This is a genomic window from Clostridium sp. C2-6-12, from assembly GCF_009928485.1.
Classification (GTDB): domain Bacteria; phylum Bacillota; class Clostridia; order Clostridiales; family Clostridiaceae; genus Clostridium.
On record NZ_JAABNP010000035.1, the window covers coordinates 1 to 57,671 of the forward strand.

The following is a 57,671-nucleotide window of genomic DNA, read 5'->3' on the forward strand; positions in this document are numbered from 1 at the left end:
AAACTATAGAAATTAATATAATCCGCTTACGCGAAAGCGGCTATGATGTTAGCATAATAAATTAAACTGTCAGTGGGTCAATTTTATGTGCAAAAGTGGGTCAAAAGTACTTGACAATCTACAATGAATTTTAGGCATCATATTTTATCTTTTCATTCGTAATAAAACAAAATGCTCTTTTTACATATTAATAAATTTAACATTTTTAATATGTAAAAAGAGCACAATATATAAGAACACTTTATATCTACACAAAGAATTGGTTTAATATTTTAAGCTCATCATTATCAGTATTGCTACTTTTTGCATAGGAGAGCTACACTCTCCACATGGCCCGAGTTGCCATTATTGATGTCGGCGTTCTCGGGAACAGGTCAACTATTTCTGAGTGTTTTTGCGGTATGTGGAAACATATCAACGATTTTGCGGTTCTCGGAAACATATCAATAAGCATCTCATAAAAGTATCATGGGAGAAGGATCTAATACTCCTCGAACTCATTCATTAAATCTTCTATATATGGGAACAGTGCCTCATCATCAAATCTTCCAAGTCTTCAATGGTTTCTTCTGTCGACAAATCTATATTTTACATCTTTAGTATCAGAGGCTATTTCAACCACATCGACTGAATCTTTAGGCTCTGTTTTAAACCAATATTGATGATTGAACAAAATCAAAGTGGACACTTGATTCATCCACTTTTAGTTCGTCTAAGGAATATTACGTAATTACTAGTCTATTTTCAATTCTGTGCATTTTTATTTATAAAAGGTAATATTGCATCTATAAAGGACTGCTTATCCTGCATATAAAGAGCATGCCCAACGCCTTTTATTTCTACATGTTTTACATCATTATTCAATTTCTTAATAAAACCTATATCAGTATCCCTTATTAAACTTCCTTGACCTGAGTCCCCCTTTACAATTAAAATAGGACATTTGATTAAAGGGAATAATCTTTCCACATCATACTCTTCATAGGTATTATCAAAATCATCTATTATAGCACTAAGCATATTAGGGTCATTCTGTTTTAAATTTTCAGCCATAAACTCGAACCAGGGATGATTTTCACCATAAGCCTCTGCCGCTGAAACGGTCCCTTCTCTTTCTTGCACTGGAACTTGCATCGCTTTTAATTTTTCCATAATTTCATCTAATGATAGTTTTTTTGACCATTCTCTCCATAGGATGGTCATTTCCTTCTGACTCTCGGAATGATTCCTTAATACCTCCAATGATATTGGAGAATCTCCTACTATCAATGCCCTTACCTTGTCAGGATAATATGCCGCTAACAAAATCCCTATTATGCCGCCAAGTGAGTGACCTATAACTATTGTACGCTCTTTAATGCATTTCTCTATAAATTCTTTAACATCAGGTATATAATCTTGTATTTTATAATTATTTTCTGTGCGACCTGATTTCCCATGCCCTCTAAGATCTAATGCATAGACATGAAAGTCTGCTGATAAATCGTCAATTATATCTCTAAAACTTTGCCACCTAGAAGATCCACCGTGCAATAGCAATATAGAAATATCTGAAACTCCTTTCTCTACATAGTTCAAATTTACTTTCTCTGTATTAAAGGTTTTTTCTTCCATATTGCTCCCTCCCGAAATCGAATTGCCGATTTATTATTCACTCAAAGTTTTCTTAAAATAATACTTTGTATTGCCTTCTAAAGGAGTGTCTTTAACTGTTCCTACAATCTCATATCCATGTTTGATATAAAAATCAGATGCTTGAAAATCAAATGTGTCTAAATGTATTATTCTTACACTACTTTTTGCAGCTATTAATTCTAATTCTTTTAGAAGCTTACTGCCGTAGCCACATCCTCTTAGCTGCTCGGAAACCCATAAAATTTCAATAAAAATGCTGTTTCCAAACCTATGGCTTAACAATCCTCCAGTTACCTGGTTATCTCTATCTTTTAAAAGTAATGATATTTCCTCAAAGGATGCATTGACCTTATTCTTATTATATGAATACAATGAATTTCTAATGTAATCTGCATTTTGTATATCTTCATACACTCTATTTATAAACATTTAGTTTCTCTCCTTATTATTTATTTATTTTTGCCCAATGATAATACTGAAATTGAAAGCTAACCTCAAGATTGAAGATGATTCTTTAAATTGAGTATAAATAAGTTAATATATTTCTGTTTCTGCTATTATAAAAATCTTTTTCTTTTTTCATTCCTATTTTTTCTGCAACTTTCCTTGATGCCTCATGATTATATGGCATATTGGCACATAATCTTTTTATACCTAGGCTAGTAAAAGCATATTCTTTGCATGCATTGGCTGCCTCAGCGGCAAACCCTCTTTGCCAGTATGGAAAATGAAGTATATAACCTAAATCATTTTCTTCCTTACCATCAATTTCTTTAATCATGATTCCGCAATCTCCAATTAACATACCATTGTCTTTTAAAATAACACCCCATCTTCCAAACCCTAATTTACTATATCTTTCAATATTGTCGTAAACCCAGTTTTCAGTCTGCTGTAAAGTGAATGGTACAGGCCAAAAATTCATTGTCATTTGATCTGATAGAATTACACTTAATTCCAGCACATCATCCATTGAATATTCTCTAATAATTAATCTTTCTGTTTCGATTATATTCATTAATGAAACACCTCCTGATAAATTTAAAACACCGATCTCTACATAGTTAAAGATTACTTGTCATGCACCAAAAGTGCTTGCTTTCATCTTCATTCCATATATCAAGTATTATAGTATAGTGCTTGATAAACTAACAGTCTTTAACTTTTTGTAATTTTATGGTATAATATATATATAAAGTTACTTCATCATAATATACAATTGTACATTTATTCGACCATACAATATATAAACATACAACTCCAATATCTTGCATAGACTTAATTACTGTTTATATGTTTTCGAGAACAATAAAATAAGGATTTTCTGACATTATCATCTCCAGCAGTGTAGCTGAAAGAAAATCTCAATGTCTGAAAACCCTTTATTTATAATCAATTTCAGTGGTGCCTATTTCTTAGTTATTAACGCAACCGATTCAATATGCTCTGAGATGACAATAATGATATCACCTGAAGCTGGTATCCCCTTGTTGGAAGTATATCTTTCAAAAAATTTGACAAAACTTATCATCTAGTACAATTTCCATGCCTAAAACCACAATATTAATATCCCTCGACTACTATAACTTCACCTTCTTCAGCAGTTGGGGGTTGAAAATGATCATAATAAGTGGAAGCTGTTTGCTCCGTCAATATGATATCATTTTGATGATTTCCGTTTCTTTTTCGAATACGTTCCATAACAACTTCCTTAGGTGTCTTTATATAATAGATTTTGGGTTCTATGTCGTATTTCTTTAATAATGAAATATATTCATTTCTCATTTCTCTAGACCAAAATGAATAATCGAGAACAATATCAATGTTTTGCATGATAAGTGAAATTAGTTTTTCATCAAGATAGGTTTTAATATCTTCTAAAACCTCCTGAGGTAAAGGATGTTCTTTCAAACCTCGTTTGAATGATTCTTCATCATAAGATAGTATTGTCATCCCAGTACTTTCAAATTTTTTTGCTAGTGTTGATTTACCTGCTCCCGCAGGGCCGCACATTAAAATAACTTTACTTTTTGACAAATTATCTACTGTATTTTTCATTGATATAACCTCCTATAACAAACCAAGAAAACATGACACTCTCCTTAAGCATTATTACCATTCGCTCTTTTCATGATTTCCTGTACTATTGATGTTTTAGCATTCGCATAGTGCTGGACATGCCTCCATTTATTCTTTGCCAAGCTTCGTTTGACTTGTGCATATTTGTCCCGATCAGTATCATTAGTCCGCAACCAATCACGGAAGCGTAACATTCTATCAATCTCTGATGTGCCCAAACTGAACACATGCAGATTAATATCGGTATCCGGTCCTTTAAACAAACGATGCTCAAACCAGTCAGGTTCTCGAATCTGTAGCACATATCCGGCCGCTTCCAACACTGGAACGTAGGATGACTCATCAGCAGAATCCTTAACAACCAACAGTATATCGATGATTGGCTTTGCACAAAGCCCAGGAACCGAGGTTGAGCCCACATGTTCTATTTGCAACGCTTTGCTGCCGAGTACTGAATGAATCCGGTTCGATTCCTGCTCAAACAATTCAGGCCAACTTGAATCGTATTCAACAAGAGTGATCGGTGCATTGTGCGGCTTAAGCTCACCAACCGTATTCTTTTGCAACTCATCATCCGTTGTAGGCATGGAGGTATTATTAGATATCATCTTATCGCACTCCTTTGCTGCTTATTATCTAGGGTTAAACTTAACTACTATTTTTTCTTTGCGATATAAAATACATAACTGTAATAATCTACTACTAATCTAAAATAAAGCGATTATAAGCTATCCTTTTTCCTGTGTTTGTTTTAAAGTTTTCATCTATACACTTTTTTATCTTTTCCTGTTCTTTTTCTTTATCCATAACCGTTAAATTTTCAAGCAAATCAGCTTCCCATTGTATTTGAAAATCAAGTCCATCAATTTTAGATGGAGTATGATGGTTGCCTATTATAAAGCATATTCTATCAATATTTTTGTTATAGCCTACCTTTTTTAATATTTCTTTCGCTACTTCTGGTCCTTCCTTTTCTTGATAGACACCATCAATAGAACCGTATTTTTTTTGTGCTTCAACCGCACCAATATCATGTAGTATAGCAATAATACTGATGAATTCTTTTTCTTCCTCTCCGATATTTTCTCCTTTCATTATATCTTCTGCATTTTTCAAAACTTTGAGAGTATGCTCTATGCCAAAAGGAATTTCTTTGAATACTTCTTTCATCTCTATAATAATTTTTTCTTTAAACATAAATTACCTCCATTTATACCTTATAGGTGTTTTAGTTCTATCTATCCACTTTTTTGTTCGCCGATACAATCAGCATCATGGGACGGCGCATTTCATCCTGCATCCCCGGAATATCCATCATGTTTTCCGGCGGCTGCGGCTCCACAATATGATTTATTATAAAACCATTTGAAAGCAGTGTATTTAGATATGTGGTCAGTGTTCTATGATATTTTGTAACCTTTTCTCCCAAAAACACAGCTGTCCGTTTGCCCTCATAATAATAATTATCCACCGGAAAATGCAGTATTTCTCCTTTTTCGTTATAATGCCAGTCTTGTGTTCCATAGGCAGTAAAAACAGGATGTTCAACCGTAAAAACTAGCTTACCACCAGACTTCAGTATTCTATATATCTTTTTTACTAAAATCTCATAATCTGCTACATAGTGAAACGCAAGTGAACTTAATATTACATCAAAACTCTCCTCTGGGAATTCCACATCTTCTATAGCACAGCATTTATATTCAACCTGTGGAAAATGTGTTTTTTCTTTGGCTACCTCGAGCATTTTATGAGAAATATCAACACCTACAACAGAAGAAGCACCGTGTTCCATCGCATAAATACAGTGCCATCCATAGCCGCATCCTAAATCAAGCACACGCTTATCTTTAAAATCCGGCAGCAGCTTTCTCAATGTTTCCCATTCTCCTGCACCGGCTAGTCCCTGCTGTGAGCGACTCATTTGACTGTATTTTTGAAAAAATATATTATCATCATATTTGTTTTCTTTCATCTGAATTCCCCTCGTTTAAAAAGTTATTTATCTCCGTTGCAATTTTTTTCACTTCTTTATAAAGCTTCTCGGTCATATCGTAGCATTCAAAAAGTGAAAGACCGAGTACTTCAAAAATATGATTAACCCTTTCGGCATATTTTTCAGGTTTATATTCAAAAGTTTCAAGCAGTTTTATAGCTTTCTTTTCGTTAATGCAATAAGCATTATTGCATGCAAATAGTACTTGATTTAAGCATGAAATAATACGAAAAACATGGCCTGCAATATAATATTTATCCTCTGCTCCCGCATTTGCTTTTACAAACATTAAAGAGAACTCTGCTTCAAATATAAAAAAGTTTATCAAGCTCTTCTTTAGAGCACCAGGGTAAATTTCTGCCTGATTTTTTAATTCGCATAAGCTTTCATTCTTAGCATATTGTATCTTGCTGATCGCCAATTCTCCACGATACATAGCACTTATATAACCATGGGGATGCCCAGTCTGATAATTGGCAGTAACAATTCCTTGCTCCGTATCTTTGATTATTTGTTCCACCCGTTTTATATCACGTAAAATCAAGTCAACATGATACCCGTTTATAACTAACCATCCGCCGCCATTAACCCAATCACCCCACGCTCCGGGAGGTACAACAAGGTCGTTTCTATTCTCATCATCCAATTCTGTAGCAATTTGATTAATCGCTGTCAGGTCAAATGATTCTGAATTGTAATAGATTCCGATATCTATATCAGAATCCTCTGTATGGGTGCCTCTTGCACGTGAGCCCCCTAATACAATGCCTTCTATGCAAGGCAAAGAAGATAATTTCTCTGTTACTATTTGAATTACATTATCTACCATACGAACACACTCCTTTTATCGATTAAAGACAAAATACTTGTCTCCTCTCTTTTTCTTTCCGTAGTTCTTCGGGAAGTAATCCTTCCCGAGCTGCCAAACATACTGGTCGATTTGCTTCAGGCTAAATTTATCCAAGCCATAGAAGGCACGGAAATCAATCAGTATACCTTTGAATTTAACATAGTCTTTCAAATCACCATCTTGGAAATCTGAGAAGCTATCACGATTTCTAAAATAGCGAAGTACCTCATCGACGTAGCTGTCATAAATCGGATAATCAAGTGGATTGTGATGGCTACAATACTTTGTGGCAAAGGAGTAAAAACTCTTCTCTGTATCACCGATAGGTACATACTGGATATCTCCAACAAGAGTAACATCACCAGCCTTAAGCCTCGCATCAATATCCAAAGCGCATATGTGCTTAGCTACTGGATAGATTGAGAAAATATTCGTACTATAAAAATCATTAAGCGTTGATGCCTTCAAAAGAACATCGATTATGTCTGTATTCTTCGGGCATAGCTCAAAGAACAGTTTATTAAGTGCATCCTCCTGCAGGTGGTAGTTCTCAAGGCCATCCAACTTAGCAAGATAAAACTCCACCTGCTCAATTGATGGATCAGGAACATCAACATCCATTTTCTTCTTACGAGTATATGTACGATTAGCAGTATTTTCATGCTTGGGCGTTGATCGCTCGGCAGCTCCATCAGAAGCTAAGAGTAAACGGAACCTTCTTAGATGAGACAAGTAACTATTAACAAGTGATTTAACATTGCCGGTCGAATTCTCAGAAAGAGCCTTTATTAAGGAATTCTTCGCCTCATTCTCGAAATCAGTAGCAGTCACTGTATTCCAGAACAGGTCTTTGCTCCCTTTCCTCCAAAGGTAGAAGGTGTCTGTGTAAGCAGTATTGATTGTTAACTTTGAAATGTTCTGGCTATATAAGAATTCTCTGTATAAAGAACGCAGTTCATCATATGATAAATCTTTCATTTTGTTTATATTCAAAGTCAAACCCCCTTTACTTTACTCTTTGCTCCTTTTAATTACAAAAACTCGATTTATATTTCATCAGTGTATCTTCTACCTCGTGCCAAATTGTTACCGTTTCACCGTCATCCTCAAATACTTTACCGTGACTTTTAGGTCCATCCAACTTCATCTGTGAGTAATTATTCTTAAAAGTGGGCACATACAGTTCTGGGTTGTTTTCGTCACTGCATAAACGCTCCATCATATTTATGGTAGCACGACCTGTGGCAGCCACTGCCTTAAAATAAGCACGAATGATTTTGTGGTTATATTGATTCGGCTTTATAGCCCATACTGGGATTCGTTGATTTGCTTTTCCGTAAAAATCCTTGTTTGTATCTTCATTCTGTTTTGCTACAGTTTTTGGGTTATAGGCTTGTGATGCCTTTTCAAAAGTTTTTGCAATATACCAACGCATACAACTTTCCACTGCAGCATCTTTTGTTTCATTTGTTAAATTCAATGCGATGCAGAATTTTTCATACACATCTGCATCTACTGTAAAGGTCACGCTCTTACTCAAAGTTTACACCTCCGCTATTACTCTATAGAAAATTATACCACTAATTTATATTTTGTAAATACTAATATACTAATTTGTATTGACTCATAGAAGTAATATGAAAAACACCCTGCATTTCCGGCAAGGTGTTAGATTCAAATAACATTTTTCTTTTCATTTCAATTTTTAACGTCTATACTAATGACCCTTACCCACTTTGATAGACACGAGGAACTCGTGTTATATTAGAAGTGAAGGAAGGATTGATAGTTAGTATGAAAAAGCAATATAGTGCAGAATTTAAAATTGAAGCAGTAAAGAGATTAGAAAAATCAGGAGAGCATTTAAGTAAAGTAGCAAAAGAATTAGGAGTAGCACCAACAACAATGAATGGTTGGGTAAAAAAATATAAAGAATCACCTGTAACTCCTTTTCCAGGGAGTGGACATCTTAAGCCAGAAGATGAGAGACTGAGAAAATTAGAAAAAGAAATCAGAGATCTTAAAGAAGAAAATGAAATATTAAAAAAAGCGGCAGCCTACTTCGCCAAGAACCAAAAATAAAAAGGTTTGAGTTTATCAAGGCTAATTGCAAAAAATATCGAATAGCGAAGCTATGCAGTGTTCTTGAAGTATCTAGGAGCAGTTATTATGCATGGGATAAGAGGCCTGAGAGCAATAGATCTAAGGCGAATAAAATACTATTAGAAAAAATTAAAGATATCCACAATGAGAGTAAAAAAGTCTATGGTTCTATAAAAATTAGAAAAAAATTAAATGACGGCAAGAATCCTCCAGTAAATCATAAACGTATAGAACGAATAATGAGTGAAAACGGCATAAAATCAAAGGTTACAAAAAAAATTAAGGCCACTACTAACTCAAATCATAAACTTCCAGTAGCTCAAAATATTCTTAATAGGGATTTTTCTGTGGAAAAACCTAATGAAAAAATGGTTAGTGATATTACATATATATGGACTAATGAAGGATGGCTTTATGTAGCGGCAATAATGGATTTATGTGGACAAAAGATTGTTGGTCTATCAATGAGTGAAAGAATGACAAAAGAATTAGTAATAAATGCGTTAGATGACGCGTATAATCGTGCTGAAAGACCAACTGGTGTTATTTTACATTCAGATAGAGGTTCTCAATATTGCTCAATAGATTACCAGAATTTAATAAAAAAGTATGGTTTTATCTGTAGCATGTCACGTAAAGGTAATTGCTGGGATAATGCTCCTATGGAATCGTTTTGGGGGAAAATGAAATGTGAATGGCTGTATGAAAAACAATTTAAAACACGTGATGAAGCACGTGCTGCTGTATTTGAATATGTTGAAATATTTTACAACAGACAAAGGATACATGCTTCAAACGGTTATATAACTCCGGAACAGTATTATAATAATGCAAATAAAGAGTTAAAAATAGCATAGATTTTGAAATATTAAGATATTCTACGAATAAGTGAGATATTACGAGTTTAAGCTGTCTATTTTATTGGGGAAAGGGCAAACTTCTGCTAACATCATTTGTATTTGAAATGAAAGAGACTTATGATAGTTTACGACTATCAAAATTCAATGTGTAGTCCATTTTCAACGAGGTGTATGGTTAAATGTTGAAACAGTGATATTTTTTGTAGTAAACTAAATTTTTAATTAAAATTATTTACCTTAAGAAAGGAATGACAAAAATGACAAAAGTAACAATGTGTCAAAGTTGTGGTTTACCTTTTAACGAAGAACACGCACATTTCATAGCAATAGAACCAGACGGAAGTAAAAGCATCTACTGTACAAATTGCTATAAAGACGGGAAATTCATTCACCCTAATCTAACTATGCAGGAAATGATAGAGATGCTTGTACCTGTTTTGGGAGAAGCAATGGGCGAAGAAAAAGCAAGACAAGAATTGACAACTTTATTACCAACCCTTAAACGTTGGAAAAAAGAGTAATCCTTTTAAAAACCTACACTTACCAAATTGGATGGATTGTTAAATAAAAATGGAGGGAACCTAATAAAGAGGGTTCCCTTTCATTTTTATGCAATTATCAACATTTAATTATAACAGAGCCTAATTTAATAATCATTAAAAAGGAGAAACTAATTATTTAAATCACTGTAATTTTCATACAATGACTAAGGTAATGGTGAAGAGGGCCTTTTAACCCTCTTCCTGCACTATTTTCCGGTTACTCCTTTTTATTTTGGAACCTTTAAATGTTGCAAAGCGGATGAGTGGAGTCTGTGTACGGTTCTCATAGAAACATTAAGGTTGACACAGATTTCTTCCCAGTTAAGAAAGTTAATGTATCGGTAGCGAAGAAGCAGCTTCTCATCCACATTTTCCATCTGGTTAATCGCTTCACGGATATCTGATTTAAGCTTTATTAATCGCTCAACCTCATGTTGTATCTGTTGCTCCAAATCTATTATCCTAATCACATATTTTTCAAAGGGTGGGTCAGTACTCTTGGTTCGACTGACTTTCTCATCAAGCACAGGGGATGAAACACTTCTTGATAAATCCCTTAAGTTTTGCAACTCTTCAAGGTCGGAGTTAATCAATTCATTCAAACGGTAAGCCTGTTTTAAGAATTCCTTAGCTGTCATCATCGCACCACCTCCTCTTGTAGTTGTTGAATTAACATGTCAGGGTTTAGAGAGGTGAGGACATTGAACAATTCAGAATGAAAGAAGCACTCAACCTCACGTTTTGTATATAAAGCAGAATCATTGCGAGGGTGTTTTGCTAGTCTTTTCAGTGCAAAACGATAATCTTTAACTGCCTGTAGAATAATGGCATTCGCCAGTTTTTCAAATGCATCCATCATACAGCATCCCTCTCTTTCCCAAGATTTGCTTTGACAGCATTGATAAGGTCGGACTGTGTCTTTTCCTTTTTCTTCAAAGCATTCATAACATCTTCATCAATCGTGCCTTTAGTAATAATGTGATGGATAACCACGGTTTCATTTTGTCCTTGTCTCCAAAGTCTCGCATTGGTTTGCTGATAGAGTTCCAGACTCCAAGTAAGTCCAAACCAGATAAGCGTTGAACCACCACTTTGTAAGTTAAGGCCGTGTCCCGCTGATGCAGGATGGATAACCGCTACAGAAATATCGCCGTTGTTCCAATCCTTAATATCCTTGGAAGTCTTAATTTCTCGTACATTGAATTTTGCCTTAATACGCTCTAAATCGTGATTATACCAATAGGCAATAAGCACTCTTTCATATAAATTAAAAAATCATGTTCCACCTCCTCGCCTCCTTTCTCATGCCATGTTTCATAACACTGTGGATATGATTGTTTTTGAGCAACAAAAAAAGACCGACTGCTATGCTGTAATTTACAGCAAACAATCGGCCTTTTTATTTTCGGGTATAAAAAAACACGGATATCTTCCGTGCTACCTTAGAATATTAAGTTATGGGATATATCTATAAGAAAATTTACTACTCCATTGATATTCCCATACTATCTAGTTTTTTACTGAATTCATAGTGAAACTGTTCCCCGTTTGATTTTATAAAACCATTTTTACAAGGCACTAACCCTCTATTATCAATATCTGCTTTTGCATATAAGGTATAATCAAAATTATCTCCAAGTATGGTATCAGGTTCTACAATACCATTCTTTCTCGCAAGTAATCTACCATAGTTTTCAAGTTTGTCCTCCTTTGGAGCAAAATCATAACAATTTAAGTTCTGTGAAATATCTAGGGCAAAGTCAAGCCTAGTACAGACTTCAAGTTCCATTGCTGACTCTAAATGCTCTGTAAAGAAAGCTCTCCCTTGTCCTTGCTCATCACAGACATATCCAAAGTTATTACTATCAGATATTAATTCTTCTATGGAGTCATATTGTTCTGCCAGCTCTTTAATATTAGGGAATACACACTTTGCATCTAATAAGGCACATCTACTCCACTTATTTGTACCAAGTGCATCTAAGGCTATTGCCATTTCATCAGGTTCTAAACTAGAAAATTCATAGTCAGGCAAGTTTATCCATACACCTTCAGGATAATCTTTACTTCCCACTTTAATTTTTACAGTCCAATCATCCCCTATCATCTCATCTGAATTTGTGCCATCATAGATTTGTTTGAGACTATTTATTTGATATACATAGCCTTTATCCGTAAATATCCCATTGAAATCTTCATGGTATTCACTTCCAAGCTGCTTGGTTTTAATAAAGGGAAGTATATCATCCGATGCACATTCCTTATGTCTTGCTATATATTCTCCAAGAGATTCATTATCAGTAGCTTTGTAATGAAAATCAAAATTACTAAGTTGCTCTGTTAGATTTATCAAATCTGATGCATTATTGACCTCCACAATCTGAACAGCACCCTCTAGAATATACTTTTCTTTGACTGACATTTCAGCAAATCTCTTTTCTAGATATTCATTTTCTTTCTCTGTTCCTTCAATATCTTTCCATAGATATTCTAAGTTTTTCATAAACTCATTCCTCCCATACCTTGTGATTGCTCTTTTAAAGGCTCATCTGACTCTTTAATCTCTTCTTTCTGTGGACGAGATAGCACTTTGAAATTACCTTCTCCAGGAATAAGACCAAGACCTCTGCCATTATCCCATTTCATGTGTATGGTTCCAATGTCATCTACCCCTATTACCGTTCCCTTTGTTCCTTTTTCAACACCTTGCACATCATCCATTGCCTGAATTAATTCAATTCGTGTACCTACAGGATAGCCATTCTTAATTCTTTCTACTTGATTTCTATTATTCAAATTTCATACCTCCCATTTTTTGATTTTCTTTTATACCTATTTCTTCAGCTGTTTTAATAAACCAGTTATCGCTGTTCCAAAAGCTAACATAAATATCTCCCATATCGGTACTGATTTCTCTCTGCTCAAAACCCTCTGATCAGCCATCAGAGGCCTGTCCAGTAATGTTATCTTTAATCTTTTCAAGCTCTTTAGGAGATAAATCATCATTTAGAGTAAGAACAGCCACACCCATTAATTCTCCCTCTACAAGCTCAACGGAAAATACATACTTTGATACTTTTGCATTGACACTATCGTGGTCGTCGTAATATCTCATCAGACCTCTTTGTTCTTCTTCTGGAAGATTATCATCTTCTATTGCCTTTAGGATTACATCTAGATACTCAGCTATTTCAGCATTTGAAATTTCCTGTGGTTCGTTTGCATATTCTTTATAACCATATTCATTTTCTATATCATATGTTGTTATCCTAAGAGGCATATATAGTTTTAAGGTTTTTGCTTCTTCTTGTTCAGGAAATACCATTCCAAGATTTTCAAATAATAAATTGGCAAGCTTTTGATTATAGCCATGGTAAATGATATATCCTTTCTCTGAAAACGCTCCAAATTCATGTGCCATTTTTTCCTGTCCATATCTTTTAAAGTCAATGTATTCTTCAAGATTCGAATCATATTCAAAATGTCCTGAGTCACAAATCATATATCTGCCATAGCTTTCTACATTTTCGATACCATCAAAGAGTTCAAATTCATACATAGAATCTGCTAGTGCAAAAATTTCATCAGCAGTTCTGGGGTTAATATGGTCCATAAGTTTTTCAAAAAATCCTATATCCCGACTGCCCATCTCCTGATAATATTCTGCTAATTTATTTAAGGTGTCTATCTTAATTAATGGTGTTGTATCAGCAGAAATAATATTTATTACCCTATCTGAAAAGTTATGACTATCAATTGTAACTTCACAATCATGTAAGTAAGGAGTTTCTAATCTCATCAGTGCTTTTTCAATTTCAACATCAGAACAAGGAAGATAGATAAATTCATTCGCACCTTTTGCGGCCAGCTGTATTGTTGCTACAGTTTCTTTCCAATGATATGGAGGAAACTGCTTGCCATTATATATTTGCTCCGACTCATTTGAATTTTTATATAGGACTCCATAAGGAGTAATTTTAGAATTAGGATTGCTTTTTATTACATCCATTGCATAGGAGCCACCGTCAAGCTCTTCTAATTCTTTTACTGCTACTGCTTGCTTTTCCGATAGGTATAACTCTTTTCCTACGGTTTCTAAATTATTAAAGTCACTTACAAGGCTATAGCAATGAGTATTAAAGTTTAGATTGATTAATTCTGCTATTGTTTTAGAATTATCTGCAAAGGCTAAAGCAAAGAATACTTTTCTTTCCTTTGTATCGAAACTATCCATCCTCTTAAATAAGTAATTTAATTCATCAATGTTGCACTCTTTACCTTTTAAAACTTCATTCATGTCTGAATCATAGACTACTTCTTCAATATAGCAGTTAGGAGTAGTTGAAGTTTCAAGTTCCAGCTGATTATATACATTGGATACTTCGCTTTCATCATAAGGGAAATTAAACATAATTGACTCATCTTCTTTTCTGTCGACTCTTTTTAATCTAATTAGCATACCTTTCCTCCATTCTATTTTTTAATTGAAAATACATCTGCACCATACTTTGCAATTAATGATGCATTGATTATTATCTTAAATGTAGTATCATCAATGAGTTCTCTATCTGCTATCTCACTGATTCTTATATATTCTTTACCTGTTGATATAGTTTTTGCTGTTTGGTAAAGGGCATAGCCAGCTGTACTGATTTGTCTAAGATGTATATTTGAGAAATTAAATCCATTTAGGCAAACTGCATGTTTTGAATTATTCCATAATAATTCATCAGCAGTTAGGAGAAATATTACCGCAAGGTAGCTTGGTGACCTTTCCCATACTTCAACATCTTGCATATGGTGTACATGATAAAACCTTTCCTTATGGATATGATTTAAAAATAGTTGACCAGTAAATCTGCCGCTAAGTAATTTCAATCTGTCTTTCAGAGCATAATTTTTTATTCTTCCAAAGCAATCTCTTATCAGATCTGTGTAATTAATTTCATCTGCCTCTTGTTTTTCTTTGAAACAAAAGCAGTCATTAGGATTGCCTCTGCTTTTAACCTTTGCTACACAGCCATTACAAATATTAATACCTCCCTTACAATTAAAATGATTATTAATAACTACTCCACTTCCTCTTGGAGAAAAATTAGGTGCTAGCATCATCAGCTGCTCTATTCCTCCCAGTGATGTACCATACATAAAATATCTTGACATTGTTCTCAGTCCTTTCTTTCTATTAGTTTTTGAAATAAAAAAGAGGCGAAGACTATCGATCATAAGTTGACCGAAGACTTCGCCTCTTTGGGTTTCTGTATTTAGTTTTAGATTTATATAAAACAAATGCACCAAGATTTATATCTCAGTGCATTTATGGTTTGTATTATTTAGTTTTCAAGTAATTGTTTGTGCTTGTATATTGGAGTTTATTTATTGCCTTTCCACACCTTTCCTAGTATATCTTTTTACACTAAAAAGGCATCTAAATGACTATATTGATATTCTTCCATCAACTCATTTACCATTGAGTCTATCCTTGTAGCATACTTTGGTATATTCACTTCATTTTGATATTGAATCAGAATCGGATATTTCTTTCCCCATGCACTTGTCCAATCAATTTTTTCTTCTATTTGCTCACTGGTTTTTTCAATAATCTCTTGTATTTCTTTCACATCAATATCAAATTCAATCAGTTCATCCAATGACATATTATATAAAACTGCCATTCTTTTAGACTGGAGTATGTCTGGAAGTGTTTCATCTGTTTCCCATTTTGAGACTGTCTGCCTGCTTACTCCTAATTTTTCTGCCACATCCTCTTGAGAAAGCCCACATTTCTTTCTTGCATGAAATAAACTGTTTCCTAAATTCATAAAATTTACCTCCTGATTTTATTTATCTAAGGAGAATTATTGCATTTAAGGAAAAATAAAGCCACCAATTATATCTTACATTTTTGCTCCTTTTCCTAACATGGTTACCTTGAAAAATTGAAACTTGTTAGCTTTACCTTATGCTCATCAGCTCCGATGTTTATTTTTCAAAATAAAAGATATACCATATGCTACTGATGTAAGAACAAGCGCAATTGCAAAATGTATTGGTAGCACCAGCTTGAAAAACATATTATAAGCTTCTCCGTCCTCTAATATTGCAGGCATTGCAATTAAGCTGATTACTACAGTCAGTATGGTTGAAATAACAGGTGCTGACCAAAGATGTTTTCGCTTAAAACAAAACAGGAAAACTACTGCCAAAATAGGTATTACTATAAAAACCGAAACATTCCACCAATCCATAACAGACCTCCTTAAATATCAGTACCATTCTCAAAACTGCGCTACAAGATAATGAGAACTGTCCCCCTATGCATATAACTCAGTCACGCAAACCATCATCAAGTTTCTTAAACAATATATCTAGTCGTGTTGTCTTGCTGGGTTGCGGTGGGAAATTCCGAATAATTGTATGAACTTCAGTTGGCGCCTCTTTAATTGCACGATTAATCATGTCGTCGCTTGCGCTCTTTGATCTATTTGATAATTCAAGAGCATAAGCTGCGTAAACAATTGGTCCTAGTACATGGCGTGCCTGTCTCCATCCTTGGTCTCCGATTTGTAAATCCGTATGGGTATATGGAACAGAAGAAACCGCAGATGCTGCTTTTGTAACATATTTTGCAGGTTCATCTACTTCTTTACCAATTTTAAAGACTGCCATTGACACTCTACGAAGCTCTTGTCCTCGCTTTTCGCCTTGGACGTATTTTGCTGCTACTTCTAAAGATTGGCGTGGTCTTGAATCATCAGGGTAATTCTCTTCAAAAATAGGTAATACTTCTGCCACAAAAGCAATTCCCCAAAATGTAGCAGGTCTTAATAGATACTGATCATCAGTCGAATTAGTAAGCGTATTGCTATTAGATTTAGGCATAAATTTCTCTCCTTTCAAATTCAAATTTATCTAATTACTTATATATAGTTCTTGTTTCGCCACTCTATTTTTGCAACATATTATATAATACATTTCATCCATTGATTTATCAACTAAGATTTCAAGTTTTTCACTATCATCGCCCAAATCCCCCTATGTCATCTATAAAGCACCCTATTTTTAAGGGTCAAAAAACGGTGTTTTTCCACTGTTTTTTGACCCAATTTTTGTCCTCAAACCACTACATGTTGTGGTCAATTTCTACTTTTTGCCTTCCGAACCACAATACGTCATCAGAATTATACTCTCAACATGTTTTGTCGTAGGGAACATATCAACAGGCTGTACTTCAACAACTTCATACCCTACTTGCTCTAAATGTTTTAAATCTCTTGCTAACGTACTAGGATCACATGAAACATAAACCACCCTTTTAGGCTGTGCTTTACCTATTGCCTCTAGTAATTTAACATCACAGCCTTTTCTTGGCGGATCTACTACTATAACATCTGGCTTAATTCCATCTCTGATTAATCTAGGAATTATATCTTCTGACTTCCCTACAAAAAACTGGGAATTAGTTATTCCATTTTGCTCAGCATTTATTTTAGCGTTTTCTATTGCCTGCCCCACAATTTCCACACCATAAACCTTTTTAGCCTTTTGAGATAAAAATAATGTTATCGTACCAGTACCACAATAAGCATCAAAAACAACCTCATTTCCGCTTAAATCCGCATATTCTAAAGCTTTATTGTATAGTACTTCTGTTTGCAATGGATTTACTTGAAAAAAGGATAATGGCGATATATTAAATTTATACTCACCTATATAATCACATATATGATCTTGCCCCCATAAAGCAATACATTTATCTCCTAATACTAAATTAGTATCCTTAGAATTTATATTTTGAATCAAACTCACTAAATTGCTAATTCCCTTTTGTAATGTACTTATTAATTCTTCTTTATAAGGAATCTCTTTATCTGTAGTAACGAGTACAACCATAACCTCATTAGTCTTAAAGCCTTTTCTAATCATTATATTTCTGATTAGACCTTCTTCATAGAACATGCCATCTCTTTTTGCTGGCTTTATAGAATATTCCATCATCCAGTTTCTAATTAGTCTTATAATTTTATCAGCTTCTTGCTCTTGAAGTAGGCAGATATCCATATCAATTATTTCATGAGTCTTTTCACTATAAAATCCAATTGCTATTTCTTCTTCAACAAGTCCAACAGAAAATATAACCTTATTTCTATATCTATATTCTTCCTTCATACCTAATGGATATTTCACAATACTATCATTTAATCCACCAATCTTCTTTATACAATCTTTTACTCTTTCAAATTTAAAATCTAATTGTCCTTTATAATTTAAATGCATTAATGTACATCCACCACATTTTTCATAATTAGTACATTTAGGTTCTATTCTTTCACTTGATTTTTCTATTATTTCTAAAATCCTACCATGAGCATACTTTTTCTTAGCTTTTACTATTTCAATTCTCACACATTCACCTTTTAAAGTTCCTGGTATGAATATGGGATAACCATCTATTTTAGCAACACCTTCACCCTCATAACCTAAAGATTCAATGTTTACAATATATTCCTTGTTATTTTCTAACACTTTAACACATCCTTCGTTATATTTTAGGCATATTCAAAAAAAGAGCACCTTTCGGTGCCAAATACAGAATCAGTTGCCATTTAATTCCATAATTATTTAATAATTATTCCTCTTTAAGAGCAATAATATACATTATATATTAAATACTACCTACATAAATGTTAATTTTTTGTTAACTTTTTCTATTATAACACAAATAGTATTTAAATAACATCTTTTATTAATGTTATTTGTTATTTTTGCGAATAAAGTAAATAACAAAAATAATTTAATATACCATACGATAAAAGAGACTTTGGCAAACTAATCACCAAAGTCTCTATATATATAAATTTATGTTTTACAAACTACTTAACAACGCTGATCTTTAATAAGTTAGTAGCTCCAACTTGATCTACAGGTACTCCAGCAGCTAATACAACTGTATCTCCTGATTGAACAAATTCATGGTTCTTAGCTATTTCAACTGATTTTTCTAACATTTCGTCAGTTGATTCCATCTTATTAGCAACTACTGGGTATACTCCCCATGAGAATGCTAATTGTCTAGCAACAACTGCATCTGGAGTTACAGCAATGATTGGACATTCTGGTCTGCATTGAGAAATTCTCTTAGCAGTAGCTCCTGTTTGAGTTGAAGTTATAACAGCTGCTGCTTCTAATTCATTAGCTGCATTACTAGCTGCTCTTGAAATAACTCCTGCTATAGCTGGAATATGAGATTTAGCTTGAGATACTGCTACTTTGTATTCTAAAGATTTTTCAGTTTCTTCAGCAATTTTAGCCATAGTAGCTACTGCTTCTACTGGATAATCTCCGTTAGCACTTTCTCCTGATAACATGATTGCATCAGTACCATCTAAGATAGCGTTAGCAACGTCTGAAACTTCTGCTCTAGTTGGTCTTGGATTTCTCATCATAGAATCTAACATTTGAGTTGCAGTTACAACTGGTTTACCAGCAGCATTACACTTCTTAATCATCATCTTTTGAACTGAAGGTACTTGTTCTATTGGAATTTCAACACCTAAGTCTCCTCTAGCTACCATTAAAAGATCTGAAACTTCTAAGATTTCATCGATGTTATCAACACCTTCTTGGTTTTCGATTTTTGAACAAATTAATATTCTTTCTCCACCATTTGCATCAAGTATTTCTCTGATAGTCTTTACGTCAGATGCTTTTCTTATAAATGAAGCAGCAATCATAGTAACTCCAACTTGACAACCGAAGATTAAATCTGATTTATCTTTTTCAGTAAGAGCTGGTAATTTAATAGATACTCCTGGTACATTAACTCCTTTATGAGTTCCAACAAATCCAGTGTTTTGAACTTCACACTTAATAGCGTTTCCTTCAACAGATTTAACAGTTAATCCTACTAAACCATCATCTATTAATATAGTGTTTCCTGGTTTAACATCATTTGCTAATCCTTCATATGTAACAGCACATTTAGTAGTGTCACCAATTACATCCATATCTCCAGCATATACTGTAAATTCTGTACCTTTAGTTAATTCAACTTTCTTAGGTTCGAATTTTCCAGTTCTGATTTCTGGTCCTTTAGTATCAAGAATTATAGCAATTTCTCTATTTAATTTCTTTGATAATTCTTTAACCTTTGCAATTCTTCCACCATGTTCTTCATGATCTCCATGTGAAAAATTATGTCTTGAAGCATTCATTCCTGCAAGCACAACTTTTTCTAATATTTCCATATCCTCACTAGCTGGCCCTATAGTACAAATCATTTTAGTTTTTCTCATTAAACTAACACTCCTCTTTCTTGGATTAATTTATAGAATTTATATAAATAAACTATAACCTTATTAAACTAATAAAACTATGATAATACTTGTGCAATATCATATAGTTCTTTATCAAATTGGCTTTCCATATCTAAAGCTTCATCTATATCTTGGTCAATTATTTTATTATCTTTAATACCAATTACTCTTGAAGTTTTTCCTTCTAATAATACTTCAATAGCTTTTGCTCCCATTCTTGAAGCTAAAACTCTATCAGTAGCACTAGGACTTCCACCTCTTTGAATATGACCCAAGATTGTTGCTCTAGTTTCAATTCCAGTTATTTCTTCAACTTCTTTTGCAAGTTCAAATGCTCCTCCAATTCCTTCTGCAAGGATTATTAAGTTATGCATTTTCCCTTTATTTTTTCCTTCTAAGATAGTTCTGCAAAGTGCGTCTTTATCAAAATCCATTTCTGGAATTATGATAGCTTCTGCTCCACCACAAATACCTGCATATAGAGATAGATCTCCGCAATCTCTACCCATAACTTCTACTATAGAAACTCTTTCGTGAGAAGTTGAAGTATCTCTAATCTTATTTATAGCATCAACAACAGTATTTAAGGCTGTGTCAAAACCTAAAGTAAAGTCTGTGTAAGCTAAGTCATTATCAATTGTTCCTGGAATACCAATTGTTTTAATTCCAAGTTTTGATAATAATTTTGCTCCTGTGAATGATCCATCCCCACCAATAACTACTAAAGCTTCTACACCATATGCTTGTAATATTTTAGCAGCTTTTTTTCTTACTTCTTCATTTTTGAACTCTGGGCATCTAGCAGTTCTTAAAATTGTTCCACCTCTTTGAATTATGTCAGATACTGAATTTCTGTCCATACTGAATAATTCTCCGTTAATAAGCCCACTATAACCTCTTTGAACCCCCATAACTTCAATTCCATTATGAATTGCGGTTCTTACTACTGCTCTGATGGCAGCATTCATACCTGGTGCATCTCCACCACTTGTTAAAACAGCTATCTTTTTCATAATATATATTTTCCTCCTTAAATACTGTAAGGGACTTTCTTAGACCCTTATGTACATAATGTAACCATAATTTATTAACCATCAATTATTGTACCTAAATTTCTATCATTTATCAATCATATTTGACAAACTTTTGATGTTATTCTAAAATATTTGACTTATATTTAGAATAACTTTTATAGTTTACATATATTTTATCAAGGATTATAACTGTAATTTAAAATAAGATTTTTTCTTAGCTTACTATGTCAACATACTTTGACTATTATGTCGACACACTGCAACATTAAATTCCTTTTATATTATAACCAATAATGAACCTATTTATATATTTTGATAACATTTTTATAATATTCATTTTTGTAATATTTTTCATTTATATATTTATCAAAATTGTGCCCCATATTTATATCTAATTTGCTATTTGATTATTACAAATCTTGTATTTTTACATTTTCTTCTCCTAATATTTCTCTCAGCATAGTTATCACATCACTGTCTAAAGAAATCCATCTATCTCTCGGAGCTCTAAAACTTTGCTTTTCTTTGCTAGCAAAAATATAAACAGGAGTATCTCCCAAATATTCTTTTTTCAATAATTCTTTAAGATTTTGGCTCAGTTCTTTAGCTGAAATTGTATCTTCAACTCTTAAATATACTTTTGAAGTATTCACTTTTTCCAATGGCTCTATGCTTTCACAAATAAGCTTAGGCGGTTCATCTTCTTTCAAGCTTAATCGCCCTTTTACTATTACCAAACTATCAGTTACACATAATTCTTTTACCTTTTCCAATGTTTTTGGAAAAACTATTACTTCAATTGTACCAGTTAAATCTTCAAGCTTTAAGAATGCCATTATGGAATTATTTCTAGTTACTTTTTGATTTACACTTGCAAGTATTCCACCTAATATTACCCTATCATTATCTTGAAGCATATCCTGTTCATTAAACATGGCTACTTCTCCAATATCATCGGATAATGTTTCATCAAGAGTTTCATGTGATGAAAATATTTTTATTATTTCATTTGTAGTTTGCATCTTTAAGCTTTGAGCATAATCATCTAATGGATGACCTGTAATATAAAGACCAGTCATTTCCTTTTCCATAGCTAATAAATTTCTTTTGTTAAATTCCTTAATATTAGGATAATTAACTTCTGGATTTTTTAATTCTTCAGCTGCAAATAAGCTTATCTGACCATCAATATTTCTTCTCTTATCACTTGATATATTGTCTATCATCTTTTCATGAACAGCGAGCATCTTTGATCTGAAAACTTTAAAATCATCTAAAGCTCCAGCTTTAATTAAACATTCTACTGCACGTTTATTTATTGATGACGGATCCATTTTATTAACAAAATCCACCAAGGAATCAAATTTTCCTTTTTCCTCTCTCGCTTTTACTATGCTATCTACAACATTTCCACCAACATTCTTAATAGCTGCTAAACCAAATCTGATTTTATTGTCTTTTACTGTAAATCTAGAAAAACTTTCATTAATGTTAGGAGGCAATACTTGTATTCCCAACTCTTCTGCAATTCCAATGTAATAAGCAATCTTTTCGTTTATACCCATAACTGAATTAAGCATTGCTGCTATCATTTCTGTAGGATAATATTTCATAAGATATGCTGTTTGATAACCTACAACTGCATATGCAGCTGATGTCGATAGGTAAGTCTTTGATACTATCTCCAACTTTTCCCCCGACCCAAACGGTACGTGCGACTTTCACCGCATACCGCTTTCCATCGAAATAGTTTTCCATCTAATGACTTCTTCTTTTAAATTAAAGTTACCTTTAATTCAAAGTTTCACCTATTTTAATTAAGTTATCTTCTTCAAAAATTATATTTCTTAATTCTAAAATCTTTTTATTTTTAGTTTCTGTATTAGAATGAACTAACTCATGACATTCATCACATAGAGTTATTAAATTTGGAACTTTATTTATCTGATTTAAAGGAAGTTTCCGTCTTTTATGATGACATTTAACTATTCCAGTATATACAGATTGTTTACATGCCATACATATTCCCTTATCTCTGTTATAAGCATATTCTCTGTTCATTACATATTCAAAATTATAAATGTTTCCTTTTCTTTCTTGATTTCCTACTATTGTAAATAATTCATATGGATTATATAGTGTTGGTCTAAGTTTCCCTCTTTGTTTTTTAGAGGTATTACTTTTCAGTTCCCTACCTTCTTCTGTATATGGTGTCATTTTAGGATTAAATTTTCTTGCATAAATAATTGGTGTTATTGATGCTTTGGTTAATCCTATTTTTAAATCCTTATAATCAAAGAAGAATGTTTTTTGTTTATATCCCATATGTCTATTAGTAAGATTATTAACTTTGTCTATATCTATAAGTCTATCTTTTCCACTTCCATATAACCTTCGTACCGTTTTATATGCAGTATAAAATATTTTATTATCTATATTTTGTAATATAGATTTTGCAATGCTTATTTTATAATAATTTGCAATTCCAATAATCATACTATTTATTTTTTCTACAAGCACAACTGTCTTTAACGGTGTTTCTTGATATCTTATAGCCTCAACTTTATCTAATATTTCTCTGGTTTTACTCTTAACCATTTTTCTATTAGGCATAACCTTACATACAAGATTATTTGTTAACCTCTTTTTCTCTACAAATAGTTCAAATCCAAGAAATTTAGCATTTTCTTCTCTTAAATCTGTAATCATAGTTTTATCATCAGATAATTCTAATGATAATCTATGTTTGAAGAACTTCTTACATTGATAAAGTAATTTACTCGCTTCACTTTTACTTTCAGTTAATATTATCCAATCATCTGCATATCTTATTAAATATTTTTGAACATGTTCCTTTTTCAATTTCTTTCTTGCATTATCTAATGCAACTTTTCTTACTGATGATTTTGCTTTATTTATATAATCATCTAAAAAGGGATGTTCTTCATATTGTGTTGCCACGTATTTATCAAATGCGTTTAAATATATATTTGCTAATAACGGTGATATTATTCCGCCTTGGGGAGTTCCAATTTCAGATTTATTGTATTTTAAATCTTCCATTATTCCTGCTTTTAGCATTTTCTTAATCATATTTAGCACTCTTTTATCTCTTATTCCAAGTCCCCACATCATTTTAATTAATATGTTGTGATTAACATTGTCAAAGAAACTTTTAATGTCACCTTCAATTGCAACATAACATTTAGTTGTATTAACTAAACTTACAATTCTTGCAATTGCATGTTCTGTGTTTCTGTATGGTCTGAAGCCATAACTATGATTAAAGAATTTTGCTTCCACTATAGGCTCTATAACAATTCTCGTTATCTCTTGTATAATCCTATCTATCATTGTTGGAATACCAAGAGGTCGTAGTTTCCCGCTCTTTTTAGGTATATACACCCTTCTAACTGCATTTGGTTTATAGTTGTCGATACACTTTCTTATTAAATTTATTAACTTCGTTGTATCCATTTGCAAATATTTATCAATATTAACTTTATCTATTCCAGCAGTAAAACTACCTTTATTAGATTTAATATTGTGTATTGCAGTAATTATTGTTTGTTCATTCTTCATTACTTCAACTAAATCATAAAATTCAGTTTTCTTTTTAGAATTTTCATACATTTTGTCTAAAACACTAACTAATTGTTTTTCATTATCAATAACATAACTTTTTAAACACATCTGCAAGGTCATCACCTCCGATTGTTTTTACTATTAAATTCCCACCTTCATTTGAAGGGTTCATGATGATATGTTATTAAATAGGTTACTTACTATTCCGACTGGTGTCCTTCGCTCCAAGTAGTTTTCCCCATCCTTCTTACATTACTGTAAATAGTGACTATCGGCTACTTATCAACACTACTATGACACCTCTGACTCCTTCTAATTTTCATAGATATAGCAAATCTCCAATTAGAAGGTATCTCAAGTTCCAATAAAACTATCCCTTATTTTTCTTCGGGTTAGGTTTCCTCTCTATGCCGAGGGCTACATTATAACTGACTACCATAATCATTATAAGTTGTAACTTTTATAAGTTATCATATACAACCAACTCACGAATGTTTGTATAAACCCTAAAATCCCACCTTCTGCTGTGGGGCAACAATTACGACACTTCGCACGAGGATTCGTTGTCTAACCATGCCAAAGTTTTTAAGGATGCCCACTCCATATAGTTACGTATGTCAAGGATGTAACATCAGGCTCTGTCCTTACCGTGCTCTACACACCTTCAAGTGCTATCTATCGAGTGCATAACGGGGTATCAGCAATATCACTACTGGTAGTTGTGATAGAAAGGAGTTTCACCTCTCAATTCGTTTTATCAGTTTGAATTAATTATATTAATCCACTTGCTTTTATTCCTTATCTAAAGGCTTTTATATGCAAGAACTTGACGCACCATGAGACTTGTTAAAAGCGTAACTTGCGAAGTCCATCATGTTATCAAATATCTTATTTGCAATCTCTTCACTTATTCCATTTCTAATACATCCTGGAACTACAACTTCTCCATCTTCTTCAATTCCATAAATGAAATTTTTTCTTTCTTCCTCCATTACCTTATGCTTTTTCTTAGACATAGCTCTTCTAACCATGTCACTACGTCCCATTGAATACCCTGCTAGTTTTCTAACAATTTCCATTACCTGTTCCTGGTAAACCATAACCCCATAGGTAACATTTAAAACATCCTCCAATTGTGGAGTTTCATATTGTACTTTATCTGGATTCTTCTTACATTCAATATACCTTGGTATTTCAGCCATAGGGCCTGGTCTATATAATGAAATACCTGCAATGATATCTTCTATAGAGTCAGGCTTTAATTCCTTCATAAATGAAGTCATACCAGCTGATTCTAATTGGAATACACCAGCAGTCCTTCCTTCCCCTATCATTTTATAAACTTCTTTATCTGCAAAATCTATCCTATCGAGGTCTATATCTATATTCCTATTTTCTTTAACCATATTAATGGCATCATTCATAACAGTTAAGGTTCTAAGTCCTAAGAAGTCCATTTTCAGCAATCCAAGCTCTTCCAGTGTTCCCATTCCAAATTGAGTTACTATCATTTCTTCATTTTTTTGAAGTGGAACATATTCAACCAATGGTCTTGATGCAATAACAACACCTGCTGCATGAGTTGAAGAATGCCTTGGAAGCCCCTCTAAATCCTTAGCAATATTTATTAGATTCTTTACTCTTTCATCTGTATCATAAGCTAGTTTAAGCTCAGGATTATACTCTAATGCCTTTTCTATAGTTATACCTAACATGGTTGGTATCATCTTGGCAATTCTATCAACCTCTGCATAACTATAATTCATAGCTCTACCAACATCTCTTATACATACCCTTGGTGCCATTGTACCAAAAGTTATTATTTGAGAAACATTACTTGCTCCATATTTTTCTACAACATAATCAATTACTTCTTGACGCCTTTCGTAGCAGAAGTCCGAATCTATCTATTACTACCCTCTTTTTCAAGATACTTTAACACTGGTTTTCCAGTGGGTATAGACTATATCTTCTCCCACCGACCTTTACGGTTTGGGATGCCCCGCTTCGTAAGTACTTTTTTATAAAAGCACTTACTACGTGCCCTTGCACTAGTCGTTGGACCTTTCTCTTTTCGAGACTTGGCTGCTGGTTATCCAATTTCTTTAATTTTTATGGTTAAACCACCGTAACATTTAGGCTTATTTCATCCTTCTGCTTTGGTCTAAAGAACTCTAAGGACTTTCCAGCAATTCGAGGCTCTTTAAGCATATTATTTCTAACATGCACGACTATAAATTGGCTATTTCATAGATTTTAGACATAAATACTTCATATATTTTCTCTCTAAATATAATTCTGAATTATAATATAAATAAGTCATTATACTTAATGTTTTATATTTTCCACCATAACTTAAATAGTAATTATTTTTTTCATCTTTTCTTCGCTTGAACAATCTATTTTTAAATTCATAATCTGAAATTTCATTAAATATTTCTATTAAACTTTCCAGAAACTCTTTTGTCCCACATATCTTAAAATTAATTGAGTTTTTTGATAATACTAAGCTTCCATCTCCATCAAAATATCCTCTTATAAAATCTTTATAAAATTTTTTATTTAATATTTCTTCATTTGGAAACTCTATTACTAATGATTTATTATAAACAACACCCTTATCTTTAAGATCACTTACGAAACTTTTGCTATTTAATATCATTCGGCAATATTCTATTGATTTATATGGTGAATTTGAAAAATAAGTATTTATAGGATACGAAGACTGAATACTTTCTTTAAATTTCATTAACTGGGCTATATCTACAACTGATAATGCAATTCCAAAATTATTACCTGTTATATAACCATCAGCATAAATAAAACCTAACCAATATGCCTTTTCACTAGAATCTATAATTTTAAAATAATTTTCATTAAAACAATAAATCTTGTGACTTTCTCGCAAATTTCTCGTTTCAGTATTCCATCGTTTTAAAGCATCATATATACCACTTAAACTATATCCTAATTCGTTCGAAATATTTTTACATGACATTTTTTTATTTATATATAAGTCTATTATTTCTTCTTTATATTTATCAAGTTCATATCTATCTGTCATAAGTGCCTCCTAAAAACCTCTTGTTTTTAGGATAACCAATTTTTAATCTGGCATACTTACTCTTTCTGGATTCAAAAAGCGTTCAAATATCAAACTATACTTAATAGGATCTATCTTAGTAATCCCCAAAGTATAAGCTACTATTGATCCTGCTGCTGATCCTCTTCCCGGTCCTGTTGGAATTCCACTTTCATAAGAAAATCTAATGAAATCCCAAACGATTAAGAAATAATCAACATACCCCATCTGCTTTATTACTTGAAGTTCATATTCTAATCTATCTATATATTCTTTAGCATCTTCATGTTCTTCTTTTATTTTAGTTATTATTTCATAATCTAAAGGCTTTCCTAATATTTCCTTGAATACATCATATCTATCTATAAGGCCTTTATAGCAGGTATCTCTAAGATATTCATATGGGTCCTGCCCCTCTTCTAATGGAAATTTAGGAAGTTTTGATTCATGAAACTTATATTCATAATTACACTGGTCTGCAATCTTAATAGTATTTTCTAAAGCTTCAGGTACATACGAAAAAATATCCCACATTTCATCCGCTGATTTTAAATAAAATTGATCTGATGGATACCGTCTTCGATTTGGATCATCAATGGTTTTAGCAGTTTGAATGCACATTAGTACATCATGTGACTTTGAATCTTCTTTATTTATATAATGTACATCATTGGTAGCTATTAATGGTATTCCTGTTTCCTCTGCTAATTTTATATTTTCCTCATTAACTTTCTTTTGCTCTTCCATGCCATGATTTTGTATCTCTAGATAAAAATCACCATTAAATATATCTTTATACATTAAGGCTACTTCTTTAGCCTTTTCATAATTTCCTTTAAGGTGATATGACTGTATTTCTCCACCCAAACATGCACTTAAAGCAACCAATCCTTCACTGTGTTCTCTCAAATACTCATGATCAACTCTAGGTTTATAATAAAAACCTTCAATTGAAGCTGTTGATACTATTTTCATCAAATTTTCATATCCAATTTGATTTTTAACTAGCAAAACTAAATGAGAAGTTGAATTTTCCTTATCTGGCTGCTTTATGTGCCTTGACTTTCCAGCCACATAAACTTCACAACCCAAAATAGCTTTTATATCATATTCTTGTGCTGCTTTAAAAAAATCTACTAACCCATACATAACACCATGATCTGTAATTGCTATACTCTTCATTCCTAATTCTTTAGCTTTTGCCATAAGCTTTTTAATTTTTCCAGATCCGTCTAGCAAACTATATTCTGTATGAAGATGAAGATGTACAAATTCCTTTTTTTTCTCCATGTAAATCCTCCTTTCCTGAGATTATATCAATATTTTTTGAAATCATCTGCTTTTTAATTATAACAATCTACAACTATTTTTTATACAATTTTATAAAAAACAGCAGTTGAATTATTTCTATGTCCAACTACTGTGTATATTTATTATTCAATTTTAAAAATCTATTGTTTTGCTCAATTCTATATAAGGACCGATAACCTTCTTAACCTTTTCAACATGAAATTCATCTATATCATAAGCTAAATAATCTTCTTTTGAATCAAATCTTGTTATAATAGCGATATCATAACTTCTATCACTTCTAATAACATCAATTCCTACTTCTAATTGTTTTAGTTCTTTAATGTTTCCATTCATAGTTAAAAAAGTCTTTTCTAAAAATTCTAAATTTTCCTTTGTTGGTTCTTTCGCTTTAAAAAATACAATATGTGTAAACATAAAACACCCCACTCTTTCAATTATCAATTTGCAATTAAAAGTTAACAATTAAGGACTAAATTACTTCGTAATTTCTTAAACAATATATTTCAAACTCACAAAGGAGTTTCCTCCTCAATTTTTAATTATATTAATTTCCTGTTCTTAATTCTTCTGCTATTTTTTCAATTTTTCTTAGTCTATGGTTTATTCCTGATTTGCCTACAGGTGGATTTAACATTTCTCCTAATTCCTTTAAGGATTCATCTGGGAAATTTAATCTTAGTTCTGCAATTTCTCTTAGATTTGCAGGAAGTCTTTGAAGTCCTATTTGAGATTGTATTAATTTTATACTTTCAACTTGTCTTACTGCTGCATTTACTGTCTTTGAAAGATTTGCCGTCTCGCAATTAACAAGTCTGTTTACATTGTTCCTCATTTCCTTCATTATTCTTATATTTTCAATTTCTAATAATGAAGCATGAGCCCCTATTACATTAAGCAAATCTACAATCTGTTCTCCTTCTTTAATATATACAATAAAGCTATTTTTCCTTTGTATAACTTTAGAGTTCAAATTAAAAGTATTAATTAAACTCGATAGGTCTCTTGCATATTCTTCACTATGAGTTACGAATTCTAAATGATACGTCTTTTCCGGGTTACTTATGCTTCCGCCACCAATAAACGCACCCCTAACATAGGCTTTTTTTGTATCCTCATGTTCAAAAATATGAGGTTCAATTCTATAGTCTAAACTCATAATTCCGTCAATTTCTTTAAGTATACCAGTATCACTTAATAAACCTCTAACACCCATTTCCTCTGAAATCACTACCATATAAATATTATTTTTCTTTAATGAATTACTTTTTTTAACCATTAATTTAGAATGAATATCAAAGTGATTTTTTAAAATGGTAAAAATTAATCTTGCACTGGCTGGATTTTCTGTGGTCATTTTAAAACTAAGTCCACTTCCACTAAAAGCTAACGTACCACTAACCTTCATTATTGCTGATAATTCTGCCAATGCCTCTTCCTTAGAAATATCTATATACCTACATATTTCTCCTTTAACCTTTGATGAAAATGACATTTTGTTTCCTACCTTACCTATATATTTTTTATATTATTCTATTTCCTTACCTTTTTCTTCTCTTATTCTTTCCTTAATACGTTGTGATAAATACATATACTCTATAATCTTCTTTTTATCATACAAAAGTTTCTTTTCCATAATGGTGTCTACCAATACTTCTGCTAGCTTGGCTGAATCATGTTTTACTAATCCATTTTTTATTTTAACAAGATTTTCACCAACTATTTTTATGCCCAAACTGTTTATAACTTCATTATCTAGCTTAACAAGTTCTGCGCCATCCTGTGCATATTTCTCTCTTAATTCTTCTGTTATTTCACCTGTATTAGCAATTACATAATCAACAATATCCTTGCCTCCATATTTAAGTAAAACCTTTAGATGGTCAGATGCCTTAAACCCTGTAGTTTCTCCTGGCTGAGTCATTATATTAGAAATATAAATTTTAATTGCATCACTTTTTCTAACTGCTTTAGCAATATCTTTAACAAGTAAATTAGGTGTTATACTTGTATACAAACTTCCTGGTCCCATAACTATAGCATCAGCTTCTTTTAATGCATCTAATGCTTCTTTCAAAGGAGCTGCATTTTCAGGATTTATTTTTAGCTCTTCTATTCTTGAATTTTGCTTAATTGCTTCTTCTGGAATCTGCGATTCACCTTTTACAACATTTCCATTTTCAAACTTTGCTATTAACTGCATATTGTCTAAAGTAACAGGTATAACTTTTCCTGTTACAGCAAGTACTGAACTCATTTTTTGAACAGCTTCTTCAAAATTATCAGATATTCCAGCCATTGCTGCTAAAAACAAATTACCAAAGCTTTGGTTTTTTAATCTTCCATCTGAAAATCTATATTGAAGTAAATCTTCCATTATAGGTTCAGTATCAGCTAATGCTAAAATACAATTTCTGATATCTCCAGGTGGAAGCATTCCAAGGTCTTCTCTTAAATCCCCTGATCCGCCACCATCATCACCAACTGTTACTATAGCTGTTATATTAGACGTATAATACTTCAACCCTCTAAGCATTGTTGAAAGACCTGTTCCTCCACCTATTACAACTATTTTAGGCCCTTTAACCAATAATCTCTTTTCATATATTAGACTTTCAATCTTTCGGCTATCTAAGGACACTTTAATATATCCTCTATTAACAAGTGCAATCATTGATTTCATAGTCTCTGTAACAGATATATAAAGAACAAATACACCTGTAATATTTAAAAATACATAGAATACTTGATAGTATAAGTTATATATTCTGTGAGTAACTAATTCTGTAAAACCAAAGGCTATTAAAAGTACTCCAAATATCCCAAATGCCAGCCATCGTTTTACTCTAATTCCTGCTTTAAGCCAGTCTCTTATCCTCATAGTTTCTTTTCTCCTTTATGAAGATCTTCTGATACATCTCTATGTTCTATTTTTGCATTATAATTTTCATTATTTAGTCTTTCATAAATTTCATTTGCTATAGCAACAGAACGATGTCTGCCTCCAGTACAGCCAATTGATATTATTAATTGTCTCTTTCCTTCCTTAATGTAATTAGGAATCAAATATTTCAGCATATCGACTAATTTTTCTATAAAAGTAACAGTTTCTGTCTGTTTTAATACATATTCTTTAACTGGTTCATCATTCCCAGAATATTGTTTTAACTCTGGAATATAAAATGGATTTGGTATAAATCTAACATCAAAAACCAAATCTGAATCTACTGGAATACCATATTTAAATCCAAAACTTAATACTGTAACTGATAGTTGTTTTTCTGGATAAACGTGATCTCCATAAGCCATATTAATCTTCTCTCTTAAATGACGTATTTCATATTTTGATGTGTCTATTATAATATCTGCAACATTTTTAATTTCTCTTAATTTTTCTCTTTCTTGGGTAATACCTGTTAACACTCTTCCATCTGGTGATAATGGATGACTTCTTCTAGACTCTTTAAATCTCTTTATAAGAATTTCGTCAGTTGCTTCTAAAAATAAAATTTCATATTTAAAGTCATTTTGTTTTAAATAATTTAGAGTATCAAAGAAATCATCAAAGAAAACTCCTCCTCTAATATCTATAACTAATGCTACTTTTTCAATATTTCCTCCACTTTGTGCACACATTTCAGCAAATTTTGAGATTAACTTTGGTGGAAGGTTATCTACACAAAAATACCCCAAATCTTCTAATGCTCTTGTCGCTTGTGTCTTTCCTGCTCCCGATAATCCTGTAACTATTACAAACCTCATACTACTTCCTCCCTTTTGCCAAAGATATTTCTATAAGCACATTATTTTTCATAAATTTTCACTATACTTTACCATGAAAATTATATCATATAATCATAATTAAATCATAAAAAACCCAAAAGTCATAAACTCTTGAGTTTTTAATGTCTTAGTCTTCACCTAAAATTCTAACTTCTGGATATAAATCTACACCAAACTTCTTTTTCACTTCATCTGTAACATGATATATTACATCTAATACATCTTTAGCAGTTCCATTGCCTTTATTTATAACAAATCCAGCATGTTTTTCTGAAACACATGCTCCACCTATAGTAAATCCCTTTAGTCCTGCATCATCAATTAATTTACTTGCAAAATGCCCTTCAGGTCTTTTAAATGTACTTCCTGCTGATGGATATTCCAAAGGCTGTTTCTCTTCTCTTCTTTGAGTTAATTCATCTACCCTCGCTTTAATTTTTTCTTTGTCCCCAGGTGTCAAATTAAAAGTTGCACTTAATACAACATATCCCTTTTCCATAACTATAGACTGTCTATAACCTAAATTTAATTCTTCTTTTGAAATGACTCTTATTTCTTGATTGTCATCTAGTACCTCTGCACTTTCAATAACAAAAGATATCTCTCCATCGTAAGCTCCTGCATTCATAAATACTGCACCGCCTACACTTCCAGGAATACCGCATGCAAATTGAAAACCTGATAAAGCTCCATTTACTGCTTCTGTTGATACATCTTTAAGTAAAGCACCACATTCTGCCGTAATTTTATTGCCTACGCGTTCTATCTTATTAAGTTCACTTAATTTTATAACAACGCCTCTAATCCCGCCATCTTTAACTAAAAGGTTTGATCCATTTCCAATAACATAAAAAGGAATTTTATTATCTTTACAAATTGTAATAGCATCTTTTAATTGTTGTACTGTATTTGGAGTTAAAAGTATATCTACTGGTCCTCCAACTTTAAAATATATATTTTCACTCATTTTTGCATCTAATTGAATTTGTGAATCTTTATATATTTTACTGAATAAATTCTTATATTCTCCATAATGATTCATTCTAAAACTCCTCAAACATTTATATTAGTCTTATATCTATATCATATAGAATAATCCATTCACTAATCTAACACAAGTAAATTTTTATATTAACTTTAGCCCAGCAAATTTTTATTCCGTACTATTATAGCATAATTTATTTGTTTTGTTCATTTTTTTTAAAATAAGTAAAAATGCTGTTCGCTGCTTTATTGTCTATGGACTCAGTTTCAAGGAGTTCCTCTAATGTAGCTTTCTTTATATTTTCTATGCTTCCAAATTTCATAAGTAAAGCCATACGCCTTTTCTGACCGACATTAGGTATATCATCTAATATTGAATGCAATGTTCTCTTGTCTCTTAAACTTCTATGATAAGTTATCGCAAATCTATGAACTTCATCTTGAACTCTTCTTATCAGTTGCATTAAGTTAGAATTTCTATTTATTATTAATTCATTATTATTATAAATTATTCCCCTAGTAGCATGATGATCATCTTTAACCAATCCACATACAGGTATATTTATACCAAGCTTTTCTAGAACCTCAATAGCTATATTTACCTGACCTTTTCCACCATCCATCATGATTAAATCTGGAAAATTCGAGAATTTTCCGCTAGAGAATTTAATTTCTTTATCTTGAATTTCCTTGATTTCCTTTAATCCATGAGTAAATCTTCTTTCTAGAATTTCTCTCATACTATCATAATCATTAGCATTTTTTACCGTTTTTATGCGAAATCTTCTATAATCACTATTCTTTGCTTTTCCATCTTCAAAAACAATCATGGAACCAACAGAATCTACACCCTGTATATTAGATATATCATAAGCTTCTATTCTATGAGGTATATCATCTAATTCTAACAAATCTTGTATTTGCTCCAAACAAATTCTATTTATTTCTTTATCCATTAAAATTTTATCTTTAAATTGCTCAAGTGTAACCTTTGCATTATTTTTGACCAATTCCAACATTTCTTTCTTTTCACCTTTGACAGGTATTTTTACAAAAACTTTAGAACCTCTTTTTACACTTAAAAACTCCTCTAAAGCTTCCACTTCATCACTTTCTGGAATATAAATGTTTTTAGGTACCTTAGGAGTTCCTCCATAAAATGAAATTATAAATTGGGAAAGTGCAATATTATCATCTTCATGAGCGCTGTTTTCAAGAATAAAATGTTCTCTTCCTGTTACCTTTCCATCCCTAAAGAAAAATACTTGGATACAAAAATCTTTTTCATCTTTATACATATTTATAAAATCTTCATCGTTATCCTGAGATTTAAATACTTTTTGTTTTTCTGCTATACTTTGTATTGCTAAAATTTTATCCCTTAAAGAAGCTGCTTTTTCAAACTCTAAATTTGAGGATGCTTCCTGCATCTCACTCTTTAGACTATTTACTAAAGTCTTATCCCTGCCACTTAAAACATCCATTATTTCATCTATCATACGTTTATATTCAGCTTTTGAAATATGGCCTTCACAAGGAGCATTACATTTCTTTATGTGATAATTTAAACAAGGTCTAGTTGGTTTTCCACCTTCTACAATATATCTTTTGCAAGTTCTTAAAGGAAATATCTTTCTAATTAAATTTATTGTCTCATGCACAGCCCCTGCATTAGGATATGGCCCAAAATATTTATTTCCATCCTTTGCATAATTTCTGGTTATGAATACTTTAGGGAAATCTTCATTGGTCGTTATTTTTATGAAAGGATAAAATTTGTCATCCTTTAAAGAAATATTGTACTTAGGGCTATATTTTTTAATTAAATTACATTCCAATATTAAAGCTTCCATCTCAGAATCTGTTACTATGTATTCAAATTCCGCAATATTTTTAACCATTGCTTTTACTTTTTCTGAATGATTTTTTGAATTTTGAAAATATTGTCTAACTCTATTTTTTAATATTTTTGCTTTTCCTACGTAAATAATCTCTCCAAGAGCATTTTTCATTAAATATACTCCAGGCTTATCTGGTAAAATCTTCAATTGAGCCTTGAAATCAAACATTAAAACACCCCCGTTCATTCAGTTAACAGTTTAACTAAAAATCCTTTGAGGATTTTTACTTTCATTATTTTATTTTCATAAATTCAGCAGGAAAAGTAAGAATCCAAAAAGTGAGAATCCAAATTTTACATTTGGTTATTCGAACTTTCTCCTCGGAGCTTTAATCTTTAATTGTTAACTGTAAACTGTTAACTATTCAAAGCTTGCCTTATGAGTTTTCCTGCTATTGGTGCAGCTGCACTTGCTCCATATCCACCATTTTCAACAATCACGGCCACCGCAATCTTTGGATTATTTGCTGGTGCAAATCCAATAAACCATGAATGAGGTTTAGCACTTTCTCCATTAGCAAGATTATAATCTGCTGTTCCTGTTTTTCCAGCAGCATTTGTTCCTTCAAAATATCCCCAACTGGTATTTACCTTTGAGTCTACTAAATTCTTCATATAATCTTTTACTATTGCCGCATTGCTAGGGCTTAATACTTGTTTATATGCCTTGGAATCTATAGTTTTCACAACATTTCCATCCTTATCAACTACTTGATTAACAAGTTTTGGTACCATCATCTTTCCATCATTGGCTATAGTACTTGAAACCAAAGCCATTTGCATTGGGGTTGCTAAAATGCTACTTTGACCAATTCCTGTCTGAGCTATACTACCAACTTCAGCTTTAGTAAGCTTTGGAAATTTACTTTGTTTTATTGTAAAACCAACTGAATCAATAGTATTATTGAAACCAAACTTTTCAGCTGTTGCTTTCAATGTGTCATTTCCTAATTCCATTGCTAATGTTCCAAATACAAAGTTACTTGATAATCTAAAAGCATCTTTTAAATTTATTTCTCCGTTAGCGTCACCCTCATCATTGCTTAAGGATTGCTTTTCATTAAATATTATTTTTCCAGTATCATTAAAGGTTCTTTTTGTAACATCAGGCATATTTTCTAAAGCACTGGTTAGAGTAACTGTTTTAAAAGTAGAACCAGGAGGATATGATCCAGATGTTGCTCTATTTAGTAGTGGACTGTTTTCAGCTTTTCCTGCATTTGCAGTCTTCATCGCATTTTCTAAATCATTTGGGTTATAGGTTGGTTTAGAAACCATAGCCAATACTTCTCCTGTCTTAGGATTTAATGCAACTACTGCTCCTTTACTATCACCCAAAGCATCATAAGCTATTTTTTGAAGAGTTGGATCTAATGAAGTAATAAGTCCATTCCCAATTTTAACTTCATCTTCTTTTCTATTTAGAAACATTTGTTTTAATTTATCTTTACTAAAATCTTTAGCCAAATTCAATATGTTATTAGTAATTTTGTTGTATGACGTTAATTCCCCATCATAATTTTCTTCTAGACCAGTTAAACCATATCTAGGGTCTACATATCCTAAAGCATGAACATATAAATCGCCATTAACATAAGTTCTCTTTTGGGTAAGTGCATCAACTTTTGCACTTGTTGTTAATGGATTTTTATTTCTATCATAAATAGTTCCTCTTAAAACTTCATTTCTTCTAGCCCATAATCTCTGATTTCCTTGCTGTTCTGCTAATTGAGGTGCTGAAAAAACTTGAAAATATGCTATGTATGAGATAAGAGCCACAAAGCAAAAAAGAAAAACTACCATTACCTGTTTTATACTGTTTGAAACATTTTTCAATTTCTAGCCCTCCTCTGAAATCTTTTGAAGTATTGCTAATGCAAAAAACATACTTAGTATTGAAGAACCTCCTGCACTTATAAGAGGCAGTGTAATTCCTGTAAGCGGTATAACTGCAAATACTCCTCCAATTATAACCAATACTTGGCACGCCATCATAGTACTCATTCCTATTGTAGTATATTGTGAAAATTTATCTTGAACTCTAAACGACGCTCTCATTCCCCTATAGAAAAACAAGAAATATATTATCATTATGCCTAATCCAAATACCATTCCAAATTCTTCGCAAATTACTGCAAAAATATAATCAGAAATATTAACTGGCACAAATCCTGGATAACCAAACCCTAATCCGGAACCAAACATTCCACCAGAAGAAATAGCATAAAGCCCTTGGACAATTTGATATCCTCCTGTATCTTTATATTCCCACGGATGTCGCCAAGTTAATACTCTTTGTCTTACATGACCAAATAATTTATATGACAATATTGCTCCAACTATAAATAGAGCAAAACAAATGACAACATACTTCTTTTTTCCAGTAGCAACATAAACCATAGTCAATGCTATACCGAAGAATATTAATGCTGATCCTAAATCCTTTTGCATAACTAAACATATTAATGCAAACATAACTACCAAAGCAGGCTCCCAAAGCTGTCTAAAGTCTTCTATTATTGTATTATTTTCATCTTTATAATCTTTTAGAGCTGCTGCAAGATATAATACAAAAGTTATTTTACCAAATTCAGACGGCTGAAATCCAAATCCTCCAATTCTAACCCAGTTAGTAGCACCATAAGTTTCCTGATGTACTAATAATGCCATAGGCATTATTAATATAGTCAATATTAAATATACCTTTTTATATTTTGCATAATCCCGCAAATCCGAAATTGCCACTAAAATAGTAATAAAAATAATAATTCCTGCTATAAACCAAGCCAATTGTTTAATTGCAACACTTGTATCTAATCTATATAGAATTGCAATTCCTATGACAGATAATATACATGCAAATGTAATTAAAAACTTATCCCCTTGGGGATAAAATTTTCTAACTAAAACTTGGGTAATAGTTACTAAGACACACACTATTAATCCCATGTATATAGCATTCATATCCATGGGATCTTTTAATATAGCTAAATTAGTAAAAAGAGCTATACACAAAAGGTATGTTAACATCAATAACTTTACCTCATCTTTATTAATTTTCAAGCTATAATCACCTCATTAATACTTATATTTTTGTAAAGCCCAGCAGAGATTTTTTAATTTCTCCACTGAGCCTTAAACTAATATTTTTCTTTTTTATTAATTTACATCTTCAGTAATTTATGACTAAATCAGAATCTTAAAAACCGCACTTCCAACCTTTATTTCATCTTTATTAGAAACCTTAACTTTGCCATTTATCTTACTTCCATTTAAATAAGTACCATTTGTGCTATTTAAATCTTCAAGAAATAATGAATTATTTCTAAATATAATTTTAGCATGATTTCCAGAAACATGTTGATCAGACAACACAATTGAATTATCATCTTTTCTTCCTATTGTTAAATCTGACCTTATAGGAATAATAGAACCATCCTTCAAGTCTTTTCCTTCACCTGAATTTAGAATTTCTAATCCATAATTCCCTTTAGCTGCTGCAGGTCTTCTTCTTTTACCACCATTTTTAACATCCTTATACATTATCTTCAATGCAAAGTATATTATTACGTACAATATAATAATAAAAACTATTCCAAAAACTCCAGCAATCATTTTTGAAAAACTCATATTTTCACCTCAATATCTATTACTGTAATCAAAGGCTTTACTCAGTTAAGAGTTAAGAATTAAGAGTTTAGGTTGAAAATCACAGATTTTCATTAATACTATTCTTTACTCATAAAAAATACTCTCCGATTTTCAAATGCCTTATTTATGATTATACAACAAAAAATCCAGTCATACAAAAGTATTACCTTTTAATTAATAATAATTTAAGACTATATTAATTTGTTATAAGAAACACCATTTGCTCATAAATATTTTCTGTATCTTATAAATTGAATTATCTTTCAAAAATCAATCACTTTGTCTATACAAGTTCTAATTAAGAACTATATAAAACTTTAATAAAAGTATAATAAATAGGCTATTCAATTAGAACTTATATATTTAGTAATTATACATTATTTTTTAACTAACAACTTCTTTAAATATTTACCTGTATATGATGATTTAACCTTACATAATTCCTCTGGTGTTCCTGCTTTTATAAGAGTTCCACCCTTATCTCCACCTTCTGGTCCTAAATCAATTAGATAATCTGCACATTTTATCATATCGAGATTATGTTCAATAACAACTACAGTATTTCCTGCTTCAACTAATCTTTGCAGTATATCAATTAATTTACTAACATCATGTACATGCAATCCAGTTGTTGGCTCATCTAATATATATAATGTCTTTCCTGTGCCTCTCTTTGATAATTCATATGCTAATTTTATTCTTTGAGCTTCTCCCCCTGATAATTGAGTTGATGGTTGACCTAATCTAATATATCCTAACCCAACCTCATTTAATGTTCTTAACTTATTTTCAATTCTAGGCAGATTCTCAAAAAATTTCACAGCCTCTTCAACTGTCATATTTAATACATCATCAATATTTTTACCTTTGTATTTAACTTCTAAAGTTTCCCTGTTATATCTTTTTCCCTTACACACTTCACATGGTACATATACATCTGATAAAAATTGCATTTCTATCTTTATAATACCATCTCCAGAACAAGCTTCACATCTTCCACCCTTAACATTAAAACTAAATCTTCCTTGCTTATAACCTCTCATTTTAGCTTCTTGAGTTTGTGAAAAAAGTTCTCTTATTAAATCAAATGTTCCAGTATAAGTGGCAGGATTAGAACGCGGGGTTCTTCCAATAGGGCTTTGATCTATATCTATTATTTTATCTATATTCTCAAATCCTATTATCTCTTTATGCTTTCCAACAGCTTTTTTACTCTTATTTATTAATTTATTTAAGCCTTTATAAAGTATTTCATTTACCAAGGTACTTTTTCCAGAACCTGAAACTCCAGTAACTGCTGTTAATGTTCCAAGTGGAATAGATACATTTATGTTCTTTAGGTTATTTTCCTTTGCTCCTACTATTTTTATACTTTCCCCATTACCTTTTCTTCTTGTTTTAGGTACTTCAATTAATTTCTTTTCTGTTAAATATTGTCCTGTTAATGATTCTTCACATGCTTTAACTTCTTCAAGAGTACCTGCAACTACTACTTCTCCTCCATGTTCTCCTGCGCCAGGTCCAATATCAACTATATAATCAGCTTCTTTTATCGTATCTTCATCATGTTCTACAACAATTACAGTATTCCCAACGTCTCTTAAATTCTTTAAGGTTTGAATTAATCTATCATTATCTCTTTGGTGAAGACCTATACTAGGCTCATCTAAAATATACAATACTCCCATAAGTGCTGATCCTATCTGTGTTGCAAGTCTTATTCTTTGTGACTCACCACCTGATAAAGTCCCTGAAGTTCTTGATAAAGTTAAATAATCAAGTCCAACATCTAATAAAAATTGTAGTCTATTTTTAATTTCTCTCACAATTTGTTCACTAATAATTTTATTCTTTTCTGAAAATTCTATTCCATTAATAAATTCTAATTCTTCTCTTATTGACATACTTGTAAATTCAAATATGTTTTTATCTCCAACAGTAACTGCTAAAGCATCATCATTTAATCTTGCTCCCTTACATTTTGGACAGAAAGCATCACTCATATATTGTTCAATTTCACCTTTTATAACATCCGAATTAGTTTCTCTATATCTTCTGTTTAAAGAATTTATTTCACCATCATAAGCATAATTATAAACTGCTTTAACTCCATCTTTTACATATTCAATTTTAAGCTTCTTTCCACTTGTTCCATATAAGAGCAAATCAACTTGATTTTTATCAAGATCTTTTATTGGAGCGTTTAAATCTAATCCATATTCTCTACTCATAGCTTTTAGTATAGCATAAGTCCATGAATCTTCTTTAAGTCTTCCGCTTCCCCAACTAGCCACAGCACCTTCCATTATACTTAATTCTTTATTAGGAAGTACTAATTTTTCATCAATTTCAATTAAAGTTCCAAGCCCATCACAATGATCACATTTACCAAATGGAGCATTAAATGAAAATAATCTAGGTGCCAATTCACCAATGCTTATTCCACAATCTGCACAGGCAAAATTTTCGCTGAATAAAGTTTCCTGTCCATCTACCACACTTACTAGAACTAACCCTTCTGCCATCTTTAAAGCTGTTTCTATAGACTCTGTAAGTCTTCCTTCAATACCTTCTTTTATTACAATTCTATCAACAACAGCTTCTATATTATGCTTTTTATTTTTATCTAACTTTACTTCTTCTTCCGTTAAATCATAAATTTCTCCATCAATTCTAGCTCTAACAAAACCACTCTTCTTTATATGTTCTAATAATTTTTCATGAGTTCCTTTTCTTCCTTTTATTACAGGAGCTAAAATTTGAAGTTTTGTTCTCTCTTCATAACTCAAAACTTTATCAACAATCTGATCTACAGATTGTTGTGTTATTTCCTTTCCACACTTAGGACAATGAGGAATACCAACTCTTGCATATAGCAATCTTAAATAGTCATAAATTTCTGTTATTGTACCAACAGTAGATCTTGGATTTTTACTTGTAGTCTTTTGGTCTATTGATATTGCTGGTGACAAGCCTTCTATATGTTCAACATTTGGTTTATCCATTTGACCTAAAAATTGTCTTGCATAAGAAGACAAAGATTCCATATATCTTCTTTGCCCTTCTGCATATAATGTATCAAATGCTAATGATGATTTTCCAGAGCCAGAAAGCCCTGTAAACACAACCAATTTGTCTCTTGGCATCTCTAAATTGATATTCTTTAAATTATTAACTTTTGCACCTCTGATTATTATTTTATCGTTCATAACTACCCCCGAAAATCAGTTAACAGTTAGCAAGTAACAGTTAACAGTTAATGATGAAATTCCTTTATGGAATTTCTAAAAATATATTTGAAAAATTCAATAGAATCTTTGCGTTTAATATAATAACTCTGAACTCTTAACTCTTGCCTCTTAACTGACTAATAATGTCTCTAAGTTCTGCTGCTCTTTCAAACTGAAGATTTTTAGCCGCTGCAAGCATTTCTTCTGTATAGTCTTTTATTAACTTATCTTTTTCCTTTTTAGTAAGATCCTTTTTAGCTTCTGTTTTGTATTCTTCGATTTCCTCAGCAATTTTTGTTGCTTCTATAACTTCTCTAACATCCTTAATTATTGTTGTAGGAACTATTCCATTACTTAAGTTATATTCCTGTTGTATTGCTCTTCTTCTTTCAGTTTCCTTCATAGCTTTATCCATAGATTTTGTTATATTATCTGCATACATTATAACTTTACTTTCTGAATTTCTGGCTGCTCTTCCTATAGTTTGTATTAAGGATGTTTCGGAACGTAGAAAGCCCTCTTTATCAGCATCTAGAATTGCAACCAAAGCAACCTCTGGTATATCTAACCCTTCTCTTAAAAGGTTTATTCCAACCAATACATCATATTCTCCAAGTCTTAAATCTCTTATAATCTGCATTCTTTCTATAGTGTCAATATCTGAATGCATGTATGTAACCTTAACTCCTAGTTCTTTAAAATATTTAGTTAAATCTTCTGCCATTCTTTTAGTTAAAGTTGTTATTAATGTTCTAAATCCTTTTTCTTTTACCTTATTGATTTCACCATACAAATCATCAATCTGTCCCTTAATAGGTCTTATTACTATTTCTGGATCTAATAATCCTGTTGGTCTAATAACTTGTTCTGCAATTTCTTCTGAATGATCTATTTCATATGCTGCAGGAGTTGCACTCACAAATACAACTTGATTAATCTTATTTTCAAATTCGTCAAATTTCAATGGCCTATTATCATATGCACTTGGGAGTCTGAATCCATAATCCACCAATGTATTTTTTCTTGACCTATCACCTGCATACATTGCCCTAACCTGAGGCAATGTCACATGGCTTTCATCGATAAACATTAAATAATCTTCTGGGAAATAATCAATCAAAGTCTTAGGAGGCGTTCCAGAAGCTCTTCCATCTAATATTCTCGAATAATTTTCTATGCCACTGCAATAGCCCATTTCTTTTATCATTTCAATATCAAAATTGGTTCTTTGTCTCAATCTCTGTGCTTCTAAAAGTTTATCTTGAGCATTAAGCTCTCTAAGCCTTTCTTCTAATTCTCCTTCAATAATGCCTATGGATTTTTCAATTGTTTCTTTAGATGTTGCGAAGTGAGAAGCAGGTGTTATTGCAACATGGTTTCTTTCTCCTAAAATAGATCCGGTTAAAACATCAAATTCTCTTATCCTATCAATTTCGTCTCCAAAAAACTCTATTCTAATTCCTTTATTGGAATAAGAAGCAGGAATTATATCCAAAGAATCCCCTCTAACTCTAAAGGTTCCTCTTGAAAAATCTATATCGTTTCTTTCATATTGAATTTCTACAAGCTTTTTAATAATCTCATTTCTATCCTTTTCCATTCCTGGTCTTAGACTTATTGTTAATTTTTTATATTCATCTGGATTACCCAATCCATATATACATGAAACAGATGCAACTATTATTACATCTCTTCTCTCAAAAAGCGCTGAAGTAGCTGAATGCCTTAATTTATCTATTTCATCATTTATGGATGCATCTTTTTCTATAAAAGTATCTGTTTGAGGTACATATGCTTCTGGCTGGTAATAATCATAGTAAGAAACAAAATATTCAACTATATTATCAGGGAAAAATTCTTTAAATTCTGAGCATAATTGCGCTGCTAATGTTTTATTATGAGCCAAAATTATAGTCGGTCTTTGAAGTTCTTCAATAATATTTGCCATAGTAAATGTTTTTCCCGATCCAGTTACTCCAAGTAAAGTTTGCCCTCTATTATTGTTTTTTATTGAATCCACTAACTTTTGAATAGCTTGTGGCTGATCTCCTGTAGGTTTAAATTTAGAATGTATTTTAAATTCTCCCATTATATTACCTCCACATCCGAACAGATATTCGTATTATATGTATATTTTACTTTGCTATAACTAGTAAGTCAACAAATTATGTCATTTATTTTTGAACATATATAATCATAAAGCCTTGATTAAAGAAAAAGATGGCAATGCCACCTTTTTCTTTACCATCATTCGTAATTCATTCAATTAATTTTACCGTTTTCTATCTCTACTTTTTTTCATCCTGATCTAACTCATCGTCTTTATAACTATTATTAGAATTATTTTTTATTTTATTAAAAACCTCTTTAAAACTGTTATCTTTAATATTAATAATTGTATCTTTTTCGATATTTCTTGGTACCAGTAAAATACCAAGTCTTGTATTTTTATTATGCCTAAACTTAATATCTTTTATTATGCCTTGAGAATCTTTTATTTTAAGAACAGTATTATTTAGATTTTCTTTTATAATAGAATAAGCCTCTGCTTCTGAATTTATATTTATATTATTAATTGATAATAGTTTATTTTCAATTGTAACTCCAAATTCCTTAACTTTTGAATTTGGCGAAATTTCTAAAATCATTAACCCTTCTTCATCACTTACAAATTTGGGTTCTCTTTTTATTTCACTCTTTGCTTGAAATTTCAGCATAAGCTCATGAGCAGCAGGTGCAAAACATACTACTATTGCTTCTCCCCAAATTCCAAATCTAGCAATTTGAGCCACAACAGTTAAGGCAATTCCATATATAAATATATGAATACCTGAAGACAAAGCCTTTTCTCTTTTACTTTTTGTAAAAGTAATTGAAGAATACCCCAAAACCGCATAGAATGGAAAAATAGAAATCACACTGTTAGCTATCAAATCAAGTCCTGTCGATGATTTAACAAGAGGCCACCAACTTGGATTTTCTATGTATTCTGTTAGATAATCCATAGATGAGTTCTTCATTAAAACTCCAATCATTATAGCTACCGGCAACACCCAATATCGCTTTAATGCATATCCTCCTATAATCCTTCCATTTCTGTTGGTAAAAACTGGAACAGCACCTCTGTCTCCATCAATCATAACCAGTATTCCTTCAATAACATGAAATATTCCAACAAAAATCATTAAATATAAAACATCAACATTTAAAAATTCGTTACTTATAATTCCAGGGGCAAATTCATTCCCTAGTTTAATTAGAATACTTATAACACCTAAAATAGCTGCTGAATAAGAAAAACATATAAATCTTTGATTTATGAACATTAAAAATATTGATACTATAAATAAAAAAGCAATTCCTGAATTGGAACTAAAAACAACCCCAAGACTTGTAAGAATTAAACTTCCTACCGCTCCTCCTAAAATCCCTAAAACAAGTTGAGATAGTGTAAGCTCAACAGATGAATTTACACTACCTCCTAAAATCAATTTTTGCATTGCAACTATTTTTTTATTTTTGAAATATAGTACCACAGCTAAAGTAATCAATACAAATACTAATGGAGGTGTTATTATAGCACCTGCAACATTTCTTAGTGTATATAATACTAATTCCATTCTATTTCCCCCTATTGTATCTTTTCTTGCATTTTTTCAATTGCTGCCTTTAGTTGCTCATCTGCACTTTTATCATATCCTGTATCATCTATACCTGCAGAAGTTTTAACTTCAAAATCTGGTTTTATTCCTGTTTTATGAATGTTTTCACCATTTGGTGTATAATATTTCGAAATAGTAACCTTAAGTCCCCCAATATCATCATTAAACTTAAATGATTGCTGAACTATTCCCTTTCCAAATGTAGTTTCGCCAATAATTGTTGCTAATTTGTAATCTCTTAATGCTCCTGTTACAACCTCAGATGCACTAGCACTATTTCCATTAACTAATACAATCAATGGAATTCCTTCTGCTATACCTCCAACTGATAAAGAATCATATCTATTATCATACTTATCAATAGTATAAGTTATTATCTTATCCTTTGGTATAAACTGAGATGCTACTCCAACTGCTTCACTTAGTAATCCTCCTGGATTCTCTCTTAAATCTAAGATTATTCCCTTCATACCTTGTGCTCTTAAATCCTGAATAACAGTTTTAAAATCTTCAGTAGTATTTTCATTCATAAAAGTTTTTATACGAATATATGCTACATTAGAATTTATCATACTGCCCTCAACAGACTTTATTTTTACTATTTCAGGAACTATTTTTACTTCAAAGGAATCTGCATCAGCTCTTTTAATAGTGAATCTCAACTCAGAACCCTTAGCTTCTGCAATTATAGATACAGCCTTTTCAATATCATCTCCTGATAAATCTGTATCATTTATCTTTTCAACAACATCATTAACTCTCAATCCTGCCCTATCAGCTGGCGCATCTTTTACTGTATCAATAATTGTCAACTTATTATCTTTTGAAGTTATAGTTACACCAATTCCTGTAATAGCTCCGCTACTTTCTTTCATTAAAGCATCAAATTCTACTTTATTCATAAATACAGTATATTTATCATCTAAAGACTTTGTCATGCCTTTAATTGCACCTTCTAAAAGCTTATTATCATCAATATCTCCATCAAACTTTTCAATTAATTTGTCTCTTACTTGAAAAAGCGCTGAATATTTGCTTTTATCATTAAGTTGCTTTGCAGTACTTTGTACTTGTTCAGAAGGAGTTTTCACTAAAAATATCCCTTTAGTTGCTGCATAATTACCTGCAACAAACGCTGCAATACTTATTCCTACTACCAAAAGAAATATTCCCACTCCAAATATTATTGGACCTAATATTCCTTTTCTCTTTACTTTATTGTTTGCAAATATATAATTTCGTGAGTCCCTCACCTATAAAGACTTCCTTTCGCATACATTATATACATAATTCCAATACAACACCTTATAAACTAAACTGGATTATCATGTACATTTTTTTTAGATTCATGGTATTATATTATTCTCAATTTCTTTATAATATATTGCACTTACTTTCAAAAATTATACTACTAAGAACTTTCTTAAAGCAATTATACTTGCAAATCCACCAACTACAATTCCACCAATAAGAAATTCCCATGATATTGTTGATAAAATATAGCCTGTTGGCACAAGAGTTATGAATAAGAACTGATTTGTTGCCCATTTAACTATGGCATTATATGCAAAATACAATACTACACATGAAAGAGCGGCTCCAACCACACCTATAACCATACCTTCTATAACAAATGGCCATCTAATAAACCAGTCAGTTGCACCTACAAATTTCATAATTCCAACTTCTCTTCTTCTTGAATATACAGTAAGCTTTGTTGTATTCATTATTAAGAAAACAGAAACCCCTACTAATATAGCAAATAAAACCATACCAACAGCCCTAATACCATTTACTACTTTAACAATCTTATCAACTAAGTCTTGTTGTTGTCCAATTGTATCAATACCTTCAAAATCTTTTATGCCTTCAGTTATAGCTGAAGCATACTCAGGAGCTTCTAATTTTACTGTAAATGATGCTGGAAATGGATTTGTTTCGAATGTATATCCTTGTACTAATCCTTCATTAGTCGATTTTATGTTATTATATTCTTCTTCTTTTGTTTGGTATATTACATCTTTAACGCCATCAAACTCTCTTAACTTAATTTCAATTTCTCTTTGGTCAATTAATTTTATATCATCTTTTAAATAAATTTTAAGTTCGACTTTGTCTTGAACAGTAGTTATTCCCTTGTCAATATTAGCAGCAATAAGTAAAAAAATTCCTAAAACAAAGAAAGTTATAAGAACAGTGATTACTGAAGCAATACTAATAGTTCTATTTCTCTTTAAACTTATAAATGCATCTTTAATAAAATGTGTTATAGTATTAATTTTCATCTTCGTACTTACCTCTCTTTTCATCTCTGACAATTTCACCTTTTTCAATGGCTATAACTCTTTTTTTCATGTAGTCAACAATTTCTTTTGCATGAGTAGCCATTAAAATAGTAGTTCCAGCTTTATTTATATCTTCAAGTAATGACATTATTTCACGAGCTGTATCTGGATCTAGATTTCCAGTTGGTTCATCTGCTATTAATACAGATGGATTATTTACTAATGCTCTTGCTAAAGAAACTCTTTGCTGTTCTCCCCCTGATAATTCATTAGGAAACATCTTATATTTATGAGACAAACCAACTAATGATAATACCATTGGTACCCTTCTTCTAATATCCTTTGGTGAAGCCTCTACAACTCTCATTGCAAATGCAACATTTTCATATACATTGAGATTTGGTATTAATCTAAAATCTTGAAATACCATTCCTATCTTTCTTCTATAATAAGGAACTTGTTTTCTTGTAATAGTCGATAAATCCTTATCTCCTACTACCACCTTCCCATTAGTAGGCTCTACTTCTTTTAAAATCATTTTTATAAATGTAGATTTACCGGATCCACTTGGTCCTACTAAAAACACAAATTCTCCAGCTTCAATTTCTACATTAACATCTGACAATGCTTTTACATTATTATCATAAATTTTCGATATTCCTCTAAATTCGATCATATTCCAACACTCCTTCATTTTCTTATACTTAGTTCTTTTCATATTATCTAAGCTTTAGTATACCCGCACTCAAAACTGGCATCTAATATCATTAATTGTGATCTTATTTTTTTTTAATCTAATTAATAAGATACACACTATTTTATCAATTTATATTTTATTATAAAATATACTCTGTCTTAATAAGATAAAACTTCAATTTTATCTATACACAATATAATTTCCCATAAAATTTTCATTTTAGGTGTATATCCTGCAAATAAATTGCAAAACCTACAAATTTAATTATAACATAAGAATACTTTATAATGTTATACAATTTTATTAAGATACAAAGGTATTATTGACATATGATCATTAATCTTCCAAAATTTAATCTATATTTTTGAACCCTTCTCCCAATACTTCATGAACTTCGCCAACAGTTATAAAAGCTTGAGGATCTATTTCTTTTATAAATTTCTTTAATTTTATAAACTGATTTCTACTAATAACTGCATATAACACATCATTTTCTTGACATGTATAAGCTCCCATACCCTTTAAAAAAGTGCATCCTCTATCTAGTGTATTTATTATATACTTACTTATTTCATCATTCTTTTTACTAATTATAAATACACTTTTAGAAACATTTAAACCTTCTATAAGTCTATCCACTGCTATTCCAAGCAATATTACGCTTAGTATAGCATATAACCCTACGTTTACTCCAAATATTAATATACTTGCAAAAGTTATTACAAAATCAACCACAAGCAATGATTTTCCTATATCTAAATGAAAAAATTTATTTAAAATCTTAGCTAGTATATCTGTACCTCCAGTTGATGCATTTTCATTAAATACAAATGCCATTCCAATTGCAGAAATTAAAGTTCCAAAAATAGCTGCCATCATTAAATCATTAGTAAGTGCAATTGGATTAAAAAATTTTTCTATTACCCATATTATTATAGATAAACCTAAACTTGCATAAATTGTTTTCACACCAAACTTTCCATCAATAAATACAAATGCAACTACAAATAGAGCTACATTTAAAACTAAAGTTAATATTCCAATTGATAAGCTAGGAATAACTGCATTTATAACTATCGCAGCTCCTGTTACTCCACCAGCTGCAATATTATTAGGAGCATAAAAATACTCTACTGATAATGCTACTAAAATTATTCCAAATGTAATTATTGCATATTCTTTAATTTTTTCTAAACCCATTTTTATCTTCCCCTTTATAATTTTATTTTTTATTTTTTACCTGTTTAAAAATAAAAATACAGGATATTTAGCTATTTCTTAACTATATATCCTGTATCCTTATTGTATTCTATTATATGAAACCAAAACTGGTTTTACATCTATCTCTTTTTAATTACTTTCTCTTTAATGAAATAGCTTTTTTACTATGCTCTACTATTGATTCAGATGTTAATCCATAAGCTTTTAATAACTCATCTGGTTTTCCACTTTCACCAAAAGTATCTTTTATTCCAACCTTTAATACTGGAACTGGGTACTCTTCTGAAACTACTTCAGCAACTGCTGATCCTAAACCACCAATTATACTATGTTCCTCTACAGTAACTATTGCTCCAGTTTCTTTAGCTGCATTAATTAATATTTCTTTATCAATTGGTTTTATTGTATGAATATTTATTACTCTCGCATTTATTCCATCTTTAGCTAGCTCATCTTTAGCTTCTAATGCAAGTTCAACCATCATTCCAGTTGCTATTATAGTAACATCTGTACCATTTGTCAAGGCTACACCTTTTCCAATTTCGAATTTGTAGTTATCATTATCATTTATAACACTTACTGCTAATCTTCCTAATCTAACATAACATGGTCCATTGTATTCTGCTGCTGCAAAAATTGCTGCTTCTGTTTCTATAGCATCTGATGGATTAATTACTACCATATTAGGAATGCTTCTCATTAATGAAATATCTTCGATTGATTGATGAGTTGCTCCATCTTCTCCAACAGTTAATCCTGCATGAGTAGCACATATTTTAACATTTAATTTAGGATAGCAAATTGAATTTCTGATTTGTTCAAAAGCTCTTCCTGCTGCAAACATTGCAAATGTACTTGCAAATGGAATTTTCCCGCAAGTTGAAAGTCCCGCTGCTACTCCCATCATGTTTGATTCTGCTATACCCATATTAATAAATCTTTCCTGTGCAACAGCTTTAAAATCTGCTGTTTTAGTTGATTTTGATAAATCAGCATCTAATACCACTACATTTTCATTTATTGCTGCAAGTTTTGTCAATGCCTTTCCATAAGCTTCTCTAGTTGCTATTTTGTTCCCCATTAGATTTCCCCTCCAATTTCCTTTAATGCTTGCTCACATTGTTCTTTACTTGGAGCCGTTCCATGCCATCCTGCTTGATTTTCCATAAATGAAACACCTTTTCCTTTTACGGTATTACATATAATAGCAGTTGGTTTTCCTTTAAATTCTTTTGCTTTAGAAATTGCATCTATAATTTCATCATAATCATGCCCATTAATTTTTAAAACATTCCATCCAAAAGCTTCGAATTTTTTATCTATTGGACCTGGATTCATTACATCTTCAATATTACCATCTATTTGTAGTCCATTGTTATCTATAAATGCAGTTAAGTTATCTAATTTATAGTGGGCTGCTGACATAGCTGCTTCCCAAACTTGACCTTCTTCAAGTTCCCCATCTCCCAAAATTGTATAAACTCTATAATCCTTTTTATCAAGTTTTCCTGCTAATGCCATTCCTACAGCTGCAGAAATTCCTTGTCCAAGCGATCCTGTAGACATATCAATTCCTGGTAAGTCATTCATATTAGGATGACCTTGTAATCTTGATCCAGTTTTTCTTAAAGTTTTCAATTCTTCTACTTCAAAGTATCCTTTTCTGGCTAAAGCACTATATAATGCAGGTGCTGCATGACCTTTTGACAAAACAAATCTATCTCTATTAGGATCTTTGTCATTAGTCGTACTTATATTCATTTCTTTAAAGAATAGAACTGCCATAATATCTGCTATAGATAAAGATCCTCCTGGATGACCTGATGCTGATTCAGTCAGCATAGAAACTATATCTTTCCTAATTAACTTTGAAACTTCTTCAAGTTTGCATTCCTTATTCATTATAGAACCCCCTATGTATTAATTTACTCATTTATAGTATGTTTCATTTTTAACATATTTATTCTAACATAGAAGTTGCATTCTGTATACCTCATTTCCAAATAAGGTATACTTTTTCTTTTTTTAACTATCATATAATATACTCAGACGCAAAAAAGAGTAGCATAAATATTTATTATTTACACTACTACAAATTATTTTTAATTATTTAATTTAAATTCAAACTAACTAATAATGCCTTATCAACTTTTTTCATATCCGCATCAGTCATATGTCCAATTTTTTCTTTTAACCTTCTCTTATCTAATGTCCTTATTTGTTCCAGCAATACAACCGAATCCCTATTCAACCCATACTCTTCTGAAGAAATTTCAACATGAATAGGAAGTTTAGCTTTATTTATTTGAGATGTTATTGCTGCTACAATAACTGTTGGACTATATCTATTTCCAATATCGTTTTGTATAATTATAACAGGTCTTATACCTCCCTGTTCTGATCCTATAACCGGACTTAAATCCGCATAGAAAATTTCCCCTCTTTTTACCACAATGTTTGCCATATTTAATTAATCACACTCCGCAAATCCATGCCTCATACCCATTAACATCATCTAACAAATACTCAAAACCTAATCTAGAATACTCTAAATTTATTTCTGCCATCTCTTGATATCCATTTTTCATCATCTCTTCAAAATCTGCTGAAAATCCTTCACTAATATATTGTATTAACGAACTCTCCATAATTCCACTACTTTTTTTAATTTTATTTATTTTATCAACTTTATTATTTTTTGCATTATTTTGATTAACTACTGACATAATTTCGCCTCCATAGCAGTAAAAAAAGTTTTTCTCAACTATGATTATATTGCAACTTATGTCAACCTGTCAAAGGATTGAAATTACTTATTTGCCATCTTATAGATATTTATTTACCTCTCATTTTTTAATTATAAGTTTTCTCACAACTTATGTATGTACTTTGCAATCTATTTTTAACCTAGTATATCATTTTTAATGTTAATGTGGGCCTGATTTCAATTTTAATAAACTAATTCTCCTAAAATAAATCCTCGTTTAAAATTTTTTCTTTTTTGAAATCCTTATAAGTTATTATTATTCTTTCTTTATTGTTACCATCTAAAATTCTTAATAAGACTGGAACCCCCTTATTTTTATCAACAAAAAACTCAGCCTTATTTAAATGCTTATTATTAACATTATATGTTATATCAATTTTTAAGTAAATCGAGTCATCCCACTCATTTTTCACTTCTTTAACTTCAGTATTTTCCGTATTCGACAAAGCATCACCTATAAATGCCAGTGGATAAATTATATCTATATCTTTATCAAGTATATATTCGCCTTCTCCACTCTCTTCTACTTTGATCTCTCCTCCATTATAAACTTTAACCCTGCCATCGTTAAATTCTATTCTAGAACCTTTATTAAAGCTATAATACTGTATTGTATCTTCCTCGAATTCTGATTTTGAATTTTTAAATAAATAATTTACTTTACAACTATAGTATTTTATATTCTTTAAATCGTTAATTATGCTTTCATTAGAAGGGGTAACAGTATTTCTAAATACTATGATTAGTAAAATTATAATTATAGGACAAAAAATCAACGCACCCATCATTAATTTTTTATTTAGTGAGTTTTTATTCAAATTTATATTCCTCCAAAGATTTATTACTCATTTACTAGTATTTATGAAAATCTTTGAATTTTTATGACTAACTACAAATATTATTAATTTCTTTTGGCAATTCGTTAATAATATCTCTTGCATTTACTATGTAATAATTCTCTCCTAACCTTTCCCCTATTCCACCATGAATATATGCCCCTAAAAGAGCTGCTTGTTCTATATTAATCCCCTGTGATAAGAATCCATTTATTATCCCTGTCAATGCATCACCCATACCTCCTGATGCCATTTTACTATTTCCAGTTGGATTTATATATACTTCTTTTCCATTTGAAATCACAGTATTATATCCTTTTAGTAGAACAATTATGCCATATTTACTAGCTACTTCTTTGGCTATTCTTATCCTATCTACTTCCACTTCTTCAACAGTTATACCTAAAAAACGCGCCATTTCTCCTGGATGTGGAGTAATAATTGCCCTGTTTCTTAAATTATCTAATAAAGCCTTATTTTGAGCTAATAAAGTTATGCCATCTGCATCAATCACAATTGGACATTTACTATTATTGATAATTTTATCCAGTAACTTTTCTTGCCTATTTCCTGTTCCAATTCCCGGACCAAAAGCAATAGAATCAGCATTTTTTATAAGATTTATAACATCATCTTCCCAAGTTAACGTCATAGCTTCTATTAATCTATTTTCTAATCCCTTTTGAACTTCTTTATCACATATTAATGTGGTTAATCCCGCTCCTGTTCTAACTGTGCATTCTGTTGCAATAAAAGCAGCACCTAAAAATCCTCTTCTTCCTGCTGCAATTAATGCTCTTCCGTAATTCCCCTTGTGACCATATACTTCTCTTTTAGGAATTAATTTTTTATACTCTTTTTTTTCTAAAATATAAACATTCCCTGAATTTGCTTTCTTTACATGTTCAGGTATACCTATTTTTATAATTTCTAAACTACCAATACAATCAATTGCTTTGTAGTTTAAAAATCCCTTCTTAACTACTTCAAATGTATATGTAACATCAGCATGTACTGCTATTCCTCTTTCAAGACCCAAATTGCAATCCAAACCAGATGGAACATCAATAGATACTATAAATTTTCCATATAAATTTATATATTCTATAGTCTTTTTATATATACCTGTCAAATCTTTGTTAAGACCCACTCCAAAAATCCCATCAATAATAACATTATAATTTTGTAAGTCTTTAACTACTTGCTCATTTAAATCGTTTTCTGATCTTATAAACAAAATATCTTTTTCATTGACTAAATTTTTTACTATGTTGAAATTAATTTGAAAATCCGAAGTATAATTTTTATCCGAACTAATAATATAAACTCTAACTTTTTTCCCTGCTAGTATTAAATGCCTACATAATGCTAAAGCATCGCCTCCATTATTGCCTTTTCCGCATAATATTAAAAATGAATCTCCTTTATGAACAATTTTATTGAATATACCTAGTGCTGCATTCTCCATAAGTATAATTCCAGGTATTCCTATTTCTATAATACTGTTCTTATCCATTTCTTTACATTGGCTAACAGCTAAAACTTCCAGCATTATATCTCCTCCATTACTGCATAGGCTATTGCATTTCCTCTGCTATGTGAAATGCTGACAAGTATATTAAATTGTTTTACCTCTAATAATTCATAAACTTTATCACTTAAATTTACAATAGGTTTTCCTAGATCATCTCTTAAAACTTCAATATCCTTCAACCCAAATCCCCTAAATCCAGTTCCTATTGCCTTACTAATTGCTTCCTTTGCAGCAAAATTTCCAGCTATTACATTCCCTTTTAATCCTTTTGATTCAAAATATTTAATTTCATTGGTAGTAAAATATTTTTTAATAAAAGTATCATTCCCATTTATCACCTTCTCAATTCTCTCAATTTCTATTATATCTGTTCCAATACCAATAATCATAATTTATCGCCTCACTTAGTAATATCTTACCACAAGTTAGCGTAAAATTTTAACTATTATTTTATATCAGTTTACAACTTTTTCTTCTATTACATTATCAAATTCATAAGCATATTCATCAGCATAATTTCCTATTAAATCAATCAAATGATATGGAGATACTTGATTTGAATAAAGTTTCATAAGTAATTGTTTCACTTTATGTATATGGGGTGAAATCACATCTACACTTTCCCTCTCTAAATTTATATTATACAGTCCAACGTAATCCTTTCTTTCAATTTCAATTCCATATGCAGTTATTCCCTTGAAGTCTTTTTTTATAAGCCTATATATATATCTATATTCAACATCTTCGCCTTTATAGATAGTTGTATATTCATCAACTAAATTCATAAACTTTCAACTCCTTTATAACTTTAAGGTATTATTTTTTTCCCTTTGAATACTATACTATCATATGTCTCCCTAATAAATTGTCAAAGCCTGTCCTAGATTCAATAATTCGTTTTTTTTTTATTGACAATAAAACTTTTTCATTTTGTTTTTACAACACATACAACCCTTAAAACTTCAAACCTAAATTTAATCTTGTCGAAATTGAAGTTATTTTATATTATTAATTTATTAAATAAAAATTCAAATGATATATAAATAACATCTTATTTTGTTAAATAAAAAAAGAGCCATCGGCTCTTTTTTTACCTCATAATCTCTTTTTTGTTTAACCATAATTGAAAAATATATCTTTTAGATATCGTTTACATTTTTATTATAACACATTCTCCCATAAATACAACACTTTTTGTATAAATATTTTTTACGTCTTATCTTAACCACATAAAGCTTCTCGTATGTTAATAACATAAATCTCTTATGCCATATTAATATCGCTTATTTTGCTCTGATACAAGCATGATTTTTATCCATTTTTTAATTCAAATATGATTAATGATAACAACATTCTTTAATAAAAATTATTTATAAACATCTGAAAATTCTACTTTTATAATATCATTTTTATTTCTAATATTACTTGCGCATAGCTTATCATTTTCTAAAACATTTCTTGAAGGCAAATTAAAGATAAAATTACTCCCCTTACCAAACTTGCTTTCAACTCTTATATTTCCACCATGCAATTCAACAAAAGACTTAACCAAACTTAATCCAATTCCTGTTCCCTCTGAATTTCTTGATAAAGACTTGTCCACTTGTTTAAATCTATCAAATATTTTATTTATATCATTGGGTTCAATTCCAATCCCATTATCCTTAACTGATATTTCAACATACTCACTATTATCTTTTACATTAACGAATATTTCATTACCTTGAT

The 57,671-nt window shown here is 31.2% G+C and carries 52 protein-coding genes and 4 pseudogenes (1 of these 56 running past the window's edge); 2 read left to right on the top strand and 54 right to left on the bottom strand.

What is annotated here, in order from left to right; genetic code table 11:
- Window positions 1-556: 556 nt before the first annotated feature.
- The 11 genes from GXK56_RS28635 to GXK56_RS22130 form a co-directional block, all read right to left on the bottom strand.
- A complete protein-coding gene (locus GXK56_RS28635; protein WP_279283250.1) occupies window positions 557-688 on the bottom strand; it encodes a hypothetical protein in 132 nt (43 codons plus the stop codon).
- Between the two features lie 56 nt (window positions 689-744).
- Window positions 745-1,614 (bottom strand): alpha/beta hydrolase, encoded by an 870-nt coding sequence (locus GXK56_RS22085; protein WP_160691527.1) that lies wholly within the window; start codon window positions 1,612-1,614, stop codon window positions 745-747.
- Between the two features lie 33 nt (window positions 1,615-1,647).
- On the bottom strand, window positions 1,648-2,064 hold the full coding sequence (locus tag GXK56_RS22090; protein WP_160691529.1) for a GNAT family N-acetyltransferase: 417 nt from the start codon (window positions 2,062-2,064) through the stop codon (window positions 1,648-1,650).
- An 85-nt stretch (window positions 2,065-2,149) separates the two neighbouring features.
- On the bottom strand, window positions 2,150-2,653 hold the full coding sequence (locus GXK56_RS22095) for a GNAT family N-acetyltransferase (protein WP_160691531.1): 504 nt from the start codon (window positions 2,651-2,653) through the stop codon (window positions 2,150-2,152).
- 545 nt (window positions 2,654-3,198) lie between these two features.
- Entirely contained in the window at window positions 3,199-3,693 is a 495-nt protein-coding gene (locus GXK56_RS22100; protein ID WP_074441034.1) for an ATP-binding protein, read from the bottom strand.
- A gap of 44 nt (window positions 3,694-3,737) precedes the next feature.
- Complete coding sequence (locus tag GXK56_RS22105; protein ID WP_074441033.1) at window positions 3,738-4,322, bottom strand: GrpB family protein; 585 nt, start codon at window positions 4,320-4,322, stop codon at window positions 3,738-3,740.
- Between the two features lie 94 nt (window positions 4,323-4,416).
- A complete protein-coding gene (locus tag GXK56_RS22110; protein WP_008981870.1) occupies window positions 4,417-4,911 on the bottom strand; it encodes an HD domain-containing protein in 495 nt (164 codons plus the stop codon).
- Window positions 4,912-4,948: 37 nt separating this feature from the next.
- On the bottom strand, window positions 4,949-5,689 hold the full coding sequence (locus GXK56_RS22115; protein WP_008766909.1) for a class I SAM-dependent methyltransferase: 741 nt from the start codon (window positions 5,687-5,689) through the stop codon (window positions 4,949-4,951).
- The gene (locus tag GXK56_RS22120; RefSeq protein WP_007897428.1) at window positions 5,670-6,539 is read right to left on the bottom strand and encodes a nucleotidyltransferase domain-containing protein; all 870 of its coding nucleotides are present in this window, start codon (window positions 6,537-6,539) and stop codon (window positions 5,670-5,672) included. The genes GXK56_RS22115 and GXK56_RS22120 overlap by 20 nt, the downstream gene beginning before the upstream one ends.
- A 15-nt stretch (window positions 6,540-6,554) precedes the next feature.
- Entirely contained in the window at window positions 6,555-7,538 is a 984-nt protein-coding gene (locus tag GXK56_RS22125) for a PD-(D/E)XK nuclease family protein (RefSeq protein ID WP_243156222.1), read from the bottom strand.
- 49 nt (window positions 7,539-7,587) lie between these two features.
- Entirely contained in the window at window positions 7,588-8,100 is a 513-nt protein-coding gene (locus tag GXK56_RS22130; protein ID WP_067424354.1) for a hypothetical protein, read from the bottom strand.
- A gap of 245 nt (window positions 8,101-8,345) precedes the next feature.
- Here GXK56_RS22130 and GXK56_RS22135 point away from each other — a divergent pair.
- A protein-coding gene (locus tag GXK56_RS22135) for an IS3 family transposase (protein ID WP_160691608.1) occupies window positions 8,346-9,520 on the top strand; the annotation gives its coding sequence in 2 pieces (ribosomal slippage) (window positions 8,346-8,613 and window positions 8,613-9,520; 1,176 coding nt in all).
- Between the two features lie 260 nt (window positions 9,521-9,780).
- Complete coding sequence (locus GXK56_RS22140) at window positions 9,781-10,044, top strand: zinc ribbon domain-containing protein (protein WP_160691535.1); 264 nt, start codon at window positions 9,781-9,783, stop codon at window positions 10,042-10,044.
- Between the two features lie 248 nt (window positions 10,045-10,292).
- Here the strand turns inward: GXK56_RS22140 and GXK56_RS22145 are convergent, their stop codons facing one another.
- From GXK56_RS22145 to GXK56_RS22355, 43 genes and pseudogenes are all read right to left on the bottom strand, one after another.
- Window positions 10,293-10,706: a DUF1492 domain-containing protein gene (locus tag GXK56_RS22145; RefSeq protein WP_042357512.1), complete on the bottom strand. Its 414-nt coding sequence runs from the start codon at window positions 10,704-10,706 to the stop codon at window positions 10,293-10,295.
- On the bottom strand, window positions 10,703-10,921 hold the full coding sequence (locus tag GXK56_RS22150) for a hypothetical protein (protein ID WP_000338537.1): 219 nt from the start codon (window positions 10,919-10,921) through the stop codon (window positions 10,703-10,705). The genes GXK56_RS22145 and GXK56_RS22150 overlap by 4 nt, the downstream gene beginning before the upstream one ends.
- Window positions 10,921-11,319: pseudogene (locus tag GXK56_RS22155) on the bottom strand (DEAD/DEAH box helicase); the annotation flags it as partial. The pseudogene GXK56_RS22155 and the gene GXK56_RS22150, both read right to left, overlap by 1 nt.
- 229 nt (window positions 11,320-11,548) lie before the next feature.
- A complete protein-coding gene (locus tag GXK56_RS22160) occupies window positions 11,549-12,568 on the bottom strand; it encodes a hypothetical protein (protein ID WP_160691537.1) in 1,020 nt (339 codons plus the stop codon).
- Window positions 12,565-12,861, bottom strand: coding sequence for a DUF4314 domain-containing protein (locus GXK56_RS22165; protein WP_160691539.1), 297 nt, complete (start codon window positions 12,859-12,861; stop codon window positions 12,565-12,567). The genes GXK56_RS22160 and GXK56_RS22165 overlap by 4 nt, the downstream gene beginning before the upstream one ends.
- Window positions 12,862-13,000: 139 nt before the next feature.
- Window positions 13,001-14,524 (bottom strand): antirestriction protein ArdA, encoded by a 1,524-nt coding sequence (locus GXK56_RS22170; RefSeq protein ID WP_160691541.1) that lies wholly within the window; start codon window positions 14,522-14,524, stop codon window positions 13,001-13,003.
- A gap of 14 nt (window positions 14,525-14,538) precedes the next feature.
- Window positions 14,539-15,228 (bottom strand): hypothetical protein, encoded by a 690-nt coding sequence (locus GXK56_RS22175; protein WP_160691543.1) that lies wholly within the window; start codon window positions 15,226-15,228, stop codon window positions 14,539-14,541.
- A gap of 248 nt (window positions 15,229-15,476) precedes the next feature.
- Window positions 15,477-15,887: a helix-turn-helix transcriptional regulator gene (locus GXK56_RS22180; protein ID WP_160691545.1), complete on the bottom strand. Its 411-nt coding sequence runs from the start codon at window positions 15,885-15,887 to the stop codon at window positions 15,477-15,479.
- 147 nt (window positions 15,888-16,034) lie between these two features.
- Window positions 16,035-16,313, bottom strand: coding sequence for a hypothetical protein (locus tag GXK56_RS22185; RefSeq protein ID WP_160691547.1), 279 nt, complete (start codon window positions 16,311-16,313; stop codon window positions 16,035-16,037).
- A 79-nt stretch (window positions 16,314-16,392) separates the two neighbouring features.
- Window positions 16,393-16,947: a putative immunity protein gene (locus GXK56_RS22190; protein ID WP_160691549.1), complete on the bottom strand. Its 555-nt coding sequence runs from the start codon at window positions 16,945-16,947 to the stop codon at window positions 16,393-16,395.
- A 261-nt stretch (window positions 16,948-17,208) separates the two neighbouring features.
- Window positions 17,209-18,591 (bottom strand): 23S rRNA (uracil(1939)-C(5))-methyltransferase RlmD, encoded by a 1,383-nt coding sequence (rlmD, locus tag GXK56_RS22195; protein ID WP_160691551.1) that lies wholly within the window; start codon window positions 18,589-18,591, stop codon window positions 17,209-17,211.
- 347 nt (window positions 18,592-18,938) lie between these two features.
- Window positions 18,939-20,360: a pyruvate kinase gene (gene pyk, locus GXK56_RS22200; protein ID WP_160691553.1), complete on the bottom strand. Its 1,422-nt coding sequence runs from the start codon at window positions 20,358-20,360 to the stop codon at window positions 18,939-18,941.
- Between the two features lie 77 nt (window positions 20,361-20,437).
- On the bottom strand, window positions 20,438-21,394 hold the full coding sequence (pfkA, locus tag GXK56_RS22205; RefSeq protein ID WP_160691555.1) for a 6-phosphofructokinase: 957 nt from the start codon (window positions 21,392-21,394) through the stop codon (window positions 20,438-20,440).
- Window positions 21,395-21,825: 431 nt separating this feature from the next.
- A pseudogene (locus GXK56_RS22210) lies at window positions 21,826-23,070 on the bottom strand (OB-fold nucleic acid binding domain-containing protein); the annotation flags it as partial.
- Window positions 23,071-23,206: 136 nt separating this feature from the next.
- Entirely contained in the window at window positions 23,207-25,108 is a 1,902-nt protein-coding gene (gene ltrA, locus GXK56_RS22215) for a group II intron reverse transcriptase/maturase (protein WP_160691557.1), read from the bottom strand.
- A 719-nt stretch (window positions 25,109-25,827) separates the two neighbouring features.
- Window positions 25,828-26,907, bottom strand: a pseudogene (gene dnaE / locus GXK56_RS22220) (DNA polymerase III subunit alpha); the annotation flags it as partial.
- A 335-nt stretch (window positions 26,908-27,242) separates the two neighbouring features.
- Window positions 27,243-28,064 (bottom strand): hypothetical protein, encoded by an 822-nt coding sequence (locus tag GXK56_RS22225; protein ID WP_160691559.1) that lies wholly within the window; start codon window positions 28,062-28,064, stop codon window positions 27,243-27,245.
- A gap of 45 nt (window positions 28,065-28,109) precedes the next feature.
- Window positions 28,110-29,372: pseudogene (gene dnaE / locus GXK56_RS22230) on the bottom strand (DNA polymerase III subunit alpha); the annotation flags it as partial.
- 153 nt (window positions 29,373-29,525) lie between these two features.
- On the bottom strand, window positions 29,526-29,810 hold the full coding sequence (locus GXK56_RS22235; protein WP_160691563.1) for a Dabb family protein: 285 nt from the start codon (window positions 29,808-29,810) through the stop codon (window positions 29,526-29,528).
- Window positions 29,811-29,940: 130 nt separating this feature from the next.
- Entirely contained in the window at window positions 29,941-30,888 is a 948-nt protein-coding gene (gene whiA / locus GXK56_RS22240) for a DNA-binding protein WhiA (RefSeq protein ID WP_160691565.1), read from the bottom strand.
- 33 nt (window positions 30,889-30,921) lie between these two features.
- A complete protein-coding gene (locus tag GXK56_RS22245; protein ID WP_160691567.1) occupies window positions 30,922-32,274 on the bottom strand; it encodes a YvcK family protein in 1,353 nt (450 codons plus the stop codon).
- Window positions 32,271-33,155 carry an RNase adapter RapZ gene (gene rapZ / locus GXK56_RS22250; protein WP_160691569.1) on the bottom strand — a complete coding sequence of 295 codons (885 nt, stop codon included), beginning with the start codon at window positions 33,153-33,155 and terminating at the stop codon, window positions 32,271-32,273. Before rapZ ends, GXK56_RS22245 begins: the two co-directional genes overlap by 4 nt.
- A gap of 148 nt (window positions 33,156-33,303) precedes the next feature.
- A complete protein-coding gene (gene murB, locus GXK56_RS22255) occupies window positions 33,304-34,218 on the bottom strand; it encodes a UDP-N-acetylmuramate dehydrogenase (RefSeq protein ID WP_160691571.1) in 915 nt (304 codons plus the stop codon).
- A 136-nt stretch (window positions 34,219-34,354) separates the two neighbouring features.
- Window positions 34,355-36,229: an excinuclease ABC subunit UvrC gene (uvrC, locus tag GXK56_RS22260; protein ID WP_160691573.1), complete on the bottom strand. Its 1,875-nt coding sequence runs from the start codon at window positions 36,227-36,229 to the stop codon at window positions 34,355-34,357.
- Window positions 36,230-36,417: 188 nt separating this feature from the next.
- The gene (locus GXK56_RS22265; protein WP_160691575.1) at window positions 36,418-37,896 is read right to left on the bottom strand and encodes a penicillin-binding transpeptidase domain-containing protein; all 1,479 of its coding nucleotides are present in this window, start codon (window positions 37,894-37,896) and stop codon (window positions 36,418-36,420) included.
- A 3-nt stretch (window positions 37,897-37,899) separates the two neighbouring features.
- The gene (locus tag GXK56_RS22270; RefSeq protein WP_160691577.1) at window positions 37,900-39,123 is read right to left on the bottom strand and encodes an FtsW/RodA/SpoVE family cell cycle protein; all 1,224 of its coding nucleotides are present in this window, start codon (window positions 39,121-39,123) and stop codon (window positions 37,900-37,902) included.
- A gap of 123 nt (window positions 39,124-39,246) precedes the next feature.
- On the bottom strand, window positions 39,247-39,690 hold the full coding sequence (locus GXK56_RS22275) for an FHA domain-containing protein (protein WP_160691579.1): 444 nt from the start codon (window positions 39,688-39,690) through the stop codon (window positions 39,247-39,249).
- A gap of 398 nt (window positions 39,691-40,088) precedes the next feature.
- The gene (uvrA, locus tag GXK56_RS22280; protein WP_160691581.1) at window positions 40,089-42,920 is read right to left on the bottom strand and encodes an excinuclease ABC subunit UvrA; all 2,832 of its coding nucleotides are present in this window, start codon (window positions 42,918-42,920) and stop codon (window positions 40,089-40,091) included.
- A gap of 136 nt (window positions 42,921-43,056) precedes the next feature.
- Entirely contained in the window at window positions 43,057-45,030 is a 1,974-nt protein-coding gene (gene uvrB, locus GXK56_RS22285) for an excinuclease ABC subunit UvrB (protein ID WP_160691583.1), read from the bottom strand.
- Between the two features lie 199 nt (window positions 45,031-45,229).
- Entirely contained in the window at window positions 45,230-46,561 is a 1,332-nt protein-coding gene (locus GXK56_RS22290) for a signal protein PDZ (protein ID WP_160691585.1), read from the bottom strand.
- Window positions 46,562-46,572: 11 nt separating this feature from the next.
- Complete coding sequence (locus GXK56_RS22295) at window positions 46,573-47,856, bottom strand: S41 family peptidase (protein WP_160691587.1); 1,284 nt, start codon at window positions 47,854-47,856, stop codon at window positions 46,573-46,575.
- A gap of 150 nt (window positions 47,857-48,006) precedes the next feature.
- Window positions 48,007-48,888, bottom strand: a complete 882-nt coding sequence (gene ftsX, locus GXK56_RS22300) for a permease-like cell division protein FtsX (RefSeq protein ID WP_160691610.1) — start codon at window positions 48,886-48,888, stop codon at window positions 48,007-48,009.
- A complete protein-coding gene (gene ftsE, locus GXK56_RS22305) occupies window positions 48,878-49,564 on the bottom strand; it encodes a cell division ATP-binding protein FtsE (RefSeq protein ID WP_160691589.1) in 687 nt (228 codons plus the stop codon). The genes ftsX and ftsE overlap by 11 nt, the downstream gene beginning before the upstream one ends.
- A 372-nt stretch (window positions 49,565-49,936) precedes the next feature.
- Entirely contained in the window at window positions 49,937-50,785 is an 849-nt protein-coding gene (locus GXK56_RS22310) for a YitT family protein (protein ID WP_160691591.1), read from the bottom strand.
- A 154-nt stretch (window positions 50,786-50,939) separates the two neighbouring features.
- The gene (locus GXK56_RS22315; RefSeq protein WP_160691593.1) at window positions 50,940-51,887 is read right to left on the bottom strand and encodes a transketolase family protein; all 948 of its coding nucleotides are present in this window, start codon (window positions 51,885-51,887) and stop codon (window positions 50,940-50,942) included.
- A complete protein-coding gene (locus GXK56_RS22320) occupies window positions 51,887-52,708 on the bottom strand; it encodes a transketolase (RefSeq protein WP_160691595.1) in 822 nt (273 codons plus the stop codon). Before GXK56_RS22320 ends, GXK56_RS22315 begins: the two co-directional genes overlap by 1 nt.
- A 208-nt stretch (window positions 52,709-52,916) precedes the next feature.
- Complete coding sequence (locus GXK56_RS22325; protein WP_077846658.1) at window positions 52,917-53,270, bottom strand: type II toxin-antitoxin system PemK/MazF family toxin; 354 nt, start codon at window positions 53,268-53,270, stop codon at window positions 52,917-52,919.
- A 10-nt stretch (window positions 53,271-53,280) separates the two neighbouring features.
- On the bottom strand, window positions 53,281-53,532 hold the full coding sequence (locus GXK56_RS22330; protein ID WP_160691597.1) for a hypothetical protein: 252 nt from the start codon (window positions 53,530-53,532) through the stop codon (window positions 53,281-53,283).
- A 241-nt stretch (window positions 53,533-53,773) separates the two neighbouring features.
- A complete protein-coding gene (locus tag GXK56_RS22335) occupies window positions 53,774-54,397 on the bottom strand; it encodes a germination lipoprotein GerS-related protein (protein ID WP_160691612.1) in 624 nt (207 codons plus the stop codon).
- 61 nt (window positions 54,398-54,458) lie between these two features.
- On the bottom strand, window positions 54,459-55,961 hold the full coding sequence (locus GXK56_RS22340) for an NAD(P)H-hydrate dehydratase (protein ID WP_160691599.1): 1,503 nt from the start codon (window positions 55,959-55,961) through the stop codon (window positions 54,459-54,461).
- On the bottom strand, window positions 55,961-56,332 hold the full coding sequence (acpS, locus tag GXK56_RS22345) for a holo-ACP synthase (RefSeq protein ID WP_160691601.1): 372 nt from the start codon (window positions 56,330-56,332) through the stop codon (window positions 55,961-55,963). The genes GXK56_RS22340 and acpS overlap by 1 nt, the downstream gene beginning before the upstream one ends.
- 66 nt (window positions 56,333-56,398) lie before the next feature.
- Window positions 56,399-56,728, bottom strand: a complete 330-nt coding sequence (locus GXK56_RS22350) for a DUF6514 family protein (protein WP_160691603.1) — start codon at window positions 56,726-56,728, stop codon at window positions 56,399-56,401.
- A 581-nt stretch (window positions 56,729-57,309) separates the two neighbouring features.
- A protein-coding gene (locus GXK56_RS22355) for a PAS domain-containing sensor histidine kinase (RefSeq protein WP_160691605.1) crosses the window boundary here: on the bottom strand, window positions 57,310-57,671 show its final stretch. The gene runs 2,362 nt beyond the window's last position; 362 of the gene's 2,724 nt are visible here — the last part of the coding sequence; its start codon lies beyond the right edge, outside the window; its stop codon occupies window positions 57,310-57,312.

Coding starts and splice junctions, on each gene's coding strand:
- GXK56_RS22085 (WP_160691527.1), bottom strand. CDS start 1,614: ATGGAAGAAAAAACCTTTAATACAGAGAAAGTAAATTTGAACTATGTA.
- GXK56_RS22090 (WP_160691529.1), bottom strand. CDS start 2,064: ATGTTTATAAATAGAGTGTATGAAGATATACAAAATGCAGATTACATT.
- GXK56_RS22095 (WP_160691531.1), bottom strand. CDS start 2,653: ATGAATATAATCGAAACAGAAAGATTAATTATTAGAGAATATTCAATG.
- GXK56_RS22100 (WP_074441034.1), bottom strand. CDS start 3,693: ATGAAAAATACAGTAGATAATTTGTCAAAAAGTAAAGTTATTTTAATG.
- GXK56_RS22105 (WP_074441033.1), bottom strand. CDS start 4,322: ATGATATCTAATAATACCTCCATGCCTACAACGGATGATGAGTTGCAA.
- GXK56_RS22110 (WP_008981870.1), bottom strand. CDS start 4,911: ATGTTTAAAGAAAAAATTATTATAGAGATGAAAGAAGTATTCAAAGAA.
- GXK56_RS22115 (WP_008766909.1), bottom strand. CDS start 5,689: ATGAAAGAAAACAAATATGATGATAATATATTTTTTCAAAAATACAGT.
- GXK56_RS22120 (WP_007897428.1), bottom strand. CDS start 6,539: ATGGTAGATAATGTAATTCAAATAGTAACAGAGAAATTATCTTCTTTG.
- GXK56_RS22125 (WP_243156222.1), bottom strand. CDS start 7,538: ATGAAAGATTTATCATATGATGAACTGCGTTCTTTATACAGAGAATTC.
- GXK56_RS22140 (WP_160691535.1), top strand. CDS start 9,781: ATGACAAAAGTAACAATGTGTCAAAGTTGTGGTTTACCTTTTAACGAA.
- GXK56_RS22145 (WP_042357512.1), bottom strand. CDS start 10,706: ATGATGACAGCTAAGGAATTCTTAAAACAGGCTTACCGTTTGAATGAA.
- GXK56_RS22150 (WP_000338537.1), bottom strand. CDS start 10,921: ATGGATGCATTTGAAAAACTGGCGAATGCCATTATTCTACAGGCAGTT.
- GXK56_RS22160 (WP_160691537.1), bottom strand. CDS start 12,568: ATGAAAAACTTAGAATATCTATGGAAAGATATTGAAGGAACAGAGAAA.
- GXK56_RS22170 (WP_160691541.1), bottom strand. CDS start 14,524: ATGCTAATTAGATTAAAAAGAGTCGACAGAAAAGAAGATGAGTCAATT.
- GXK56_RS22175 (WP_160691543.1), bottom strand. CDS start 15,228: ATGTCAAGATATTTTATGTATGGTACATCACTGGGAGGAATAGAGCAG.
- GXK56_RS22180 (WP_160691545.1), bottom strand. CDS start 15,887: ATGAATTTAGGAAACAGTTTATTTCATGCAAGAAAGAAATGTGGGCTT.
- GXK56_RS22185 (WP_160691547.1), bottom strand. CDS start 16,313: ATGGATTGGTGGAATGTTTCGGTTTTTATAGTAATACCTATTTTGGCA.
- GXK56_RS22190 (WP_160691549.1), bottom strand. CDS start 16,947: ATGCCTAAATCTAATAGCAATACGCTTACTAATTCGACTGATGATCAG.
- pyk (WP_160691553.1), bottom strand. CDS start 20,360: ATGAGAAAAACTAAAATGATTTGTACTATAGGGCCAGCTAGTGAGGAT.
- pfkA (WP_160691555.1), bottom strand. CDS start 21,394: ATGAAAAAGATAGCTGTTTTAACAAGTGGTGGAGATGCACCAGGTATG.
- ltrA (WP_160691557.1), bottom strand. CDS start 25,108: ATGTGTTTAAAAAGTTATGTTATTGATAATGAAAAACAATTAGTTAGT.
- GXK56_RS22225 (WP_160691559.1), bottom strand. CDS start 28,064: ATGACAGATAGATATGAACTTGATAAATATAAAGAAGAAATAATAGAC.
- GXK56_RS22235 (WP_160691563.1), bottom strand. CDS start 29,810: ATGTTTACACATATTGTATTTTTTAAAGCGAAAGAACCAACAAAGGAA.
- whiA (WP_160691565.1), bottom strand. CDS start 30,888: ATGTCATTTTCATCAAAGGTTAAAGGAGAAATATGTAGGTATATAGAT.
- GXK56_RS22245 (WP_160691567.1), bottom strand. CDS start 32,274: ATGAGGATAAGAGACTGGCTTAAAGCAGGAATTAGAGTAAAACGATGG.
- rapZ (WP_160691569.1), bottom strand. CDS start 33,155: ATGAGGTTTGTAATAGTTACAGGATTATCGGGAGCAGGAAAGACACAA.
- murB (WP_160691571.1), bottom strand. CDS start 34,218: ATGAATCATTATGGAGAATATAAGAATTTATTCAGTAAAATATATAAA.
- uvrC (WP_160691573.1), bottom strand. CDS start 36,229: ATGTTTGATTTCAAGGCTCAATTGAAGATTTTACCAGATAAGCCTGGA.
- GXK56_RS22275 (WP_160691579.1), bottom strand. CDS start 39,690: ATGAGTTTTTCAAAAATGATTGCTGGAGTTTTTGGAATAGTTTTTATT.
- uvrA (WP_160691581.1), bottom strand. CDS start 42,920: ATGAACGATAAAATAATAATCAGAGGTGCAAAAGTTAATAATTTAAAG.
- uvrB (WP_160691583.1), bottom strand. CDS start 45,030: ATGGGAGAATTTAAAATACATTCTAAATTTAAACCTACAGGAGATCAG.
- GXK56_RS22290 (WP_160691585.1), bottom strand. CDS start 46,561: ATGGAATTAGTATTATATACACTAAGAAATGTTGCAGGTGCTATAATA.
- ftsX (WP_160691610.1), bottom strand. CDS start 48,888: ATGAAAATTAATACTATAACACATTTTATTAAAGATGCATTTATAAGT.
- ftsE (WP_160691589.1), bottom strand. CDS start 49,564: ATGATCGAATTTAGAGGAATATCGAAAATTTATGATAATAATGTAAAA.
- GXK56_RS22310 (WP_160691591.1), bottom strand. CDS start 50,785: ATGGGTTTAGAAAAAATTAAAGAATATGCAATAATTACATTTGGAATA.
- GXK56_RS22315 (WP_160691593.1), bottom strand. CDS start 51,887: ATGGGGAACAAAATAGCAACTAGAGAAGCTTATGGAAAGGCATTGACA.
- GXK56_RS22320 (WP_160691595.1), bottom strand. CDS start 52,708: ATGAATAAGGAATGCAAACTTGAAGAAGTTTCAAAGTTAATTAGGAAA.
- GXK56_RS22325 (WP_077846658.1), bottom strand. CDS start 53,270: ATGGCAAACATTGTGGTAAAAAGAGGGGAAATTTTCTATGCGGATTTA.
- GXK56_RS22330 (WP_160691597.1), bottom strand. CDS start 53,532: ATGTCAGTAGTTAATCAAAATAATGCAAAAAATAATAAAGTTGATAAA.
- GXK56_RS22340 (WP_160691599.1), bottom strand. CDS start 55,961: ATGCTGGAAGTTTTAGCTGTTAGCCAATGTAAAGAAATGGATAAGAAC.
- acpS (WP_160691601.1), bottom strand. CDS start 56,332: ATGATTATTGGTATTGGAACAGATATAATAGAAATTGAGAGAATTGAG.
- GXK56_RS22350 (WP_160691603.1), bottom strand. CDS start 56,728: ATGAATTTAGTTGATGAATATACAACTATCTATAAAGGCGAAGATGTT.